Source organism: Pseudomonas bubulae, from assembly GCF_037023725.1.
Taxonomy (GTDB): Bacteria; Pseudomonadota; Gammaproteobacteria; order Pseudomonadales; family Pseudomonadaceae; genus Aquipseudomonas; species Aquipseudomonas bubulae.
In genome coordinates, this window is the sequence record NZ_CP146077.1 from 413,544 (window position 1) to 469,886 (window position 56,343).

Annotated in this window: 55 protein-coding genes and 2 tRNA genes (2 of these 57 running past the window's edge); 34 read left to right on the forward strand and 23 right to left on the reverse strand. The window is 59.4% G+C overall.

Annotation, left to right across the window (positions count from 1 at the left end; translation table 11 throughout):
* Positions 1 to 999: the 5' portion of a tRNA uracil 4-sulfurtransferase ThiI gene (gene thiI / locus V6L81_RS01845; protein WP_095000796.1), read on the reverse strand. The gene continues 456 nt to the left of window position 1, outside the view; the window shows 999 of its 1,455 coding nt (coding positions 1–999); it begins with the start codon at positions 997 to 999; its stop codon lies off the left edge, out of view.
* Positions 1,000 to 1,331: 332 nt separating this feature from the next.
* Between thiI and glnA the strand changes: the two genes are divergently transcribed.
* The 4 genes from glnA (at position 1,332) to ntrC (ending at position 6,254) form a co-directional block, all read left to right on the forward strand.
* Positions 1,332 to 2,738: a glutamate--ammonia ligase gene (gene glnA, locus V6L81_RS01850; RefSeq protein ID WP_095000795.1), complete on the forward strand. Its 1,407-nt coding sequence runs from the start codon at positions 1,332 to 1,334 to the stop codon at positions 2,736 to 2,738.
* A gap of 174 nt (positions 2,739 to 2,912) precedes the next feature.
* Positions 2,913 to 3,329, forward strand: a complete 417-nt coding sequence (locus V6L81_RS01855) for a cupin domain-containing protein (RefSeq protein WP_095020141.1) — start codon at positions 2,913 to 2,915, stop codon at positions 3,327 to 3,329.
* Positions 3,330 to 3,738: 409 nt separating this feature from the next.
* Positions 3,739 to 4,824, forward strand: coding sequence for a nitrogen regulation protein NR(II) (gene glnL, locus V6L81_RS01860; protein WP_095000793.1), 1,086 nt, complete (start codon positions 3,739 to 3,741; stop codon positions 4,822 to 4,824).
* The gene (gene ntrC / locus V6L81_RS01865; protein WP_088378458.1) at positions 4,821 to 6,254 is read left to right on the forward strand and encodes a nitrogen regulation protein NR(I); all 1,434 of its coding nucleotides are present in this window, start codon (positions 4,821 to 4,823) and stop codon (positions 6,252 to 6,254) included. Before glnL ends, ntrC begins: the two co-directional genes overlap by 4 nt.
* Positions 6,255 to 6,706: 452 nt before the next feature.
* Here the strand turns inward: ntrC and V6L81_RS01870 are convergent, their stop codons facing one another.
* Entirely contained in the window at positions 6,707 to 7,144 is a 438-nt protein-coding gene (locus V6L81_RS01870) for a hypothetical protein (protein ID WP_095017754.1), read from the reverse strand.
* Here V6L81_RS01870 and trmL point away from each other — a divergent pair.
* Entirely contained in the window at positions 7,143 to 7,598 is a 456-nt protein-coding gene (gene trmL, locus V6L81_RS01875) for a tRNA (uridine(34)/cytosine(34)/5-carboxymethylaminomethyluridine(34)-2'-O)-methyltransferase TrmL (RefSeq protein WP_095000791.1), read from the forward strand. The genes V6L81_RS01870 and trmL overlap by 2 nt on opposite strands.
* Before the next feature lie 142 nt (positions 7,599 to 7,740).
* Here trmL and secB read toward each other — a convergent pair whose 3' ends face one another.
* The 3 genes from secB to V6L81_RS01890 are packed head-to-tail and all read right to left on the reverse strand — an operon-like array spanning position 7,741 to position 8,938.
* A complete protein-coding gene (secB, locus tag V6L81_RS01880) occupies positions 7,741 to 8,226 on the reverse strand; it encodes a protein-export chaperone SecB (RefSeq protein WP_003438592.1) in 486 nt (161 codons plus the stop codon).
* A gap of 41 nt (positions 8,227 to 8,267) precedes the next feature.
* Positions 8,268 to 8,522, reverse strand: a complete 255-nt coding sequence (gene grxC, locus V6L81_RS01885; protein ID WP_095000790.1) for a glutaredoxin 3 — start codon at positions 8,520 to 8,522, stop codon at positions 8,268 to 8,270.
* Positions 8,523 to 8,524: 2 nt separating this feature from the next.
* Positions 8,525 to 8,938 (reverse strand): rhodanese-like domain-containing protein, encoded by a 414-nt coding sequence (locus V6L81_RS01890; RefSeq protein ID WP_086799305.1) that lies wholly within the window; start codon positions 8,936 to 8,938, stop codon positions 8,525 to 8,527.
* Between the two features lie 148 nt (positions 8,939 to 9,086).
* On the opposite strand from V6L81_RS01890, the gene gpmI reads away from it, so the two are divergent.
* From gpmI to V6L81_RS01910, 4 genes are all read left to right on the forward strand, one after another.
* On the forward strand, positions 9,087 to 10,622 hold the full coding sequence (gene gpmI, locus V6L81_RS01895; protein ID WP_095000789.1) for a 2,3-bisphosphoglycerate-independent phosphoglycerate mutase: 1,536 nt from the start codon (positions 9,087 to 9,089) through the stop codon (positions 10,620 to 10,622).
* A 195-nt stretch (positions 10,623 to 10,817) separates the two neighbouring features.
* Positions 10,818 to 12,104 carry a murein hydrolase activator EnvC gene (locus V6L81_RS01900; RefSeq protein WP_095000788.1) on the forward strand — a complete coding sequence of 429 codons (1,287 nt, stop codon included), beginning with the start codon at positions 10,818 to 10,820 and terminating at the stop codon, positions 12,102 to 12,104.
* 35 nt (positions 12,105 to 12,139) lie between these two features.
* Positions 12,140 to 13,456 (forward strand): S41 family peptidase, encoded by a 1,317-nt coding sequence (locus tag V6L81_RS01905; RefSeq protein ID WP_095000787.1) that lies wholly within the window; start codon positions 12,140 to 12,142, stop codon positions 13,454 to 13,456.
* 1 nt (position 13,457) lies between these two features.
* Positions 13,458 to 14,240 carry a divergent polysaccharide deacetylase family protein gene (locus V6L81_RS01910; RefSeq protein WP_095023764.1) on the forward strand — a complete coding sequence of 261 codons (783 nt, stop codon included), beginning with the start codon at positions 13,458 to 13,460 and terminating at the stop codon, positions 14,238 to 14,240.
* Positions 14,241 to 14,310: 70 nt separating this feature from the next.
* Here V6L81_RS01910 and V6L81_RS01915 read toward each other — a convergent pair whose 3' ends face one another.
* The 7 genes from V6L81_RS01915 to V6L81_RS01945 form a co-directional block, all read right to left on the reverse strand.
* A complete protein-coding gene (locus V6L81_RS01915; protein WP_338660440.1) occupies positions 14,311 to 15,066 on the reverse strand; it encodes an ABC transporter substrate-binding protein in 756 nt (251 codons plus the stop codon).
* Positions 15,067 to 15,138: 72 nt separating this feature from the next.
* Positions 15,139 to 15,909, reverse strand: coding sequence for an imidazole glycerol phosphate synthase subunit HisF (hisF, locus tag V6L81_RS01920; RefSeq protein ID WP_048383956.1), 771 nt, complete (start codon positions 15,907 to 15,909; stop codon positions 15,139 to 15,141).
* A 10-nt stretch (positions 15,910 to 15,919) separates the two neighbouring features.
* Complete coding sequence (hisA, locus tag V6L81_RS01925) at positions 15,920 to 16,657, reverse strand: 1-(5-phosphoribosyl)-5-[(5-phosphoribosylamino)methylideneamino]imidazole-4-carboxamide isomerase (RefSeq protein ID WP_338660441.1); 738 nt, start codon at positions 16,655 to 16,657, stop codon at positions 15,920 to 15,922.
* Positions 16,658 to 16,696: 39 nt separating this feature from the next.
* Positions 16,697 to 16,954: a DUF2164 domain-containing protein gene (locus V6L81_RS01930; protein WP_016783110.1), complete on the reverse strand. Its 258-nt coding sequence runs from the start codon at positions 16,952 to 16,954 to the stop codon at positions 16,697 to 16,699.
* Positions 16,954 to 17,592, reverse strand: a complete 639-nt coding sequence (gene hisH, locus V6L81_RS01935; protein WP_016783109.1) for an imidazole glycerol phosphate synthase subunit HisH — start codon at positions 17,590 to 17,592, stop codon at positions 16,954 to 16,956. The genes V6L81_RS01930 and hisH overlap by 1 nt, the downstream gene beginning before the upstream one ends.
* Positions 17,592 to 18,185, reverse strand: coding sequence for an imidazoleglycerol-phosphate dehydratase HisB (gene hisB, locus V6L81_RS01940; RefSeq protein WP_016783108.1), 594 nt, complete (start codon positions 18,183 to 18,185; stop codon positions 17,592 to 17,594). Before hisB ends, hisH begins: the two co-directional genes overlap by 1 nt.
* Positions 18,186 to 18,399: 214 nt before the next feature.
* Positions 18,400 to 20,061, reverse strand: a complete 1,662-nt coding sequence (locus V6L81_RS01945) for an OFA family MFS transporter (RefSeq protein WP_150629290.1) — start codon at positions 20,059 to 20,061, stop codon at positions 18,400 to 18,402.
* Positions 20,062 to 20,352: 291 nt separating this feature from the next.
* Between V6L81_RS01945 and V6L81_RS01950 the strand changes: the two genes are divergently transcribed.
* The 6 genes from V6L81_RS01950 (at position 20,353) to V6L81_RS01975 (ending at position 25,663) form a co-directional block, all read left to right on the forward strand.
* Entirely contained in the window at positions 20,353 to 22,560 is a 2,208-nt protein-coding gene (locus V6L81_RS01950; protein ID WP_095031401.1) for an AsmA family protein, read from the forward strand.
* Positions 22,557 to 23,624 (forward strand): A/G-specific adenine glycosylase, encoded by a 1,068-nt coding sequence (mutY, locus tag V6L81_RS01955; protein WP_095020137.1) that lies wholly within the window; start codon positions 22,557 to 22,559, stop codon positions 23,622 to 23,624. Before V6L81_RS01950 ends, mutY begins: the two co-directional genes overlap by 4 nt.
* Positions 23,621 to 23,893, forward strand: a complete 273-nt coding sequence (locus V6L81_RS01960; protein WP_003438557.1) for an oxidative damage protection protein — start codon at positions 23,621 to 23,623, stop codon at positions 23,891 to 23,893. The genes mutY and V6L81_RS01960 overlap by 4 nt, the downstream gene beginning before the upstream one ends.
* A 104-nt stretch (positions 23,894 to 23,997) precedes the next feature.
* Positions 23,998 to 24,073 (forward strand) — tRNA-Phe (locus V6L81_RS01965).
* 163 nt (positions 24,074 to 24,236) lie between these two features.
* Positions 24,237 to 24,707 (forward strand): hypothetical protein, encoded by a 471-nt coding sequence (locus V6L81_RS01970; RefSeq protein ID WP_095000780.1) that lies wholly within the window; start codon positions 24,237 to 24,239, stop codon positions 24,705 to 24,707.
* A 59-nt stretch (positions 24,708 to 24,766) separates the two neighbouring features.
* Entirely contained in the window at positions 24,767 to 25,663 is an 897-nt protein-coding gene (locus V6L81_RS01975; RefSeq protein ID WP_133143902.1) for an alpha/beta fold hydrolase, read from the forward strand.
* Between the two features lie 2 nt (positions 25,664 to 25,665).
* On the opposite strand, the gene V6L81_RS01980 is transcribed toward V6L81_RS01975, so the two are convergent.
* Complete coding sequence (locus V6L81_RS01980) at positions 25,666 to 25,911, reverse strand: DUF1272 domain-containing protein (RefSeq protein ID WP_095000778.1); 246 nt, start codon at positions 25,909 to 25,911, stop codon at positions 25,666 to 25,668.
* Positions 25,912 to 26,262: 351 nt separating this feature from the next.
* On the opposite strand from V6L81_RS01980, the gene V6L81_RS01985 reads away from it, so the two are divergent.
* Complete coding sequence (locus V6L81_RS01985) at positions 26,263 to 26,868, forward strand: biliverdin-producing heme oxygenase (protein ID WP_095017762.1); 606 nt, start codon at positions 26,263 to 26,265, stop codon at positions 26,866 to 26,868.
* Positions 26,865 to 29,102, forward strand: coding sequence for an ATP-binding protein (locus V6L81_RS01990; protein WP_095000776.1), 2,238 nt, complete (start codon positions 26,865 to 26,867; stop codon positions 29,100 to 29,102). The genes V6L81_RS01985 and V6L81_RS01990 overlap by 4 nt, the downstream gene beginning before the upstream one ends.
* Before the next feature lie 97 nt (positions 29,103 to 29,199).
* On the opposite strand, the gene gltS is transcribed toward V6L81_RS01990, so the two are convergent.
* From gltS to gabP, 4 genes are all read right to left on the reverse strand, one after another.
* On the reverse strand, positions 29,200 to 30,408 hold the full coding sequence (gene gltS, locus V6L81_RS01995; protein ID WP_095020136.1) for a sodium/glutamate symporter: 1,209 nt from the start codon (positions 30,406 to 30,408) through the stop codon (positions 29,200 to 29,202).
* 58 nt (positions 30,409 to 30,466) lie between these two features.
* Complete coding sequence (gene hutG, locus V6L81_RS02000; protein ID WP_095000774.1) at positions 30,467 to 31,405, reverse strand: formimidoylglutamase; 939 nt, start codon at positions 31,403 to 31,405, stop codon at positions 30,467 to 30,469.
* A 20-nt stretch (positions 31,406 to 31,425) separates the two neighbouring features.
* Positions 31,426 to 32,151, reverse strand: a complete 726-nt coding sequence (locus V6L81_RS02005; RefSeq protein ID WP_095000773.1) for an IclR family transcriptional regulator — start codon at positions 32,149 to 32,151, stop codon at positions 31,426 to 31,428.
* 193 nt (positions 32,152 to 32,344) lie between these two features.
* Positions 32,345 to 33,736 carry a GABA permease gene (gene gabP / locus V6L81_RS02010; RefSeq protein WP_095017765.1) on the reverse strand — a complete coding sequence of 464 codons (1,392 nt, stop codon included), beginning with the start codon at positions 33,734 to 33,736 and terminating at the stop codon, positions 32,345 to 32,347.
* Between the two features lie 543 nt (positions 33,737 to 34,279).
* On the opposite strand from gabP, the gene V6L81_RS02015 reads away from it, so the two are divergent.
* The 5 genes from V6L81_RS02015 to V6L81_RS02035 are packed head-to-tail and all read left to right on the forward strand — an operon-like array spanning position 34,280 to position 38,450.
* Positions 34,280 to 35,053, forward strand: a complete 774-nt coding sequence (locus tag V6L81_RS02015) for an ABC transporter ATP-binding protein (protein ID WP_088378475.1) — start codon at positions 34,280 to 34,282, stop codon at positions 35,051 to 35,053.
* A gap of 13 nt (positions 35,054 to 35,066) precedes the next feature.
* A complete protein-coding gene (locus V6L81_RS02020) occupies positions 35,067 to 35,822 on the forward strand; it encodes an ABC transporter substrate-binding protein (protein ID WP_095000771.1) in 756 nt (251 codons plus the stop codon).
* Positions 35,823 to 35,879: 57 nt separating this feature from the next.
* Positions 35,880 to 36,572: an ABC transporter permease gene (locus tag V6L81_RS02025; RefSeq protein WP_095000770.1), complete on the forward strand. Its 693-nt coding sequence runs from the start codon at positions 35,880 to 35,882 to the stop codon at positions 36,570 to 36,572.
* Entirely contained in the window at positions 36,572 to 37,261 is a 690-nt protein-coding gene (locus tag V6L81_RS02030) for an ABC transporter permease (protein ID WP_095000769.1), read from the forward strand. Before V6L81_RS02025 ends, V6L81_RS02030 begins: the two co-directional genes overlap by 1 nt.
* Complete coding sequence (locus V6L81_RS02035) at positions 37,242 to 38,450, forward strand: methyltransferase (RefSeq protein WP_338660442.1); 1,209 nt, start codon at positions 37,242 to 37,244, stop codon at positions 38,448 to 38,450. Before V6L81_RS02030 ends, V6L81_RS02035 begins: the two co-directional genes overlap by 20 nt.
* Before the next feature lie 105 nt (positions 38,451 to 38,555).
* Here the strand turns inward: V6L81_RS02035 and uraH are convergent, their stop codons facing one another.
* Positions 38,556 to 38,966 carry a hydroxyisourate hydrolase gene (gene uraH / locus V6L81_RS02040; protein WP_095017768.1) on the reverse strand — a complete coding sequence of 137 codons (411 nt, stop codon included), beginning with the start codon at positions 38,964 to 38,966 and terminating at the stop codon, positions 38,556 to 38,558.
* Positions 38,967 to 38,993: 27 nt separating this feature from the next.
* Positions 38,994 to 39,473, reverse strand: a complete 480-nt coding sequence (locus tag V6L81_RS02045) for a heme-binding protein (protein ID WP_095000766.1) — start codon at positions 39,471 to 39,473, stop codon at positions 38,994 to 38,996.
* A gap of 135 nt (positions 39,474 to 39,608) precedes the next feature.
* Here V6L81_RS02045 and V6L81_RS02050 point away from each other — a divergent pair, with 135 nt between their 5' ends.
* From V6L81_RS02050 to V6L81_RS02060, 3 genes are all read left to right on the forward strand, one after another.
* Entirely contained in the window at positions 39,609 to 40,283 is a 675-nt protein-coding gene (locus tag V6L81_RS02050) for a heavy metal response regulator transcription factor (protein WP_095000765.1), read from the forward strand.
* Complete coding sequence (locus tag V6L81_RS02055) at positions 40,276 to 41,640, forward strand: heavy metal sensor histidine kinase (protein WP_338660443.1); 1,365 nt, start codon at positions 40,276 to 40,278, stop codon at positions 41,638 to 41,640. Before V6L81_RS02050 ends, V6L81_RS02055 begins: the two co-directional genes overlap by 8 nt.
* A 186-nt stretch (positions 41,641 to 41,826) precedes the next feature.
* Positions 41,827 to 41,902 (forward strand) — tRNA-Thr (locus tag V6L81_RS02060).
* Between the two features lie 99 nt (positions 41,903 to 42,001).
* On the opposite strand, the gene V6L81_RS02065 is transcribed toward V6L81_RS02060, so the two are convergent.
* Both V6L81_RS02065 and V6L81_RS02070 read right to left on the reverse strand, forming a co-directional pair.
* Positions 42,002 to 42,412: a type II toxin-antitoxin system HicB family antitoxin gene (locus V6L81_RS02065; protein ID WP_095025194.1), complete on the reverse strand. Its 411-nt coding sequence runs from the start codon at positions 42,410 to 42,412 to the stop codon at positions 42,002 to 42,004.
* Positions 42,409 to 42,606 (reverse strand): type II toxin-antitoxin system HicA family toxin, encoded by a 198-nt coding sequence (locus tag V6L81_RS02070; protein ID WP_095017820.1) that lies wholly within the window; start codon positions 42,604 to 42,606, stop codon positions 42,409 to 42,411. Before V6L81_RS02070 ends, V6L81_RS02065 begins: the two co-directional genes overlap by 4 nt.
* Positions 42,607 to 42,854: 248 nt before the next feature.
* Between V6L81_RS02070 and V6L81_RS02075 the strand changes: the two genes are divergently transcribed.
* The 6 genes from V6L81_RS02075 (at position 42,855) to dsdC (ending at position 50,850) form a co-directional block, all read left to right on the forward strand.
* Complete coding sequence (locus tag V6L81_RS02075) at positions 42,855 to 43,355, forward strand: sigma-70 family RNA polymerase sigma factor (protein ID WP_338660444.1); 501 nt, start codon at positions 42,855 to 42,857, stop codon at positions 43,353 to 43,355.
* Positions 43,355 to 44,302 (forward strand): FecR domain-containing protein, encoded by a 948-nt coding sequence (locus V6L81_RS02080; protein WP_095025193.1) that lies wholly within the window; start codon positions 43,355 to 43,357, stop codon positions 44,300 to 44,302. Before V6L81_RS02075 ends, V6L81_RS02080 begins: the two co-directional genes overlap by 1 nt.
* Before the next feature lie 112 nt (positions 44,303 to 44,414).
* Positions 44,415 to 46,853 (forward strand): TonB-dependent siderophore receptor, encoded by a 2,439-nt coding sequence (locus V6L81_RS02085; protein ID WP_338660445.1) that lies wholly within the window; start codon positions 44,415 to 44,417, stop codon positions 46,851 to 46,853.
* Positions 46,854 to 47,077: 224 nt separating this feature from the next.
* Positions 47,078 to 48,418: a gluconate:H+ symporter gene (locus V6L81_RS02090; RefSeq protein WP_169916172.1), complete on the forward strand. Its 1,341-nt coding sequence runs from the start codon at positions 47,078 to 47,080 to the stop codon at positions 48,416 to 48,418.
* A 42-nt stretch (positions 48,419 to 48,460) separates the two neighbouring features.
* Entirely contained in the window at positions 48,461 to 49,807 is a 1,347-nt protein-coding gene (dsdA, locus tag V6L81_RS02095; RefSeq protein WP_338660446.1) for a D-serine ammonia-lyase, read from the forward strand.
* Between the two features lie 83 nt (positions 49,808 to 49,890).
* Positions 49,891 to 50,850 carry a DNA-binding transcriptional regulator DsdC gene (dsdC, locus tag V6L81_RS02100; protein WP_338660447.1) on the forward strand — a complete coding sequence of 320 codons (960 nt, stop codon included), beginning with the start codon at positions 49,891 to 49,893 and terminating at the stop codon, positions 50,848 to 50,850.
* Here dsdC and V6L81_RS02105 read toward each other — a convergent pair.
* Both V6L81_RS02105 and V6L81_RS02110 read right to left on the reverse strand, forming a co-directional pair.
* Positions 50,792 to 52,135, reverse strand: coding sequence for a HAMP domain-containing sensor histidine kinase (locus V6L81_RS02105; protein WP_338660448.1), 1,344 nt, complete (start codon positions 52,133 to 52,135; stop codon positions 50,792 to 50,794). The genes dsdC and V6L81_RS02105 overlap by 59 nt on opposite strands.
* Positions 52,132 to 52,824, reverse strand: a complete 693-nt coding sequence (locus V6L81_RS02110; RefSeq protein ID WP_338660449.1) for a response regulator transcription factor — start codon at positions 52,822 to 52,824, stop codon at positions 52,132 to 52,134. Before V6L81_RS02110 ends, V6L81_RS02105 begins: the two co-directional genes overlap by 4 nt.
* A gap of 177 nt (positions 52,825 to 53,001) precedes the next feature.
* On the opposite strand from V6L81_RS02110, the gene V6L81_RS02115 reads away from it, so the two are divergent.
* The 3 genes in view from V6L81_RS02115 to V6L81_RS02125 are tightly spaced (at most 33 nt apart) and all read left to right on the forward strand, a layout consistent with a single transcriptional unit that may run on beyond the window.
* Positions 53,002 to 55,104 carry a TonB-dependent receptor domain-containing protein gene (locus tag V6L81_RS02115; protein ID WP_095000753.1) on the forward strand — a complete coding sequence of 701 codons (2,103 nt, stop codon included), beginning with the start codon at positions 53,002 to 53,004 and terminating at the stop codon, positions 55,102 to 55,104.
* Between the two features lie 33 nt (positions 55,105 to 55,137).
* On the forward strand, positions 55,138 to 55,440 hold the full coding sequence (locus tag V6L81_RS02120; protein WP_095000752.1) for a hypothetical protein: 303 nt from the start codon (positions 55,138 to 55,140) through the stop codon (positions 55,438 to 55,440).
* Positions 55,437 to 56,343, forward strand: partial view of a PepSY-associated TM helix domain-containing protein gene (locus V6L81_RS02125; RefSeq protein WP_338660450.1) — the 5' portion only. Its footprint extends 704 nt past the window's final position; only the first 907 of its 1,611 coding nucleotides appear in the window; its start codon is at positions 55,437 to 55,439; its stop codon lies off the right edge, out of view. The genes V6L81_RS02120 and V6L81_RS02125 overlap by 4 nt, the downstream gene beginning before the upstream one ends.

Below are 56,343 nucleotides of genomic sequence, written 5' to 3' on the forward strand. Positions count from 1 at the left end.
GATTTCTTCTGCCAGATCGATGATGTCCTGCTTGTGGCTGGCGATCAGCGGGCGCAACACCAGCTTGTCTGTAGCCGAATCAATCAGCGACAAGTTGGGCAGCGTCTGGCTCGACACCTGGGAAATCGCTTCACCGGTCACCAGCACTTCGATATCGAGGCGTTCGGCAATACGCGTTGCAGCGCGCAACATCATACGCTTCAAAATGACGCCCATATGACTGTTATCGACTTTGCCGAGAATTTCGCCCAAAACTTCTTCGAACGGAACGCTCACAAACAGCACGCGCTGGGAGCTGCCGTACTTCTTCCATATATAGTGCGCGACTTCCATCACGCCCAGTTCATGGGCACGCCCGCCCAGGTTGAAGAAGCAGAAGTGGCTCATCAGGCCGCGACGCATGATCTGGTAGGCCGCCACGGTAGAATCGAAACCACCGGACATCAGCACCAGGGTCTGCTCGAGCGAACCCAACGGGTAGCCACCAATACTGTCGTGCTGGTTGTGAATCACAAACAACCGTTGGTCGCGAATTTCAATTCGAACTTCGATTTCTGGCTTTTTCAGCTCGATTCCGGCCGCACCGCACTCACGACGCAGCTTGCTGCCGACGTATTTCTCGACTTCCATCGAGGTAAACGGGTGCTTGCCGGCGCGCTTGCAACGCACCGAAAAGATCTTGCCCGCCAGCGCATCGCCGAAGTGCAATTTGCACTTTTCAACGATGTCGTCGAAGTCGCCCAACGGGTACTCGTCAACCTGCAGAAAATGCGCGATGCCCGGCATGCAGCTCAGGCGTTCGGTCATTTCTTTCAAGGCTTTAGGGTCACTTACGCGCGTTTGCAGCTCGATGTTGTCCCACACGCCCGTCACCACCACAGCCGGGTCCAGATCGCGGAGCACAGTACGGATGTTTTTGGCCAATTGACGGACGAAACGCATCCGAACCGGACGGCTCTTGATAGTGATTTCGGGGAAGACTTTAACGATTAGTTTCATGAAAACAGCGCGCGAGCAGCCTGCCAAAAAAGGGGGGCGCGGATTATAGCGGAAATTGCTCAAGGTTTAACCAGTTATCGTACAAACGGTTTTCATCGCACCAAAATAGAACATAAACGCCAGATTTCGCTTCATTTGGGTGCGATAAACGCGGCTAATCGGTAGTCTGCCCCGCTTACCTGCTTGAGATTGGCGCATTACGCCCAAGTCGGGGCACTGGCATGCAATTTGCTCCCTTGTGAGGCAGGTTGCCTTGGCAGAGTATTCGCGCCGGCATCAACCACTTATTAAGGGCATTCCACTACCAGCCCTAAGCCACCCCGGAGGACACTATGTCGAAGTCGGTTCAACTCATCAAAGATCATGACGTCAAGTGGATTGATCTGCGCTTCACTGATACCAAAGGTACTCAGCACCACGTGACCATGCCGGCCCGTGATGCGCTGGATGAAAACTTCTTCACCGACGGCAAAATGTTCGACGGCTCCTCCATTGCTGGCTGGAAAGGCATCGAAGCGTCCGACATGATCCTGCTGCCAGACGACAGCACGGCTGTTCTGGACCCGTTCACCGAACAGCCTACGCTGATCCTGGTGTGCGACATCATCGAACCGTCGACCATGCAAGGCTATGACCGCGACCCACGCGCCATCGCTACCCGTGCCGAGGAATACCTGAAGTCCACCGGTATCGGCGACACCGTTTTCGTTGGCCCGGAGCCAGAGTTCTTCATCTTTGACCAGGTGAAGTTCAAGTCCGACATTTCCGGCTCCATGTTCAAGATCTACTCCGAACAGGGTTCGTGGATGTCCGACCAGGACGTGGAAGGCGGCAACAAAGGCCACCGTCCTGGCGTCAAAGGCGGTTATTTCCCGGTTCCGCCGTTCGACCATGACCACGAAATCCGTACCTCCATGTGCAACGCCATGGAAGAGATGGGCCTGGTTATCGAAGTTCACCACCACGAAGTGGCAACTGCTGGCCAGAACGAAATCGGCGTGCAGTTCAACACCCTGGTGAAAAAGGCTGACGAAGTTCAGACCCTGAAATACTGCGTACACAACGTGGCAGATGCCTACGGCCGTACCGCTACCTTCATGCCAAAGCCTCTGTACGGCGACAACGGCTCGGGTATGCACGTTCACATGTCCATCTCCAAAGATGGCAAGAACACCTTCGCAGGCGAAGGCTATGCCGGCCTGTCCGACACTGCCCTGTTCTTCATCGGCGGTATCATCAAGCACGGTAAGGCCCTGAACGGCTTCACCAACCCGGCTACCAACTCCTACAAGCGTCTGGTACCAGGCTTCGAAGCACCGGTAATGCTGGCCTACTCGGCTCGTAACCGTTCGGCTTCGATCCGTATTCCTTACGTGTCCAGCCCTAAAGCTCGCCGTATCGAAGCACGCTTCCCGGATCCGGCAGCCAACCCGTACCTGTGCTTCGCGGCACTGATGATGGCTGGTCTGGACGGTATCCAGAACAAGATCCACCCTGGCGACGCAGCGGACAAAAACCTGTATGACCTGCCGCCTGAAGAAGCCAAAGAGATCCCGCAAGTGTGCGGCAGCCTGAAAGAGGCCCTGGAGGAACTGGACAAAGGTCGCGCGTTCCTGACCAAAGGCGGCGTTTTCAGCGACGACTTCATCGACGCGTACATCGCCCTGAAAAGCGAAGAAGAAATCCAGGTTCGTACCTTCGTACACCCACTGGAATACGAGCTGTACTACAGCTGCTAATCCGGTGACGCCTGCGCAAGCGGCGTGATTTGAAAAAGCCTCCTTCGGGAGGCTTTTTTGTGGGCGCCGTCTTACACAAGCATCGGATCAGAGCTTCTGGATTCGTGCCTGCACCTGACAGCCACCCTGCTGAGTGACCGGTAGTTTGTCGCCACTCAACCAATGGAGACTGACATGCACCCCTTACTCGCCCTCAAAACCCTGCTGCTGGCATGCGCCTGCCTGCTCATGCTGGGCTGCAACAGTTCACCCACTGCGGTAACGGTCGAACAACTGCTCAAGACAGGCCAATCCTGGACAGGCACCCCTTACACCTGGCCGGACGGCAAGCCGGAATTCACCGTGGTCAAAATCACGCTCCCGGCCAACACCGCACTGAAATGGCACACGCACCCCATGCCCAATATCGCCTACATGGTCGCTGGCGAACTGCTGGTCGAAACCGAAGACGGCATGCATAAAACCACGCTCAAACCTGGCCAGGTACTGCCCGAGATGGTCAATACTTCCCATCGAGGCACCAGCGGCAAGGCCCCGGTAGAACTGATCGTGTTCTATGCAGGCACGCCCGGCATGCCACTGTCCCATTAACCACGCAAGGCCCGTAGCAGGTACCGGAAGCTGCGTTCGAAACGCAAAACGGTGGTCACCTCAGAGTGGGCGCTGCCTGTGCCGCATCGCGCACTCGGGGCTTATGACCGGTGTGCGCTCGAACGCTGCACACAACCTCTGGCTGCACCCATAGCAAATATCCCGCGCACATTTTCAGGCAACTGAATCCATTCATCTAAATTGCACTATATTGGTGCGACTATAGTTTGATAGTGCACTTACCAGCCCAATTTGGTTCATAAACACTCGCATGCCGGGCTGCGGCGATATGCGCCCAGCTTGTAAACGCCTATTTCAGGGGAGCGACGCTTCTTTTCGGAGCCTTGGTTTGGTTTTTGCATTTTCCTTGCACCAGCGCTTCACCGCGCACGCAATCCGGGATCGGCCCATGACCATCAGTGACGCCCTGCACCGACTGTTACTCGACAACCTGACCACTGCCACGCTTTTACTCAATGCTGATTTGCGCCTTGAGTACATGAACCCGGCGGCAGAGATGCTGTTGGCGATCAGCGGTCAACGCAGTCACGGCCAGTTCATCAGCGAGCTCTTTACGGAGTCCACCGAGGCTCTGCACTCGCTGCGCCAGGCAGTTGAGCAAGCGCACCCGTTTACCAAACGCGAAGCCATGCTGACCTCGCTGACGGGCCAGAACCTGACGGTGGACTATGCCGTAACGCCCATCTTGAGCAATGGCGGCACCATGCTGTTGCTTGAGGTACACCCCCGCGACCGTCTGCTGCGCATCACCAAAGAAGAAGCCCAGCTGTCCAAGCAAGAAACCAGCAAGATGCTGGTGCGCGGCCTGGCCCACGAGATAAAGAACCCTCTGGGAGGCATTCGCGGTGCGGCCCAGTTGCTGGCCCGGCAATTGCCCGACGAAAACCTGCGCGACTACACCAACGTCATCATCGAAGAAGCAGATCGCCTGCGTAATCTGGTCGACCGGATGCTGGGTTCCAACAAACTGCCGTCGCTGGCCATGACCAACGTCCACGAAGTACTGGAACGCGTGTGCAACCTGGTCGAGGCCGAGACCCAGGGCAGCATCACTTTGGTGCGTGACTATGACCCAAGCCTGCCTGACCTGCTGATCGACCGTGAACAGATGATCCAGGCAGTACTCAATATCGTGCGCAACGCCATGCAGGCCATCGGCAGCCAGAATGAGCTGCGCCTGGGCCGCATCAGCCTGCGCACCCGCGCCATGCGCCAGTTCACCATTGGCCACATACGCCACCGGCTGGTGACAAAAATCGAAATTATCGACAACGGCCCGGGCATACCGTTCGAGCTGCAAGACACCCTGTTTTTCCCGATGGTCAGCGGCCGCCCGGACGGTACCGGGCTTGGCCTGGCCATCACGCAAAACATCATCAGTCAGCACCAGGGGTTGATCGAGTGTGAAAGCCACCCCGGCCACACACTCTTCTCGATCTTTCTACCACTGGAACAAGGAGCCGCATCGACATGAGCCGAAGTGAAACCGTGTGGATCGTCGACGACGACCGTTCAATCCGCTGGGTACTGGAAAAAGCCTTGCAACAGGAAGGCATGACCACACAAAGTTTCGACAGTGCCGATGGGGTCATGAGCCGACTGGCTCGCCAACAGCCTGACGTGATCATTTCCGATATCCGCATGCCCGGCTCCAGCGGTCTGGACCTGCTCGCCAAAATCCGCGAACAGCACCCGCGCCTGCCGGTCATCATCATGACCGCTCATTCCGATCTGGACAGCGCGGTAGCGTCCTATCAGGGCGGCGCATTCGAATACCTGCCCAAGCCGTTTGATGTCGATGACGCCGTGTCTCTGGTCAAGCGCGCCAACCAGCACGCCCAGGAGCAGCAAGGCCTGGCCGTGGCGCCGACGCTGGCCCCGACGCCGGAAATCATCGGCGAAGCCCCGGCGATGCAAGAGGTGTTTCGTGCCATTGGCCGCCTGAGCCACTCCAACATCACGGTGCTGATCAACGGTGAATCAGGTACCGGCAAAGAGCTGGTGGCCCACGCCCTGCACCGCCACAGCCCGCGGGCCGCGTCGCCATTTATCGCATTGAACATGGCTGCGATCCCCAAGGACCTCATGGAATCCGAGCTATTCGGCCATGAAAAAGGCGCTTTCACTGGCGCTGCAAACCTGCGCCGGGGCCGTTTTGAGCAGGCCGATGGCGGCACCCTGTTCCTCGATGAGATCGGCGACATGCCGGCGGACACCCAAACCCGGTTGCTGCGGGTACTGGCCGATGGCGAGTTCTACCGGGTTGGCGGGCACACGCCGGTCAAGGTCGATGTTCGCATCATCGCAGCCACACACCAGAACCTTGAAACCCTGGTGCAGGCCGGCAAGTTTCGTGAAGACCTGTTCCACCGTCTGAACGTAATCCGCATCCACATTCCGCGCCTGTCAGACCGCCGCGAAGACATCCCGACCCTGGCCCGGCACTTTCTCAGCAGCGCCGCGCAAGAACTGTCCGTAGAGCCAAAACTGCTCAAGGCCGAGACCGAGCAGTACCTGAAAAACCTGCCCTGGCCAGGCAACGTGCGCCAGCTGGAGAACACCTGCCGCTGGATCACGGTGATGGCTTCGGGTCGCGAAGTGCATATCGGCGACCTGCCTCCCGAGTTGCTCAACCTGCAACAGGACGCCTCCCCTGTCACCAACTGGGAGCAGGCACTGCGCCAGTGGGCTGACCAGGCGCTGGGGCGTGGCCAGTCCAACCTGCTCGACAGTGCAGTGCCGACCTTTGAGCGGATCATGATCGAGACGGCGCTCAAGCACACCGCAGGCCGCCGTCGCGACGCTGCCGTGCTGTTGGGCTGGGGCCGCAATACCTTGACCCGCAAGATCAAGGAACTGGGCATGAAGATCGATGGCGACGAGGATGAGGGCGACGAGGCTTGAAGCCGTTCAAAAGCGCCCTCACCCAACCCTCTCCCGGAGGGAGAGGGAGCTGATGGGTGGTGTTTCATAAATCTGCTTTTGCCTTTAGTCCCCTTTCCCTGCGGAAGAGGGTTAGGGGCTCTTGATCTGACCGCACCACCCTCAAGCAACCCGCCCCAATATCGTGCACAGCTCTAGCTCAAGGGTTTTCGCCAAACCCGGGAACAAAATCAGCCCCCAAACAAAAGCCCCGGATTCCGGGGCTTTTGCGTACTCAAGGGGCAATTTTTACAAAAAATCAAAAACTGGCACGCGCCCTGCAATACCTATTACACGCAACACCGCTTTAGGGGACCTTGATACAGGCAGGTCAAGACTCCCCACTTTTACACCGCAGCCTTGATGCCTTTTGCATCAACGCGCACAGCGCTTTTGGGGAACCCGGTACAGGCAGGCTGGAATTCCCTCTTTTATTACTCTCGCAGGTTTACCTGCAACCGCCAGCGTCCATCTTGCGACGCCCCGGCCCAGTCGCCCTTCAAGGCACGGGCCGCCACCAGGGTCAGCAGCAACCCGCCATCCGTATCACGCACCCGCCAGTTCACGCTCTTGCCGTTAAACGTCAACTGGCCGCTCTGCACCTTGCCCCTGGCATCAAACAGCAACCCCAGCGTGCCGTCGACCAGCTCACCATGCAGCTTGGGCTCGGCGCTGAACCACACCACCAGGCCCCCGGGCAGCACGTCCACCTGCTGCAGCTCCACAGGGGTTGGCGCGGTCAATCGACCGATCATCATCCCCACCATCACACCGACTATCGCCAAAGAACCTAAAACCCGTGGCCATAGTTTCGGTCGCGGGTCCTCTTCAAGCGTAGAATGCTGTCCATCTTTAAGTTCGGAGCCGTGCATGTTTCACGTCATCCTTTTTCAACCAGAAATTCCGCCGAATACCGGCAACATTATCAGGCTGTGCGCCAACAGCGGCTGCCACCTGCATTTGATCGAGCCTATCGGTTTTGAGCTGGACGACAAGCGCTTGCGCCGTGCCGGGCTCGATTACCACGAGTATGCGCCGCTCAAGCGTCATGCCGACCTGGCCAGTTGCCTGGAAAGCCTGGGCCATCCGCGCCTGTTCGCCTTTACCACCAAAGGCTCCAGGCCGTTTCACGACGTGCAGTTTGCCGAGGGCGATGCTTTTCTCTTCGGCCCTGAAAGCCGTGGCCTGCCGCCCGAAGTGCTCGACAGCCTGGACGGCGAGCACCGCCTGCGCCTGCCTATGCGCGAAGGCTGCCGCAGCCTGAATCTGTCTAACACCGTAGCGGTCGCCGTGTATGAGGCCTGGCGCCAGCTAGGCTTCAAGTAAACACACACCCTGTGGGAGCGGGCTTGCCCGCGATGAAAGCTACGCGATGTACCTGTTGCACCGCAGCGATTCAATCGCGAGCAAGCCCGCTCCCACACACAAAAAAAGCGCCCTCAGGCGCTTTTTTTTGGCAATCGGCTGTTTATTGAACAGTCGGACTGCCTTCTTCCTGCATGCGCTGCAGTTCTTGCGCGTACAGGGCATCGAAGTTCACCGGAGCCAGCATCAACGCAGGGAACGAGCCACGTGTCACCAGGCTGTCCAGGGTTTCGCGGGCATACGGGAACAGGATGTTCGGGCAGAACGCGCCCAAGGTATGGTTCATCGACGCTGGATCAAGGTTTTTGATCAGGAAGATGCCGGCCTGTTGCACTTCAGCAATAAACGCCACTTCGTCACCGTTTTTAACGGTAACCGACAGGGTCAGAACCACTTCGTGGAAGTCGCCTTCCAGCGGCTTTTGACGGGTGTTCAGATCCAGGCCAACGCTCGGCTCCCACTGCTGACGGAAGATCGCCGGGCTTTTCGGCGCTTCGAACGACAGGTCACGCACGTAGATGCGCTGCAGGGAGAATTGTGGAGCGGTGTCTTCATCGCTAACAGCAGCGGTGTTCTGTTGGTCAGTCATCACAGATCCTTGTTGATCTTGGGGCTTATAGAGAATGAGAGTCAGACGTTCAGCAGCGCATCCAATTTACCTGCGCGCTCCAGAGCAAACAGGTCATCGCATCCGCCAACATGCTTGTCGCCAATCCAGATTTGCGGAACCGACGTGCGGCCTGCCTTCTGAGCCATCTCGGCACGTACCTGTGGCTTGCCGTCGACTTTGATCTCTTCGAAGGCAATACCCTTGTTCTCAAGCAGAGCCTTGGCACGCATGCAATAAGGGCAATAGTCGCTGGAGTAAACGATGACCTTGGACATAGTTACTTCACCACTGGCAGGTTGTCAGCGCGCCAGCTGGAAATGCCGCCAGACAGCTTCGCAGCATTGTAACCAGCCTTGAGCAGCTCACGGGCATGGCCGCCCGAGTGCTGGCCGGCAGCGTCGACCAGAATGATGGTCTTGCCCTTGTGCTTGTCCAGCTCGGCAATGCGCGCCATCAGTTTGTCTTGCGGGATATTAATAGCACCCACGATGTGGCCGGCGGCAAAATCCTTGGCCGGGCGAATATCAATCACCACACCTTCGTCGCGATTGACCAGGCCGGTCAGTTCGCCCGTGCTGATGCTGCGCCCGCCACGGCTCATCTCGTGGGCGATCAACAGCGCCAGCAGGATGACAAACGCGCCTACAAGCAGGTAGTGGGAAGTCGCAAATGCAATCAGGTGCTCAACCATCAGAAGGTTCCAGGGTCGTAAAATGTGGGCCAGTATACACAGCCACCTTGGTCGGCCAAACCCCGCCCGGCGGTGACGCCACATGAACTTCGCTTTAAACTGCGCGTCCTCTGTATACCTTCTTATAAACCAGCCACGAGTGGGATCTATGACTACCACGCCTAAACCTTTGGTCCTGATCATCCTGGATGGCTTCGGTCACAGTGAAAGTCACGAATACAACGCCGTTTATTCGGCCAAGAAACCGGTGCTGGATCGTCTTTGCGCGAGCATGCCGAACGGCCTGATCTCGGGTTCGGGCATGGATGTCGGGCTGCCTGACGGCCAGATGGGCAACTCCGAGGTCGGCCACATGAACCTGGGCGCCGGCCGCGTGGTGTATCAGGATTTCACCCGTGTCACCAAATCCATCCGTGATGGCGAGTTCTTTGAAAACCCGACCATTTGCGCCGCGGTCGACAAGGCCGTGGCTGCAGGCAAGGCCGTGCACATCCTGGGCCTGCTGTCCGATGGTGGTGTTCACAGCCATCAGGACCACCTGATCGCAATGGCCGAGCTGGCATTCAAGCGCGGCGCAGAAAAAATCTACCTGCACGCCTTCCTTGATGGCCGCGACACCCCGCCAAAAAGTGCCTCATCTTCCATTGAACTGCTGGACGAAGCGTTCAAGGACCTGGGCAAAGGCCGTATCGCCAGCCTGATCGGCCGTTACTTCGCCATGGACCGTGACAATCGCTGGGACCGCGTAGAGCAGGCCTACAACCTGATCGTCGACGGCAAGGGCGAGTTCAACGCCGCTACCGCCCAGGAAGGCCTGGAAGCTGCCTACGCACGTGGCGAAAGCGACGAATTCGTCAAAGCCACGACCATCGGCGAGCCGGTGACAGTGGAAGACGGCGACGCCGTGGTCTTTATGAACTTCCGCGCCGACCGCGCCCGCGAGCTGACCCGCGTATTCGTTGAAGATGATTTCAACGCCTTCGCCCGCGCCCGCCAGCCAAAACTGGCCGGTTTCGTGATGCTGACCCAATACGCTGCCAGTATCCCGGCACCCAGCGCATTCGCGCCCGGCAGCCTGGAAAACGTACTGGGCGATTACCTGGCCAAAAACGGCAAAACCCAGTTGCGCATTGCAGAAACCGAGAAGTATGCCCATGTGACCTTCTTCTTCTCGGGCGGCCGTGAAGAGCCGTTCCCGGGTGAAGAGCGCATTCTGGTGCCGTCGCCGAAAGTCGCCACCTACGACCTGCAACCGGAAATGAGCGCCCCCGAAGTCACCGACCATATCGTCGATGCCATCGAAAACCAGCGTTATGACGTGATCGTGGTCAACTACGCCAATGGCGACATGGTTGGCCACAGCGGCGTATTCGACGCAGCCGTCAAGGCAGTTGAATGCCTGGATGCCTGCGTGGGCCGTATCGTGGAAGCACTGGACAAGGTCGGCGGCGAAGCCCTGATCACCGCTGACCACGGCAACGTGGAGCAGATGGAAGACGAGTCCACAGGCCAGGCGCATACCGCCCACACCTGTGAGCCCGTGCCGTTTATCTATGTAGGAAAGCGCTCGCTCAAAGTTCGCGAAGGCGGCGTGCTGGCCGACGTGGCACCCACCATGCTCAAACTGCTGGGGCTGCCACAGCCGCAAGAGATGACCGGCAAATCGATTCTGGTCGACGCTTAAAACAACGCAATGCCTGTGGGAGCGGGCTTGCTCGCGATACCGGCGACGCGGTGCATCAGGCATTGCGTGGTGATGCTATCGCGAGCAAGCCCGCTCCCACAGGATCAACGGCTACAATTTCACCTTCATCCATTTCTTATAGGTGACGAGGGCGGGCATACTAGGCCGTCCCGTTCCCCAGGTGTCGCCCGCCCCATGCTTCGCGCCCTTATAGCCTTGACCCTCGCATGCATGCTCCAACCGGCGTTTGCCGACGAGCGCGCGCAAACCCAACAGCAGCTGGATGCCACGCGCCAGGATATCAGCGAGCTGAAAAAGCTCCTGGGCAAGCTGCAGGAAGAAAAGTCCGGCGTGCAGAAAGACCTGCGCGGTACCGAAACCGAAATCGGCAAGCTGGAGAAGCAGGTTGAAACCCTGCAACAAGAACTAAAAAAGAGTGAAGGCGAGCTGCTGCGCCTAGATAGCGAGAAAAAAAAACTCCACAGCGCAAAACTTGAACAGCAACGCCTGATCGCCATTCAGGCCCGCGCCGCCTATCAGGGTGGGCGTCAGGAATACCTGAAGATGTTGCTCAACCAGCAAAACCCCGAGAAGTTCGCCCGAACCCTCACTTATTACGACTACTTGAGCGAAGCCCGTCTGGCCCAGCTCAAAGGCTTCAACGAGACACTGCGCCAACTGGCCAATGTCGAGGCCGATATCAACTTGCAGCAAGCGCAACTGCTGACCCAGAAAAGCAGCCTGGACACCCAGCGCGCCGAGCTCGACAAGGTGCGTGCAGAGCGCCAGCAAGTGCTGGCCAAGCTCAATACCGACGTAAAGGACCGCGACCAGAAGTTGCAGGCCCGCGAGCAGGATCAGGCCGATCTGGCTAAAGTCCTCAAGACCATCGAAGAAACCCTCGCCCGCCAGGCCCGCGAAGCCGAGCAGGCGCGGCAAAAAGCCCTGATTGCGCAGCAGGAAGCCGAGAAAAAACGTCAGCGCGAGGCTGCATCGGTCGTTACCGATGCCCCGCGAAAACCGGTGCAATCCACACCGGGGCCATTGGTCTCCAGCGCAGGTGCGTCTTACGGCGGTGCTTTTTCTCAAGCCCGGGGCAAACTTCCATGGCCAGTTGATGGTCGACTGCTTGCACGTTTCGGTGAAACCCGTGGCGACGACTCGCGCACCAAGTGGGACGGCGTGATGATCAGCGCCGGTGCCGGCACCCAGGTACACGCCGTACACGGCGGGCGCGTGGTGTTTGCCGACTGGCTGCGCGGCGCTGGCCAACTGGTGATTCTGGACCACGGTAATGGTTTCTTAAGCTTGTATGGCCACAATCAGACGTTGCTCAAGTCTGCCGGCGACGTTGTAAAAGCCGGTGAGGTGATTTCCACCGTGGGCAACAGCGGTGGGCAGGCCACGCCAGCACTGTATTTTGCTATTCGTCAGCAGGGACGCCCAAGCGACCCTGCACAATGGTGTCGCACTCAGGGATGAGTCCATCACCTTTAATACGTAGGAGTTCGCTCAACATGCCGCATTTGTCCCGCCTCAACTCGCTGGCCCTGACGATCGCTCTGCTGATCGGCTCGCCATTGGCATTTGCTGCCGAGCCGAGCATCCCGCCAGCCGGGGCTGCTACCAGCGCCAAGGCACCGCTGCCTCTGGAAGAGCTGCGCACATTTGCCGAGGTCATGGATCGGATCAAGGCCGCCTATGTTGAGCCGGTAGACGACAAAACCCTGCTGGAGAATGCCATCAAGGGCATGCTCAGCAACCTCGACCCGCATTCTGCCTACCTGGGGCCGGAAGATTTCGCCGAGCTGCAGGAAAGCACCAGCGGCGAATTTGGCGGGTTGGGCATTGAAGTCGGCACTGAAGACGGCAACATCAAGATCGTCTCGCCGATCGACGACACCCCTGCCAGCAAAGCCGGCATCCAGGCCGGTGACTTAATCGTCAAGATCAATGGTCAGCCCACCCGTGGCCTGAGCATGACCGAGGCCGTAGACAAAATGCGCGGCAAGATCGGTCAGAAAATCACCCTGACCCTGGTACGCAACGGTGGCGCACCCTTTGACGTAACCCTGACCCGGGCCAATATCCAGGTCAAGAGCGTCAAGGCCCAGCTGCTTGAAGACGGCTACGGCTACATCCGCATTACCCAGTTCCAGGTCAAGACTGGCGAAGAAGTGGCCGCTGCGCTGTCCAAACTGCGCAGGGAAAACGGCAACAAGCGCCTCAAGGGCATCATCCTTGACCTGCGCAACAACCCGGGCGGCGTGCTGCAGTCGGCAGTTGAAGTGGTAGACCATTTCATCACCAAAGGTCTGATCGTCTACACCAAGGGCCGTATCGCCAACTCTGAGCTGCGTTTCTCGGCTACCGGCAAGGATCTGAGCGAAGGCGTGCCATTGGTGGTACTGATCAACGGCGGCAGCGCCTCGGCGTCAGAGATCGTCGCCGGTGCCTTGCAGGATCAGAAGCGTGGTGTGGTGATGGGCACCACCAGCTTCGGCAAAGGCTCGGTGCAAACCGTACTGCCGTTGAACAATGACCGCGCGCTGAAGATCACTACAGCGCTGTACTTCACTCCGAACGGGCGCTCGATCCAGGCCCAGGGCATTGTTCCGGATATCGAAGTCAGCCGCGCCAGGATCACCCGCGAGCAAGACACCGAGTACTACAAAGAGGCCGACCTGCAAGGTCACCTCGGCAATGGTAACGGCGGTGCCGACAAGCCGACCGGCTCCGGCCCCAAAGCCAAGCCGATGCCCCAGGACGATGACTTCCAGCTGAGCCAGGCCCTGAGCCTGCTTAAAGGCTTGAGCATCACACGCGGCAACTGAGGTGCGTCTTTCCCTGGCCCTCACCCTGCTCTGCTGCCTGACCGGTACCGCCCACGCGGCACCGGTCAGCGCGCCCGCCACACCGCACAAGGCTTACCTGAGCCTGATTATCGATGACCTTGGGCAAAACCTGCCCCGGGACCGCCGCGTGCTGGCGCTGCCCGGCCCGGTCACCACCGCCGTGATGCCCGACACCCCCCATGCTGCCGAATTTGCTCGCGAAGCCCACAAGGCCGGCAAGATCGTCATTTTGCACATGCCAATGGACCCGGCCACCGGGCCCTTTGCCTGGCACCCGGACCTGCCTGTCGACGAACTTGAAAAGCGCCTCAACGCCGCGTTCAAGGCAGTGCCCTACACCAGCGGTATCAACAACCACATGGGCAGCCGCATGACCTCCCAGCCACAAGCGATGGCCTGGCTGATGGGCAACTTGCAGCAACGTCACAAATTCTTTGTCGACAGCCGCACCAGCGCGCAGACGGTCGCAGCGGCCGAGGCGCAAAAAATCGGCCTGGCCAGTGTTTCGCGGGATGTGTTTCTCGATGACGTACGCACCGAGCAGGCGATCACCACACAACTGCACACCGCGATCAATCTGGCGCACAAGCAAGGTTCGGCGGTGATGATCGGCCATCCCTACCCGCAAACCCTCGCCGTGCTTGAACGGGAGCTGCCCAAGCTCAAGGCCCAGGGCATTGACTGGATCGATATCAGGCAAATGATCGGCGTGCGCAGCAACAAGGCGATGGCCGGGCATGGGAAGGATGGGGTTTATCGCTGAGACCCGTGCCATTTGTAGCCGCTGAGGAGCGCAGCCTTCGTTCCTCGTCAGCGGCTACACGCTCTGTGTGTTACAGGTACTTTGCGCGGATTTTCTCATCCACGCCTTCTGCCTTTAACTCATCCAGCGCCTTCTGCAACTTGCTCACCACCTCGTCCGGCACGTCTTTGTTCAACGCCAAAAACAGCTCGGCCTGATTGAAACGCAACACCGTCTTGAACCCTGAAATCCCTACCTGACGTGCCAAAAATGGGCCAGCTGGAGCACCTGTGGCCCACAAGTCGATTTGCCCGGCCTGCAACTTGCGGGCGTTGTCCTGATCGCGCAGCACAATCACCGGCGCCAGCCCCTGCTTCTCTAGGGACAAGGCAATGGCGTCGCCCTTGTAAGCTCCCACCCGATACTGGCGGGCCTGTTCGAGGGACGTCAGGGTAATCGGGCTATCCCCTCGGGCCAGCAACACCCAGTCATCAGGACCAATAGGGCCGACCCACTTGAACAGCTTTTCACGCTCGGGCACGCGGGCGGTGACAAACACACCGTATCCGGGTTTTTCGAGGGCAAGGTGGTAGATACGCTCCCAAGGGAAACGCAGGGTCATGCTGTAGGGGATGCCGGCACGTTTGAAGGTTTCACGCAGGATATCGACGGCGATACCTTCAATATTATCGTTCTGCGCAAAATTCTTGCCGTTTTTGGCCATGTTGTACGGCGGGAAGTTTTCAGTCAGTAACACGATCGATGAGTTCGACGTATCAGCCGCAAAAGCGGTACTCGCCAGCCACATCGTGGAACTGACGAGAATAGGCACAAAGCGTTTAAACATGACAGGCGACCTGAATCCATGGCGTGCTCAAGAGTGCCGTGGGCACGCCATGCTGTCCAGTAGCCTTTGGCCTTAGCGAACCACGATTCCGCGCTCTGCCATGTACGCCTTGGCCTCTGGCACCGTGTATTCACCAAAGTGGAAAATACTCGCCGCCAGCACTGCACTGGCGTGACCTTCCAGAATGCCGTCAGCCAGATGCTGGAGGTTACCGACACCGCCCGAGGCAATCACCGGAATGCCCAGTGCATCACTGATTGCGCGGGTAACACCCAGATCGAAGCCGTTTTTCATGCCGTCCTGATCCATGCTGGTCAGCAGGATTTCGCCGGCGCCCAGGCCTTCCATCTTCATGGCCCACTCGACCGCGTCGAGCCCGGTTGGCTTGCGCCCGCCGTGGGTGAAAATTTCCCAGCGCGGGGTTTCGCCCGGCAAGGAGACTTTCTTGGCATCAATGGCGACCACAATGCACTGCGAGCCAAAATGTTGCGCCGCTTCGCCCACAAACTCCGGGTTAAACACCGCTGCGGTATTGATCGAGACTTTGTCGGCACCGGCATTGAGCAGGTTGCGTATGTCCTGGATGCAGCGCACCCCGCCACCTACGGTCAACGGGATAAACACCTGACTGGCCATGCGTTCGACTGTATGCAGCGTGGTGTCGCGCCCATCGACGCTGGCAGTGATATCGAGAAAGGTAATCTCGTCAGCACCCTGCTCATCGTAACGACGGGCGATCTCTACCGGGTCGCCGGCATCGCGAATGTTCTCGAACTTGACGCCCTTTACGACCCGGCCGTTATCCACGTCCAGGCAAGGGATGATGCGTTTGGCCAGCGCCATGGGTCTCTCCTCAGGCCTTGTAGCTGTCGCAGAAGGCTTGCGCCTCGGCCACATCCAGCGTGCCTTCATAGATGGCGCGACCGGTAATGGCGCCCACGATGCCCGGCGCCTTGGCGTCCATCAGGGCCTTGATGTCACCCAGGTTGTGGATGCCGCCCGAAGCGATCACCGGAATGCTGGTGGCAGCGGCCAATGCGGCGGTGTAGCTCACGTTGCAGCCCTGCATCATGCCGTCCTTGGCAATGTCGGTATAAACGATGGCCGACACGCCGTCTGCTTCAAATCGTTTGGCCAGGTCGATGACCTGCACGGTGCTCACTTCAGCCCAGCCGTCAGTGGCCACAAAGCCGTCTTTTGCATCAATGCCGACAATGATCTTGCCCGGGAACGCGCGGCAGGCCTCGGCCACGAACTCAGGGTTTTTCACTGCCTTGGTGCCCAGGATCACATAGCTCACGCCCGCCTTGACGTAATGCTCGATGGTTTCCAGGGAGCGAATCCCGCCGCCGATCTGGATCGGCAGGTGCGGGTACAGCTTGGCAATGGCAGTGACCACTTCGCCGTTGACCGGCTGGCCTTCAAAGGCGCCGTTGAGGTCGACCAGGTGCAGACGGCGGCAACCGCCCTCTACCCATTTGGCAGCCATGCTCACCGGGTCATCGGAAAATACCGTGGAGTCTTCCATGCGGCCCTGGCGCAGACGAACACAGGCACCGTCTTTAAGATCGATAGCGGGAATAATCAGCATGTGGCAAACCTTCAAATTCGGGAGTCTGAGACTCGGAAATCAGTTCTTCTCGAGCGCCCACAGGTCGCTTTCGATGCTCTCGAACCTCTCTTTGAGGTGCGCCTGCACATCGAAAATCGCCCGATTGTAGTAATGCGGGGCGATTTCGCGGGTGAACAGCTCAAGGATTTCAGCCGCCTCGAACGAACCCAGGTCCAGTTCGAAGCGGTCTTCCATAAAGCGTTTGATCTTGCTGTTGGCTTCGCTCTCTTGCTCAGGGGTGAGCGTGAGAATCGGCGGCTTTTTGCGCGGCGCCATTACCAGCGGCCATCCCAGGCCGCAAAGTTTTCCAGCAGCTGCAAGCCGTGGGTATGGCTTTTTTCCGGGTGGAACTGCACCGCGAAGCGCGAGCCCTCGGCCAGCGCTGCGGCGAAATCAACACCGTAATGCCCGCCACCGACTACCTGGCGAGGATTGCCCGCCGCAATGTAGTAGCTGTGTACAAAGTAGAAACGCGCCAGGTCGGGGATGCCGTGCCACAGCGGGTGATCCACTTTTTGCTGCACTTCGTTCCAGCCCATGTGCGGCACCTTGAGATGCTCGCCGTCTTCGTGCAGGTCCTTGCCGAAGAACTTCACGGCGCCCGGGAACAGGCCGATGCAATCAACACCGCCGTTCTCTTCGCTGCTGTCGAGCAAGGCTTGCATGCCGACACAAATACCGAGAAACGGACGATCCTGACTGACTTCACGCACCAGCGAGTCAAAACCCAGGCGACGGATTTCGGCCATGCAATCGCGGATCGCACCCACACCAGGGAACACTACGCGGTCGGCTTCGCGAATCACGCTGGCATCGCTGGTAATCAGCACCCGACCGGCGCCAACGTGCTCCAGCGCCTTGGCCACCGAGTGCAGGTTACCCATGCCGTAATCGATTACCGCCACTGTCTGCATCAGAGCACGCCCTTGGTAGAAGGCATTTGCCCGGCCATGCGCTCATCCAGCGCCACGGCCATGCGCAAGGCGCGGCCGAAAGCCTTGAACACGGTTTCGATCTGGTGGTGGGTGTTGGTGCCGCGCAGGTTGTCGATGTGCAGGCTGACATTGGCGTGGTTCACGAAGCCCTGGAAGAACTCCTGAAACAGGTCAACATCGAAGCCGCCGACGGTGGCGCGGGTGTAGGGAACATGCATTTGCAGACCAGGACGACCGGAAAAGTCGATGACTACACGGGACAGCGCTTCGTCCAGCGGGACGTAAGCGTGACCGTAGCGGGTCATGCCTTTTTTATCGCCGACTGCTTCGCTGAAGGCTTTACCCAGGGTAATGCCGACATCTTCGACGGTATGGTGATCGTCGATATGCAGGTCGCCTTTGCACTCGATGTCCAGGTCGATCAACCCATGTCGGGCGATCTGGTCGAGCATGTGCTCAAGAAAAGGAACACCGATATCGAATCGGGCCTTACCGGTACCATCCAAGTTGATCGAGGCTTTAATCTGGGTTTCCAGAGTATCGCGCTCGACTGACGCCTTACGTTCGGCCATCACCAGCTCCGCAAAATCATTGGGCGAAAAAGGTGGCCATTATAGGCACGGGTCAGGCAAACAGAAACATTAAGGGTGCGGTGGCTGACGTAATGCGCGTTGACGCACAGGCCGCGCCGCCTGAATCGCGAGCAAGCCCGCTCCCACAGAGACGCAATCCGTCTGTGGGAGCGGGTTTGCTCGCGATGGCGTCAGCGCTGAATCAACACGTCAATCAGTGAAACAACACCGCCGTCTTCTGCACCGTTACCCACACGCCCCACAACAAGGGAATGCCCACGGCCAGCCAGGCTGCAATCACCAATGGCTGACTGCCCGGTGCGGCTTTCCACTCCAGCGACGTACTGGCGTCCGCGCCCTTGTCGTGCCCCAGTGCCTGTTCGGCGGCCAGCTCGGCGTCGGTCATGAAGTATTTGTCGGCCACCGGGCGTACCAGCAGGTTGCAGATAAAGCCCAACACCAGCAGACCGGCGAGGATGTACAAGGTGATGTCATACGCCGCCGCACGCTCCACCCCGATGCTCAACTGATACTCGCGCAGGTAGTTGACCAGCACCGGCCCCAGCACGCCCGCAGCCGCCCAGGCGGTCAGCAGGCGACCGTGGATCGCGCCGACCATCTGCGTACCGAACAGATCGGCCAGATACGCTGGCACTGTGGCAAACCCGCCGCCGTACATCGACAGAATGATGCAGAACGCCGCCACGAACAGCGATACGTTGCCCAGATGGCCCAGGTTCGGAATCATCGCGTACAGCGCAAAACCCAGGGCGAAGAACACAAAGTAGGTGTTTTTGCGGCCCAGGTAATCCGAGAACGATGCCCAGAAAAACCGCCCGCCAATATTGAACAGACTCAGCAAACCGGTGAACCCTGCTGCAATCGCGGCGATCTGCGCCAGCTGCGCTGCATCCAGCTGGCTGAAGGTCAGATCATTGCCCAGCAACTTGCCCGCGAAGACTTCCTGCAGCAATGGCGAGGCCATGCCCAAAATGCCGATACCGGCCGATACGTTAAGGCATAGAACCAGCCATACCAGCGCAAATTGCGGAGTTTTCCACGCCACACTTACGTGTACATGGCGCTGGGTGATCATCGCGTTGGCCGCTTTTTTTGCCGGCGCCTTCCAGCCCTCGGGCTTCCAGCCGGTGGGTGGAACGCGGTACGACAACGCGCCGCCAATCATGAACACAAAGTAAATCGCCGCCATGGCCACAAAGCTCTGCCACACCCCCACGCCTTCCGGCCCGGCAAAATGGTTCATCAGCGCCGCAGCCAACGGTGCGCCCACCATTGCCCCGCCCCCAAAGCCCATGATCGCCATGCCCGTAGCCATGCCGCGCTTGTCCGGGAACCACTTGATCAGTGTCGACACCGGCGAGATATAACCCAGCCCCAGGCCGATACCGCCGATCACCCCAGAACCCAGCCACATCAGCCAGATCTGATGGGTATAAATACCCAATGCAGAAATCAGCAAACCGCCGCACCAGCACAAGGCCGACACCACACCGGCCTTGCGTGGCCCGGCATGCTCAAGCCAGCCGCCCCATACCGCGGCCGAGCAACCGAGGAAGATAAAGAACAGGGTGTAGATCCAGCCGAGCATCGAAATCGGCCAGTCGCATTGCGACGAGAACACTTGCGCGATAAAGCTCATGTCTGGCGCACAAGCCACAGGTGCAGTCACGCCCAGGGCTTTGGACAACGGCAGCCAGAACACCGAAAAACCATAGGCCATGCCGATGCACAGATGGATGGCCAGAGCAGCTGGCGGCACCAGCCAGCGGTTGAAGCCGGGTTTGGCGATGATGCGCTCCTTGGACAGGAACGCAGGCGGCGAAGCAGAACTGCCCGCAGCAATGCTGATACTCATAGGTGTTTCCCCCAGGTAATGAAGTTATTTCCCCGGCACGCTCGCTCCCTGACTTTGGCGCTCTGTGGCACACAGTCGTTTTTATTGGATCGAGACGCGGCAATGTGCCGCAGAAGGCCCGAAAAACAAGCGAAGATTACCATTTGATCGCCAGCCTGGCCCTAACCTGATGTGGTCTTTGGCCAAGCAACTGATCCGCTACTATCCACCCCCCAGTCGGCGTGCGCGTGGCGCTATACTCTGCGGCTGAATTTAAAACTTACTCTCACACAGACTTACAAGGACTCGCCCATGAAAGCGTTCGGCAAAATCCTGGGTCTGGTGCTTCTCGGATTGTTGCTGATCATCGTGGCCCTGGGCTTTGCCCTCAGCCATCTGTTCGATCCCAACGACTATAAAGACGAGATCCGCCAGATAGCCCGTGACAAAGCCCACATTGAGCTGACCCTCAATGGCGACATCGGCTGGAGCCTCTTCCCCTGGCTTGGCCTGGAACTGCACGACGCCAGCGTTGCCACTCTCGCAGCGCCGACCCAGCCTTTCGCCGATCTTCAGATGCTCGGTCTGTCCGTGCGCGTACTGCCGCTGCTGCGCAAAGAAGTGCAGATGAGCGACGTGCGTGTCGAAGGCCTGAACCTGCGCCTGACCCGCGACAAGGACGGCCACGGCAACTGGCAGGACATCGGCAAGCCGGCCACCGCCGCCGCGCCAACCACCGGCACCGAGCCCGCTGCGAGCAACAAGCCTGAAAGCGCCGGCCAGCCCCTCAAGCTCGATATCGACAGCCTGACCGTGAACAACGCCCGGGTTGAATATAACGACGAGCAAAGCGGCAAGCAGTTCAGCGCCGAGAGCATCCAGCTGAGCACCGGCCCGGTTCACGAAGCTACCAGTATCCCGGTCAAGCTGACCGCCTTCCTGGGCACCAACCAGCCGGTGATGCGGGTCAAGACCGAAGTTGACGGCAAGTTGCGCTTTGACCGTGTACTCAAGCGCTATCAGTTTGAAGACATGAAGGTCACCGGCGAAGCCTCCGGTGAGCCGCTGCAGGGCAAGACCATGACGTTCGCCGCACAGGGGCAAATTCTGGTTGATCTGGCTGCGAACGTCGCCGAATGGAGCAGCCTGAAGATTTCAGCCAACCAGTTGCGCGCCCTGGGTGAGTTCAAGGCCAACAGCCTCGACACCACTCCGCAAATCAGTGGCGGCCTGTCGATTGCCCAGCTTGATCTGGCCCGGTTCCTCGACAGCATCGGCCACCCGCTACCTGCCATGGCGCCGAACAGCCTGAGCAAGGTCGAACTGGTCAGTCGCCTTTCGGGCACGCCTAGCAGCGTGACCTTTGACGAGCTGAACCTGAAAGTCGACGACAGCACCTTCACCGGCCTCGTGGCCATTGACGATTTCGCCAAACAAGCCGTACGTATTCAGCTCAAAGGCGACACATTCGACGCTGATCGCTACATGCCGCCCAAGTCGGCCGAAGCCAGCAGCGCCAGCGTTGCGCGCAAGGCTGAAGTACAGAGCAGCGAAGCCGGCGCCCTGGCCGCATCGGGCGATACGCCGCTGCCGGAGGCTCCGACCAAAAGCGGCTGGAGCACCGCCAGGATCATTCCGGTCACCCGCCTCAAGGCGCTCGACCTGAATGCTGATATCAGTTTTGGCCAACTGACCCTGAGCAAACTGCCGATACAAAACGCGGTGCTCAAGGCCAACAGCAAAGCCGGTGTCCTGACCCTGGAAAACCTCAGCGGTAACCTTTACAAAGGCAGCTTTGCCGCCAATGGCAGCCTGGACGTACAACCCATGCTACCGGTGGTCAAACTGCAGACCCGTATTACCAATGTGCCGGTGGAAAAAATCCTGCAAAGCCAGGGGCAAAAACCACCGGTGACCGGTCTGCTGACCCTCAACAGCAACGTCACTGGCAGCGGCAACAGCCAGAGCGCACTGATTTCCAGCCTCAACGGCACCGCCAGCTTTATGCTTAACGATGGTGTGCTGCTCAACGCCAACCTTGAGCAACAGCTGTGCAAGGGTATTTCGGTACTCAACCGCAAAACCCTGAGCGGCGCGCCCCTGGGCAAAGACACGCCATTCAAGGAGCTCAAGGGCACCCTGGTGTTCCGCAACGGTGTGGCCAGCAACCCGGACATGATCGTGCGCATCCCCGGCCTGAGCGTCAAAGGCGATGGCGACATCGACCTGCGCGTACTGGGCATGGATTACCGCATCGGCATCATCATCGAAGGCGACACCCGCGCCATGCCGGACCCGGCCTGCCAGGTCGGCAAGAACTTTGTCGGCATCGAGCTGCCATTACGCTGCCGTGGCCCGCTGGAGCTGGGGGCCAAGGCCTGCCGTCTGGACAAGGAAGGGCTGGGCAAGGTTGCCGCCAAAGTGGCGGGCAACAAGCTCACTGACAAACTCGAAGAAAAGCTCGGTGACAAGGTCAGCCCCGAGCTCAAGAACGCGCTCAAAGGGCTTTTCAACCGATGAGAGATGAGCAGTTTTCAACCGCGGTGCTGGACTGGTATGACCAGCACGGTCGCCACGACCTGCCCTGGCAACAGGGCATCACCCCGTATCGGGTATGGGTCTCGGAAATCATGCTGCAGCAAACCCAGGTCAGTACCGTGCTGAACTACTTCGACCGTTTTATGGCTTCACTGCCGACGGTCGAGGCCCTGGCCGCTGCACCGGAAGACGAAGTACTGCACCTGTGGACCGGCCTGGGCTACTACACCCGTGCGCGCAACCTGCAAAAGACCGCCAAAATCGTTGTCGCCGAATATGACGGCCAATTTCCGCGGGATGTGGAAAAACTGGTCGAGTTACCCGGTATCGGTTTATCCACAGCCGGTGCGATTGCCAGCCTGAGCATGGGTCTGCGGGCGCCGATTCTGGACGGCAACGTCAAGCGGGTACTGGCGCGCTACACGGCGCAAGAGGGCTACCCCGGCGAGCCCAAGGTGGCCAAACAACTGTGGGCCACTGCCGAGCGCTTCACCCCCCACGACCGCGTCAACGCCTACACCCAGGCGATGATGGACATGGGCGCCACGCTCTGCACCCGCAGCAAGCCCAGCTGCCTGTTGTGCCCGCTTGAAAGCGGCTGTAAAGCGCACTTGCTGGGCCTGGAAACCCGCTATCCGATCCCCAAACCGCGCAAGGTCATCCCGCAAAAGCGCACGCTGATGCCAATGCTGGCCAATGCCGGGGGCGAAATCCTGCTTTACCGCCGTCCGTCGACCGGCTTGTGGGGCGGCCTGTGGAGCCTGCCCGAGCTCGATGACCTGCAGGACATCGAGCATCTGGCGCTGCAACACTCGCTGGCCCTGGGCGCGCAACACGAACTGACCGGCCTGACCCATACCTTTAGCCATTTCCAACTGGCCATCGAACCCTGGCTGATCCACGTCAAGGAGTCCGGTCATCACGTGGCCGAGGCCGACTGGCTCTGGTATAACCTCGCCACCCCGCCGCGCCTGGGCCTTGCCGCCCCGGTCAAGAAGCTGCTCAAACGCGCAGCCGACCTATTGAACGCTGGAGAGACGTCATGACCCGCACCATCATTTGCCGCAAGTACAAAGAAGAACTGCCTGCCCTTGAGCGCGCTCCGTTTCCGGGCGCCAAAGGCCAGGACATTTTTGACCACGTTTCGGCCAAAGCCTGGGCTGACTGGCAAAAACACCAGACCCTGCTCATCAACGAAAAGCGCTTGAACATGATGAACGCCGAAGACCGTAAATATTTGCAGGGCGAAATGGACAAGTTCTTCAGCGGCGAGGAATACGCACAAGCCGAAGGCTACGTTCCGCCAACCGAATAAACCCCGGTTTTAAAGGCTTTGATCCGTAAGCGACGGTAATAATTAAATATTTTTCAAAAAAGTGTTTGACGGGTTATCGAAAAAGGCTTCTAATGCGCCCCGTTGCCCAGATAGCTCAGTCGGTAGAGCAGGGGATTGAAAATCCCCGTGTCGGCGGTTCGATTCCGTCTCTGGGCACCACATTCAGTTTTGATGTGGTGTTCACACCACGCCAAAACAAAGAAAACCCGCCTAGTGCGGGTTTTTTTTTGGCCGTTATTTATACCCGGCGGCGCCACCTCTCTTGGCGATTGCAAAGAGATGGGGTTCAATCCTCTCATCAGCCTGCAAAGGACACACCTTCATGTCATCGCCAAAAAAGCAGCAAAAAAACGCGCAGCGGGCCAAAACCAAGGCCAAGCAGAATCGCGTGGGCAAACCGGCCAAAGCCTCGGCTGGCGCCCTGATCGACAACCCGTTCGATGACGTGAAAATCGACCTCAGCACCTTCAACTTCCAGGACATCCTCGACAACGGTTTTGACCCCGCTGACTACGATGACCTGTTCCAGGCCATGAAAGCCGCCGAAGCCATCAACCTGCAAACCCTGTGTGCAGTATTCCTGCAGTACCCGGTACTGGAACTGGTGATCTCGGAAGAAGAGGAAGAGCCGGCCACCGATTTTCTGATGGGCTTGCTGATCGAATACCGCATTGCCGTACATGGCGATGATGAAGACAGCGCCGTGGCCTGGATCGAAACCCCGGCATTCCAGAAAGCCTACGTCGAAGCTTCACGGCTACTGACAGAACGCAACGCCCGGAGCGCGCACTGACAGCAGCCCTGCCCGAACCTGTCAGCCGGGCGTTCACCGAGCCTGCTGCTGACGGTTACCTGCTGGGCGGTTTCGAATGGCGCCAGCGCATACCGGACAGCACGCGAGCAGTGATCATCATCAACGCCGCCACCTCGGTGCGTTGCCAGTATTACTCGCGGTTTGCCGAATACCTGTTCCGCCAGGGCATGGACGTGATGCTGTTCGACTACCGCGGTATCGGCGCCTCACGCAGCGGATCGTTGCGCGGTTTTACGGCCTCTTGGTCGGACTGGGGCACGCTGGACGCAGAAGCAGTGCTCAAGCGCGCACAGCGCGAGTACCCCGGCCAGCCGATCGACGTGGTGGGCCATAGCTTTGGCGGTTGTGCGGCGGGCCTGGCGGCTTCCGGGCCGGCGATTCGCCATTTGGTCACAGTCGGCGCGCAATATGCCCACTGGCGTGACTACGCACCCGCACAGCGCTGGCAGATGCTCGTCAAATGGCACGGGGTCATGCCGTTGCTGACCCGCATGTGCGGCTACTTCCCCGGCAAGCGCCTGGGCTGGCTCGAAGATACCCCGGCGGGGGTGGTCAAGGACTGGGGCGCCTTCAGTACCCGCTACGAAAAACTCCCCAGCGCCCGAAGCTTCACTGCCCTGCCCTTTTGCTCGGTTACGGCCAAAACCCTCGCCATCAGCTTCACTGACGATCCTTTCGGTACTGTCGCGGCCATCGAACGCCTGCTGAACTACTTCAGTGCCAGCTCGCGTACGCATCTGCGTATCCAGCCGCAAGACATTGGCGAAACAGCCATAGGTCATTTCGCGTTTTTCCATAGCCGCTTTCAGGACAGCCTATGGCCGATTGCCTTGCAGTGGTTGCAACGCGGGGAATTGAACGGGGATGTCCCGGGGCAGACAGTCTCTGTAAAAGCACCCTCTCCCTCGGGAGAGAGCCAGGGTGAGGGGCTTTAAAATCAACGCGCAGCACAGCCTTCAGGTTTGTACACCCGCTCACTGGACGGCGGATTGCTCGCCAACTTGCTCACCGGTCTACGCGGCCGGACCAACAGCTCGCCCCCGCAATTGGGGCAAAGACCACCTAGATGCTGCTCCGTACATGTCGCACAAAAGGTGCACTCGAATGAGCAAATCCGCGCTTGTGCTGAATCTGGCGGCAAATCGCAATCACAGCATTCGCAATTGGGGCGTAATTCGAGCATAAGCACCTCACATTGAACCGGTAATTTTCATCTTTACATTTAAGACGCTTCCTACGAAAAACCAACCCCGATCTAAGCCAAGAGAGCTGAATTCGGGAATGGCCTAAATGTATCCAACCTGCGATACACATCCTCGCCATTGCAAACCTTCGAAGCTGTGACGCAGCGCGTCACGAATTGAGCCTACCCAATAAGCATCCTGCTACGGGGAGAAGTCGAATCTGGGCGCACTCAAACAACCACTGTTCTGCCGGGTTTTGTAGCAAAATAATTGCACTTTTTTATTACCATGACCTCCTACAGTTATGAGCGCCTAATTCACGCGCCACACAGAGAGCCGTCTTACAAGGCATGTCAGAAGACCAACCTTTATCAGCGGTATCGCCCGTTCTGCACGAGCTACGCGCTGGCACTCATACACGCCATGTAGCCCTTGAAAAACGCCTGCCGTTCTTCAGCAATACACTCGACCTTGAACGCTACACGCGCCTGTTGAGCGCTTACTACGGCTTCTATCACGAGCTGGAGGAGCGACTGCAACACAGCCCCTGGATGACCCACGATTTCGACCTGCAGGCACGACTCAAAACACCCGCGCTACGTCGGGATCTGCAGGCCCTGGGGGTCAGCATCCAGTCGCTTGCACTGTGCGAAACCCTTCCGGCATTGCACAGCCCCGCCTGCGTACTGGGTGTGTTGTATGTGCTGGAAGGCGCCACTCTGGGCGGCAACGTGCTGCGCAAGCAGATGTCGCAACGACTGGGCCTGGAGGGACACAACGGCTGCGCTTTCCTTTACGTGTACGGCGAGGCCACCGGGCGGCAATGGAAGGCATTCCTGGAGTTTCTGGGCAGCGTGCCCCTGGACGCCCAAGCGCGAGACCAGGCCGTACAGGCTGCCAGCTCAACATTTAGCTGTTTCGAGCACTGGCTCGAACGTCAGGAGGTTTTATTATGACCCCACAGGACCCTCAAGCCTTTGAACGCTTGCTGGCCAATTGTGCTGATGAACCCATTCGCTTTCCCGGGGCGATCCAGCCCCACGGCCTGCTCGTGACACTGACGGAGCCGGGGCTGCAGATCCAGCAGGTCAGTGCCAATGTGCTGACCCTGTTCGGCGTCAGTGCCGAATCACTGCTGGGCCTGCCACTGGCCGCCCTCAGCGGCTCCGAAGCCGCCAACGCAGTGCAGCAGGCCGCCGTCTACACCACGCTGGCCGATGCTCCGCCTTTGGCCCTGAACCTGCTGGGGCGTGAATACGAAGGCCTGCTGCACCGTGACCAGGGCATTCTGGTTCTGGAGCTGGAACTCAAACCCGATGACTCAGAAATTCACAGCACCATGGGCAAGGTGCGCAACCTGAGCCGTATGCTGCAACGCCTGCAAGGGGCCAAGACCCTCACCGCACTGTATGAAATCTGCGTGCGCGAGATCCAGGCACTGACGGGCTACGACCGGGTTCTGATCTACCGTTTTCAGGATGAAGGCCACGGCCAGGTCATCGCGGAAGCCTCCTCGCCAGCGATGGAATTGTTCAACGGCATGTTTTTCCCTGCCTCCGACATCCCTGAACAAGCCCGCGAGCTGTACCGCACCCACTGGCTGCGCATTATTCCGAACGCCGATTACCAACCTGTGCCGCTGATTCCCACATTGCGCCCGGACACCGGCGAGGCACTGGATCTGAGCGGGGCCGTATTGCGCAGCGTGTCTCCGATTCACTGCCAGTACATGAAGAACATGGGCGTGCTGTCGTCCATGAGCATCTCGCTGATGGATGGCGAGCGCCTGTGGGGACTCATCAGTTGCGGGCATCGCCAGACGCTGCATGTCCCCCATGAACTGCGCATGGCCTGCCAGACCATCGGTCAGGTGCTGTCCCTGCAGATCAGCGCCCTGCAAACCCTGGAAATCAGCCGTCAGCGCGAAGCCAAGATGGATGCCCTGGTGCGCCTCAACGCCGCCATGGTGCAAAGCACCGCAGCCGTGTTTGAAGGCCTGGCACAAATGCCCGAAGCCTTGATGGATCTGACTGGCGCCAGCGGCGTGGCGATTCTGGAAGACAAGGTGCTGCACCGTTATGGTCAGTGCCCCTCCCCGGAAGACACTCGCGCGCTGTACCAATGGTTCAAGGACAGCGGCCAGCCAGTCTTCTCCAGCCACAACCTCAGCACCCTGCACGCCCCGGCAGCACAGTACAAGGACATCGCCAGCGGCCTGCTGGCCATGACCCTGCCCAAGCCCGTGGACAACGCCGTGCTGTGGTTTCGCCGCGAAGTCAAAGAAAGCATCCAGTGGAGCGGCGACCCCAATAAACCGCTGAACCTGGAAGCCGGCAGCAACGGCCTGCGCCTGAGCCCGCGCACCTCGTTCGAAATCTGGAAAGTCGAGATGGACGGCATCTCCAGCAAATGGAGCCACGGCGATCTGTTTGCTGCCAATGACCTGCGCCGCTCGGCCCTGGAAAACGACCTGTCGCGCCAGGTGCTGCGCGAGCAACAGGCCGTGCGCGCACGCGACGAGCTGGTGGCGGTGGTCTCCCACGACCTGCGCAACCCCATGACCATCATCTCGATGCTCTGCGGCATGATGCAAAAGGCCTTCAGTAGCGACGGCCCGCACACATCGCGACGCATCACCTCGGCCATCGACACCATGCAGCAGGCCAGCAGCCGCATGAACGTGCTGCTCGACGATTTGCTCGACACCTCGAAAATCGAAGCCGGTCGCTACACCATCAGCCCGCAGCCACTGGAAGTCAGCCAGATTTTTGAAGAGGCACTGTCGTTGCTCGCGCCGCTGGCGCTGGACAAAGCCGTGGAACTGACTTTCCACGCCGAGCCCGACCTGAAAATCAGCGCCGACCCCGAACGCCTGTTCCAGGTGCTTTCCAACCTGATCGGCAATGCGATCAAGTTCACCCCCGCACAGGGCAAGATCGGCGTAGCAGCCATGTCCAACGGGGACGATATCGTGTTCAGCGTGCGAGATTCGGGCAAGGGCATAGCCCCCGAACAGCTGCCCCATATCTTCGACCGCTACTGGACGGCTAAAGAAGGCAACGCGCTGGGCACGGGCCTGGGGCTGTACATTTCCCAGGGCATCATCAAGGCCCATGGCGGCCAGCTACTGGCCGAAAGTACACCGGGAGAAGGCAGCGAGTTTCGCTTCACGGTCCCAAGAATGGTCTGATGGTTAACAGCACAATGCCCTGCAGCTATCACACCTGAATGCTGCATAAAAACGGCCGCCTCCTTGACGGGAGAGCGGCCGTTTTACATTCAACCCGTCAGCTGAAGGCGTTGATAAACCAGGTGATCATCGGGATCGCCACGATATCGATCAGCACCGCCCCACACAGCGGCACGATGATAAAGGCCTTGTACGAGAAGACTTTGTAGTGATCGCAGATGGCCCCCATATTGGCCACGGCATTGGGCGTCGCGCCCAGCCCGTGCCCCATGAAACCAGCGCACAAGACCGCGGCGTCGTAGTTGCGGCCAAACAGGCGGAACAGGACGAACACGCACAGCAGGATCATGATCACCACCTGCACCACCAGAATCACCAGCAACGGCAAGCCGAGCTTCTCCAGCTCCCAGAACTTCAAGCTCATCATGGCCATGGTCAGGAACATGCCCAGGCACACATCACCGATAGTGCTGACGGCATGGTCGGGCACCTCGATCAGCTGGGCCCGGTCATTGAGGTTGCGCAGGATGATCGCGACGAACATGGCCCCCACATAGCTCGGCAAGACGATACCCAGTTGCTGCTGCAAGCTGGAGCCCAGCCAGAACCCCAGCACCATAATCACCACAATGCAGGTCAGCAAACGCAGCAGGGTTGCGGCATCCAGCGCGGCCACAGGGGTGTGGACCACGTCTTCGAACGCCTTGAGACTGCCCGCGGCTTCGGCCTTGACCACCAGTTTGTTGCGCTCGATCAACCAGCGCGCCAGCGGGCTGCCGAGCAAACCGCCGGCCACCATGCCAAAGGTTGCAGCGGCGAGCGCGGCAGTCGTAGCCCCGACCGCCCCCAGGTTTTCAGCAATCGGCCCAAAGGCTGCCGCCGCACCAAAGCCGCCCTCCAGTGACACTGCCCCGGCCATGATCCCCAGCAGCGGGTCGATGCCCAGCAGCTTGGCCACACTCACTCCCACCACGTTTTGCACCAGCGCCAGGCCCCAGCACGCGCCCAGGTAGATAAACAGCAGCTTGCCGCCCTTGCGCAACAACCCCAGGCTGCCACCCAAACCCACGGTGGTGAAGAACGCCACCATCAGCGGGGTTTGCAGGCTGGTGTCGAGGCTCAGGTTGAGCAGTTGCTGATCCCGTAATAACCAGATCACCAAGGCAAACCCAAAACCACCGATGACCGGTGCAGGAACACACAATTGACGCAGCCAGTAGCTGCGCTTTTTCAGTTGGGCACCCAGGCCCAGCAGGAGCAACGCGAGAGCAAGGGTGCTCAGCGCATCCAGTTCGAATGTCAGCATGGCGAATTTCTCTTTTTCTTATGATTCAACAAGCGGTTTCAGGGATTTGCGCAAAAACTTAATCAATCAGGCTGGCGAGCAGACGCGCGCCAATGCGGGCGGTTCGGTTGTCGATGTCCAGGCTCGGGTTGAGCTCGGCGATGTCGGCCATGCGCAATTTGCCGCTGGCTTTGGCGTGGCGTACCAGGTGCTCGACGATCTGCATGTCCACCCCATGGGCAGACGGCGCACTGACGCCGGGGGCCTGGCTGGCGGGCAGGACATCAAGGCAAAGGGTCATGTAGAGGTGATCGACATCTTGCAAAAAATCATCGATCAACGCTTCGCAGGCGGGGATGTCCCAGCTGTTCATTTGCCGGTCGAGGCGGTAACGCACATTCAGGCGCCCGGCCTGTTCAAACAGGGCCTGGGTATTGTTCAACTGGCTGACACCCAGGCAGCAATAGGTGAACGGCATATCGAAACGCTGGCAAGCCTCGGCAATCTGCCGGAAGGGTGTGCCTGAGCTGCTTTGTTCGGCGTGGCGCAAATCGAAATGCGCATCGAAATTGAGAATGCCAATGCGTGGCTGCGGGTGCTTGCGGCGCAAGTGATCAACCAGACCACTGAAACTGGCAAAGGCGATTTCGTGCCCGCCACCCAGGCCCAGCGGTAAATGCCCCTGGTCGAGCAAATGGCTGACCTGTTGGCCATAGCCTTGCTGCGCGCCCTCCAGATCATCGCCCGCGCAGCTCACATCACCGGCGTCGTACAGCGGCGCGTGACCGTGCCATGCCAGATTGGCCAAGGCCTTGCGCAAGGCCACCGGCCCCTTGCGGGCACCGGTACGGCCCTGATTGCGCCTGACCCCTTCATCGCTGGCCAAACCAATCAATGCAGCCCCCGCTGGCAGGCCATCGGCCACAGGCTTGACCCATTGATGCCAGCGCAACGCGCCCTGCCCTTCAGCGGCATCAATACGGCCTGTCCACAAGGACATGTCGGGTACAACCGTCATGTTTGAAACTCCAGTCAAATTCAGTCGAGCCGGGCGCTCAGGCGCAGGGCAACGTCCTGGGTCCAGCGGATCAGGCGTTCACTGCGGGTATGTGCCCTGGTAGCCGGGGCCATGAGGCTGATGGCGCCTTGCAGGCGATTGCGGCTGTCGAGCAACGGCGCGCTGATGCCCCAGATACCGTCGTCGATCTCACTCACACTCACGGCATAACCGGCAGCACGGATCTGGGCAAAGCTGCGCTGATAGGTGGCCACTTCTTCAGGCTCGACGCCTTGCGCCAGAAGCGCCGACACACTGTGCGCTTCATCCATATACGCCAGCAGCACCCGCGCAGAAGCGCCGACCAGCAGCGGCTGGGCCAGCCCCTTCTGGTAACAGCAGCGCAGCGGCTGCGGGCTGTCGACCAGCTCAATGCAAATCGCCTGACCGTTGCTCGGCACCATCAAGGCCACGCTCTCCTGGCTTTGCTCGGCCAGACGCTTGAGTTCAGGTTTGGCCAGCGTTACCAGCACCGCTTCGCGGTCAAATTTTTTCGCCAGCTGCAAACAGGCTGGCCCTGGCAGATAGCGGCCCTGGCCGTTCTCTTCGGCCAGGCCCCAACGCAACAGGGTGTTGAGGTGGCGATAGGTGCTGCTCAGCGGTTGCCCCAGTTGCTCGGAAAGCGCCTTGGCGGAGATCGCCTCGGCGGATTGCCCCAGGCTGACGAGGATTTGCAGCAAGCGATCAGTTGGCGTGTTGTAGTTCATTATCGGCCCCATGCTCTTGCCTGCATGGTGCACGGTGTTTCCCATTAGCTGAAATTCGATTCCCACTGAATGGGAAAAAACCGCCAGATAGTGATCAGCGGTCGCAAATTGCCCCCCTTACAGGCACAAAAAAACCGCCATCCCGAAGGATGACGGCTTTTCTGGGTATTCAACCGCGAGAACCGTCCTGGCCTCAGTTGAGTACCGGTGCCCCCAACTTCTCAATGCGACGACGGCGTGCCACCAGCAGGCCTGCCACCACCACCAGAATGCTCAGCATACCGGTCGCCATGATTTCAACGCGATGCGCTTCCTGGAACAGCATGACCGTCAGAATAGCCACGATAAAGACGATTACTGCATAGGTCAGGCCCGGGAACAGCCACATCTTGAACGAGATGTTCTCGCCCAGGGCCGTACGCTTCTGGCGCATGCGCAGTTGCGACACGGCAATCACCAGATACACCAGCAGCGCGATCGCGCCAGAGCTGGCCAGCAGGAACTCGAACACGGCAGCCGGCGCCACATAGTTGGCAAATACCGCTACAAAAGCTGCACCCGTGGACATCATCACCGCCCAGTAAGGCGTGCCCGCAGCATTGGTGCGCTTGGCCGCAGCCGGTGCATCACCACGCTTGCTCAGGGAGTAGAGCATGCGCGAAGAGGTGTAGAGCGCCGAGTTCAGGCAGCTGGTTACGGCGATCAGTACCACGATATCAACGATCAGCTTGGCATTCGGGATGCCCATGCGATCAAGTACGGTCTGGTAGGAACCCAACTGCGCCAGGCTCGGGTCGTTCCACGGCACCAGGGCCACAACGATGAAAATCGATACCAGATAGAACAGGCCAATACGCCAGATCACCGAATTGGTGGCCTTGGTGATCTGCTTGCTTGGATCTTTGGATTCCGCCGCCGCGATGGTGACAATTTCAGTGCCCATGAACGAGAACATGGTGGTCAGCATGGCAGCCAGAACAGCGCCCATGCCATTGGGCATAAAGCCGATGGTATCGGACAGATGCGCGACACCGCTGACCTGACTGGTAGGCAGATAGCCGAAAATGGCCAGCAGACCCAAAATGATAAAGCCAATAATCGCCAGCACCTTGACCAGCGCAAACCAGAACTCGAACTCACCGTAGTTCTTGACGCTGAACAGGTTGGTGGCGGTCAGCAACAGGGTGATGACCAGGGTAAACACCCAGATCGCCGTACCCGGGAACCAGGCATGCAGGATGGTACCTGCGGCGACAGCTTCCAGCGGGATCACCAGGACCCAGAACCACCAGTACAGCCAGCCAATGGTAAAACCAGCCCAATGCCCGATGGCACGGTCGGCGTAAGTGGAGAACGAACCGGTATCAGGCGAGGCAACGGCCATTTCGGCCAGCATGCGCATCACCAGCACGACCAAGGTGCCTGCTGCGGCATAAGCCAGCAACACGGCAGGGCCCGCTTGGGCAATCGCGTGTCCGGAACCGACAAACAAACCGGCGCCGATAACACCGGCAATCGACAGCATGGTCACATGCCGTGGTTTGAGCCCTTGTTCCAGGCCGCTAGAGGATTGCGTATTGCTCATTGGGACTACCTTTCATTGAAGCCATTCCGAGCACCCGCGTTGACTTTCGTAAAAAGTAACCAACGGGGCGTTTAGAATCCTTGACGCAATAACTGAGCCAGAATGTGACACATGCACGGTTTCCGCGGGCTGCAACGATTTGCAACAGACATTGCAAGCCATTGAGCGCAATGGCATTTCGCCAAGTCGTTACCGAAACACTCAGCTACAAGGGTCTCGACGCACCAAAAATACCCAAAACACCCCATATGGCCCAAAAGCAGTGCACATCTTTAACCTTTAGTAGGTTCGCGCTTCCAACACCGGGCCAAAGCTGGCAACATCGCGACCTTTTTTAAGCGACACCTGTCTGGCCGAACGGCGAATTACAGGGTCGGTTGTTGTCGGCGCGACACTCTGCTGTAGCGATGCGACAAACTGCCACCCTCGCGCCTTTTGTGTCTTCAGGGCGGCTGGTTGCCTCTGCAACCCTATGCTAGCTTGGCCTGCGCCAGGAAGGCCGCCCAACAGCAGGATCGCACCCGAACACAAAGAGGAACGCACATGGCTTTGGCCACGCCCGCGCTTGAAATCCGCAACTTGCACAAACGCTACGGCGAGCTTGAGGTACTCAAGGGTATCTCGCTGACCGCACGCGACGGCGACGTGATCTCGATCCTGGGTTCTTCCGGTTCCGGCAAGTCCACTCTGCTGCGCTGCATCAACCTTCTGGAAAACCCCCACGAAGGCCAGATCGTGGTCGCCGGGGAAGAGCTCAAACTCAAGAAAGCCAAAAATGGCGAACTGATCGCGGCCGACGGCAAGCAGATCAACCGCATGCGCAGCGAACTGGGTTTTGTGTTTCAAAACTTTAACCTGTGGCCGCACATGACCATCCTCGACAACATTATCGAGGCGCCACGTCGCGTACTGGGGCAAAGCAAGGCCGAGGCCATCGAAGTGGCCGAAGCATTGCTGGCCAAAGTCGGCATTGCCGAAAAACGCCATGCCTATCCGTCCGAATTGTCCGGTGGCCAGCAGCAACGCGCAGCGATTGCCCGCACCCTGGCCATGCAGCCCAAAGTGATTCTGTTCGATGAACCGACATCGGCACTTGACCCGGAAATGGTTCAAGAAGTACTTAGTGTGATCCGCGCACTCGCCGAAGAAGGTCGCACTATGCTGTTGGTCACCCACGAAATGGGCTTTGCCCGTCAGGTGTCCACCGAAGTAGTGTTTTTGCACCAGGGCCTGATCGAAGAGCAAGGGTCGCCAGAACAGGTGTTCGACAACCCGGTTTCGGCGCGCTGTAAACAATTCATGTCCAGCAACCGCTAACGGAGCAACACGAATGCAGAACTATAAAAAGCTTCTCATGGCCGCTGCCGCCACACTGGTTTTCAGCGCCAACGCCTTGGCTGCAGACAAGTACAAAGTCGGCATTGAGGGCGCTTACCCACCGTTCAACAACAAGAACGCCAGTGGTGAAGTCGTGGGCTTCGACCCGGATATCGCCATGGCCCTGTGCGCCAAGATGAAAGCCGAGTGTGAAATCGTCACCTCCGACTGGGACGGCATCATCCCGGCACTGAACGCCAAAAAGTACGATTTCATCGTGTCGTCGCTGTCGATCACTGACGAACGCAAGCAGGCGGTGGACTTCACCGACCCGTACTACTCCAACAAGCAGCAGTTCATCGCGCCGAAAAAAGTCGACTTCAAAACCGATCTCGCGTCCCTCAAGGGCAAGGCCCTGGGCACCCAGCGTTCAACCCAGGCTGCGACCTGGCTGGATGACAACCTGGGTACCGACGCCACCATCTCCCTGTACGACACTCAGGAAAACGCCTACCTCGACCTGACTTCGGGCCGTGTAGACGCGCTTCTGGCTGACAAGTACGCCAACTACGACTGGCTGAAAAGCCCGGCTGGCCAGGCATACGAGTTCAAGGGTGAACCGGTCAACGAAGACGACAAGGTCGGCATCGCCCTGCGCAAAGGCGACAACGAACTGCGTGCCAAGCTGAACCTGGCCCTCAAGCAAATCGTTGAAGACGGCACGTACAAGAAGATCAACGACAAGTACTTCCCGTTCAGCATCTACTGACCTGCCTGACCGGTGCGCCTGTAGGCGCGCCGGTCCCTAGCAAAGCCTGCCTACCCCATGACTATCGATTTATACGGATTCGGCCCGGCGCTTGCCGCTGGCGCGCTGATGACCGTCAAACTGGCACTTACCGCGCTGTGTCTGGGCCTGGTGCTCGGATTGCTCGGTGCCTTGGCCAAGACCTCCCCCTTCAAACCGCTTAGATGGTTGGGCGGCGCCTATTCGACCCTGGTTCGCGGCGTGCCCGAACTGCTCTGGGTGTTGCTGATCTACTTTGGCAGCGTGAACCTGGTGCGCACCATCGGCGAATACATCGGCATGCCCGATCTCACCCTCAGCGCCTTTGCGGCGGGTGTACTCGCGCTGGGCCTGTGCTTTGGTGCCTATGCCACCGAAGTGTTCCGCGGTGCCATCCTGGCCATTCCCAAGGGCCACCGCGAAGCGGGCATGGCACTGGGCCTGTCCAAACCGCGGATTTTCACCAAGCTGGTGCTGCCGCAAATGTGGCGTATTGCCCTGCCCGGCCTGGGTAACCTGTTCATGATCCTGATGAAGGACACCGCGCTGGTGTCGGTCATCGGCCTTGAAGAAATCATGCGTCAGGCGCAAAACGCCGTGACCTTCGCCAAACACCCGTTCACCTTCTACATGGTGGCAGCCGTGATGTACCTGGGCCTTACCGTACTGGCCATGGGCACCATGCACGTGCTTGAAAAACGCGCAGCGCGCGGCTTCGTGAGGAGGACGTAATGGAGTGGGAAGTAATCCTCAAGTGGCTGCCCAAGCTGATGCAGGGTGCGACCCTGACCCTGGAGCTGACCGCCATCTCGGTGATCGCCGGTCTGATCGTGGCCATCCCGTTGGGCATCGCCCGCTCATCCAAGCTCTGGTATGTGCGCTCACTGCCCTACGCCTACATCTTTTTCTTCCGTGGCACGCCGTTGCTGATCCAGCTGTTTCTGGTCTATTACGGCCTGGCGCAGTTCGATGTGGTGCGTGACAGCGCGTTGTGGCCGTACCTGCGCAGCCCGTTCTGGTGCGCGATCATCACCATGACCCTGCACACCGCTGCCTACATAGCCGAGATCCTGCGCGGCGCGATCCAGGCCATCCCGCCAGGTGAAATCGAGGCAGCACGGGCCCTGGGCATGTCGCGTTTCAAGACCCTGGTGCATATCGTCCTGCCACGCGCTGCACGCATCGGTCTGCCGGCCTACAGCAACGAAGTGATCCTGATGCTCAAAGCCAGCTCGCTGGCGAGTACCGTGACCCTGCTGGAACTGACCGGCATGACCCGCACCATCATTGCCCGCAACTACCAGACCGTGGACATGTTCCTGGCTGCCGGGGCAATTTACCTGGTCATGTCGTTTGTGCTGATCCAGGGCTTCAAACTGCTGGAGCGCTGGTTGCGCGTCGATGCCTGTCAAGGGCGCTGACCTGCTTGCCCGCTTCGAGGCGCTGGACGGGTTTCTGCAAAACCACCAGCACCTCTGGCGCCCACGGCCCTTCACTCAGTTGAACGTGCCGTGGGAAGCGCAACACCCGGAACTGGCGCAGTGGTTGCGCCAGCGTTCGCTGCAAGACGCCGAAGCCAGCCACAACCACCCCCAACACCTGCCCGCCCCTGCGCCGTTCCCTGAACTGGCGGCGACTTCCCTTGCCCTGAGCGCAGTGCCACGACTAGCGGCCCAAACCCTTGCGCCTGCAAACCCGCGCTTACAAGTGGATGTACCCGGGCGCAAATGGCAACAGATCGAGGCCTTCGCCCAGAGCCTTACTTTTGCACAAGCGCCAACCCACTGGCTGGACTGGTGTGCGGGCAAGGGGCATTTGGGGCGCCGGCTGTTAAGTGCCGGGCAACAACTGACGTGCCTGGAATATGATCCGGCATTGATCGAATCCGGCCAACACCTGAGCCAGCGTCATCAACTGGCGGCCCGTCATGTTCAGCAAGATGTGTTCGCTGAAGCAGCAGCCCGGCAGCTCACACCCCAAATGACACCCGTGGCGCTGCACGCCTGCGGCGATTTGCATGTGCGCCTGCTGCAACTGGCCAGCGCGGCGGGTTGTGCACAACTTGCCGTGTCCCCCTGCTGCTACAACCGCATCGGCGGGTCGCACTATCAAGCGTTATCCACAGCCGCCAAGGCATCTTCCCTGCAACTGTCACTGGAGGACCTGAGCCTGCCCATGAGCGAAACCGTGACCGCCGGCACCCGCGTGCGCCTTCAGCGTGACCAGTCGATGGCACGGCGCTTGGGTTTTGATCTGTGGCAGCGCCAGCGCCGTCAGTGTGATGAGTACTTATCCACACCCTCGCTGCCCAGCAGTTGGCTGAACAAGCCGTTTGCCGAGTACTGCTCGGACTTGGCGGCGCTGAAGAACTTATCCACAAGTGGCGAAGAAGACTGGCCGGCGCTGGAAGCCGCAGGCTGGGAGAGGTTGGGGCAGGTGCGCAACCTGGAATTGGTGCGCGGGCTGTTTCGCCGCCCGCTGGAGCTGTGGTTGGTGCTCGATCGGGCGCTCTACCTGGAGGAGAACGGCTATGCAGTGCAGGTTGGCGAGTTCTGCGACAGCCAGCTGACGCCGCGCAATTTGATGGTGCTTGCGCAGCGCTGTGGATAACCCTGTGGGAGCGGGCTTGCTCGCGATTCAGGCGCTGCGGTCTGACAGTTAAACCACAGCGATCTCATCGCGAGCAAGCCCGCTCCCACAAAGGGTTTCGCAGGACTACGACCCGCGATATGTCGAAAAACCATAAGGGCTGAGCAACAACGGGATGTGGTAATGCTGATCCACATTCTTCACTTCAAAAATCACCGGGATTTCCGGGAAGAACGTGTCACGCCCTGCCTTCTTGAAATAATCGCCGGTCTTGAATACCACCCGGTACTCCCCCGCCTCGAACGCCTGCTTGCCCGGGAACAACTCGCCAATACGTCCCTGCTCATTGGTCACGCCTTGCGCCAGCGGCTGCCAATCCTTGCCCACATGCTTTTCCAGGGTCACATTGACCCCCGGGGACGGCAGACCGTTTTCAAGATTCAGCACATGCACGCTCAACGGATTGCCGGCAGCCAGCGCCAGGCTCGACACAGCGCTCAGGCTTAAAGCCGCCAGGGTGATTCGCAACGATTTCATGGTAAGTCCTCAGTGGTTAAAATCTGATCAACGTTGAATGGTCAGGCCAACTTGCCCGGCAGCCTTGATCGCGCAGGCTTCGTCCTGCTCAGCACCGCCCGCCCCGGCCACGCCCAGCGCGCCCACCAGTTCACCTTCGGCGAACAACGGCACACCGCCGCCCAGCAGCAACAGCTCGGCAATGGAGTTGAGATTGGCGGCCTCGGGGTTGTTACGCGCACGCTCGGCAAACAGCCGGGTCGGGGTTTTGGTCGACAGCGCGGTATACGCCTTGCGCTGGCTCGCCAGCAGGTTGTGCGGGCCAACGCCTTCCGGACGCTGCGCCATCAGCACGTTGCCACCCCGGTCGAGCACGCTCAGCGCCCCGGTGCAGTGCTTGAGGGTCGCGTCGGCCAACTGGCGGGCGGTGGCCAGGTCCAGATCGGCATGGCGCGCCAGATTCGGCGCCGCCTGGGCCACGCCGGCAACGCCAACGGCAGTCCACAACAACAAGGTTTTCAACATCATGGGCAAGCTCCTGTACGAATGGGCCCACCTTAACCAGCGCTCCTCGTCAGAACCCCGTCAGTTGCATTACAAGTTTGTAATAGGCAACACCGACGAAGGCGCCTAGCCTGTGCAGACGATTGATCGAGGTGTGCGATGCGTTTGCTAGTGGTTGAAGATGAAGCCAAGACCGCCGATTTCCTGGCCAAGGGCCTCAAGGAGTCCGGCTTTGCCGTGGATGTGGCACTCAACGGCCTGGACGGGCGCTATTTTGTCGAACAGCAGGAATACGACCTGATCATCCTTGATGTGATGCTGCCGGGGCTCAATGGCTGGCAACTGCTGCAACTGATTCGCCAGCGCGGCGCCACACCGGTGCTGTTCTTGACCGCCAGGGATGCTATCGAAGACCGCGTGCGCGGTCTGGAGCTAGGCGCCGACGATTACCTGCTCAAACCTTTCGCCTTTGCCGAGTTGCTCGCCCGGGTACGCACGCTGCTGCGTCGCGGCCCGCTACGCGAGGCCGAGTCGTATGCCATCGCCGATCTTGAAATCGACGTGCTGCGCCGCCGGGTCAGCCGGGGTGGCCAGCGCATCAGCCTGACCAACAAGGAATTCGCCCTGCTGCAACTGCTGGCCAGCCGCCAGGGCGAGGTGCTGTCCCGCACCCTGATCGCCTCCCAAGTGTGGAACCTCAATTTCGACAGCGACACCAATATGGTCGAAGTCGCCGTGCGTCGCCTGCGGGCCAAGGTCGACGATCCCTACATGCCCAAGTTGATCCACACCGTGCGCGGCGTTGGTTATCAACTGGAAGCACCCGATGAGTAAATCCATCGCCTGGCGTCTGGCGCTGGCGATCGCCATGACCTGCGCGTTGGTACTGAGTGTGATCGGGGTGTTTCTGTATCGATCGCTGGCCGCCGAACTGGCGTTTCGTGATGACCAGGCGCTGCTCGGGCGCCTTGAACAAGTGCGCGCCCTGCTGCATGACAGCGATAGCCTCGAAGCCCTGCAAGAACGCCCGCGCCTCTACCAGAACATGCTGGGCAACCTGGACAGTGTGCTACTGGTCAAGCGGGCAGATGGCAGCCCGCTTATCGCCATTAACCCGCACCGGCAGGACTTGCCTGATATACCGCCCATTGCTCAGGACCGGGCGCCACAGCGTGCCGATATCCAGACACTGGACCAGACAGTGCTGCTCGCCGGCATGGCCCGAGGCCCGGCCGATGAAATCCTCAGGGTGACCGTAGGCAAACGCCTGGATGAGCGTGAGCAAATGCTCGCTAGCTACCGGATGCGTTTATATGGCGCCGTGGGCCTGGGCGCGCTGCTGGCTTTCGGCCTTGGCCTGCTGCTGTTGCGCCGCGGCCTTGAGCCTTTGCGTGAGCTGGCCCACGCCATGGCTGGCATCGATCCGCGCAGCCTTGACCAGCGCATGGCCACACATGACGTGCCTGCCGAACTCAAGGAGCCGGTGCAGGCTCTCAACGCCATGCTGACACGCCTGGAAGACAGCTTTGCGCGGCTGTCACAGTTCTCCGCCGACCTGGCCCATGAAATCCGCACGCCGTTGCACAACCTGCTGGGCAGCAACAGCCTGGCACTGAACCAGTCACGCAGCCCGACTGAGTACCAGGAAGTACTTGCGTCGAATATCGAAGAGTACGAGCGGCTCAACCGTATGGCCGAAAACCTGATGTTTCTCGCCCGCGCAGAACACGGCCAGCGCCCGTTGCAGTTGCAAGTGCTGGACCTTGGTGAGGTGGGCGACGAGCTGTGCGATTACTTCGAAGCACTGGCTGAGGACCGGCAGCTGCAGTTGGACAATCAGCTCAGCGGCTCGCTGATGGCCGATCAACAGCTGCTGCAGCGGGCACTGGGCAATTTACTGGCCAATGCCGTGCGCCATGCTCAACCGGGCTCTACCGTACGCTTGCAGCGCCATGACGATGCCGGGTTTTGCTGGATCGGTGTGCACAACCCTGGCCCGCCGATTGAGGCGCAGCATCTGGGCAAGTTGTTTGACCGTTTTTACCGGGTCGATCCTTCACGGGCCCAACCGGGGGACTCGGGCGGGCTCGGGTTGGCGATTGTGCATTCGATCATGCAATTGCATGGCGGCCAGGTGCGGGTGGTCAGTGATACCAGCGGCACGCTGTTTGAACTGGGGTTTGCTCAATAACCTTTTTAGTTTTCCTGTGGGCGCGGCGGTGCGACGAAGTGTCGGCGCTGACCAATTCGGCGAAAAATCGGGTCACGACGGAGCACTTGCCCCCCTCCTTCACCGAGCGCCGGTCAGAAACGTGAAAATAGTCTGTTATCAGGGGTTTACAAGCCCAAACATCCGGGTATACTCGTCGCCCATAACGCCGGTATAGCTCAGTTGGTAGAGCAACTGACTTGTAATCAGTAGGTCCCGAGTTCGACTCTTGGTGCCGGCACCATACGCAACACCAGAAGAGGCTCACCGAAAGGTGGGCCTTTTTTGTTTTCAGGGTTTGGAGAAGACTCAAGAGCACCACATGGTGATGGTCTTGAGCCGATTAAAAATTCTGAACGCTCAGCTCGCGCAGTGCAGCTGTTGCTAGAAACCCCGAACGGGATGCATAGCGGTGGTCCCTGCTCACTCGTTCATCAATGCGCTGCAACAGGTTTTCTGGCAAAGAAGCGTTGAACCGAACCGACTTGCCAAGGTAAGGCGTCAAATCGAAGTCAACGATTGCCCATATTCCACCGACAAAATCCGGGTTCTCCAGGTGGGCATCCACGTCCTTGCCCTGCGGCAGCTCGCCGCCGTCCGCAACAATGCCTTCCAGATGCAAAGCCAATGCTTCCTGCACGTTATCCAGCGCTTGCGAAAAAGTGCTCCCGGCAGAAAAACAGCCTGGCACATCAGGCACCGTTACGCTGAATTCGGAATCTGCGTCTTTATGTATGACCACTGGAAATTTCATGACCGTAACTCTCCCTTGAGACCTGCGGATTTGAGAATGTTGTGCAGCGTCCCTATGGCAATTTCTGACTTGGGATGTGGAACCGTTACCCGACCCGCTTTGGCTGGATGCTTGAACTGATGGTGACTTCCCTTGATTGCGATCTCAAACCATCCATCTGCCACCAATAATTCAATAAGCTCACGACTTCGCACTTGATCACCACGCATTGTGTGTACGCTACACACCATTGAAAAATGGTGCAATCGTAAAATACACACACTACACACCAAAAAACGCGATCGGCTTAGAGTTGTGTTACACCCTGTGCACCCGAACGACTCTATCTCCAGCAGTATTATCGCTGTCCGCCCCCCCCCCTCCAATGAACCTCCCCCTTGCATAAATACTGTCCCATCACAATAATGCGATCGATTACCAATTACATTTTGGTTGCATCATTATGTCGGCGCTCGACCCTTCAGCTCTTCATCGGTTGTACAGCGATCACAACAGTTGGCTAAAGGGCTGGTTGCGCGTGCGCCTGGGCAATACGGCGGATGCCTGCGACCTGGCCCAGGACACGTTCCTGCGGGTCATGACTGCACGCCATGACACACCCATTCGGGAGCCCCGTGGTTATCTGAGCGCCATTGCCCGCTCGCTGTTGATCGACAAAGTGCGCCGCCGCGCCATCGAGCAAGCCTATCTGCAGGCGCTGGCACTCAAGCCCGAGCCTGTGGATATTTCGCCAGAAATACGCCTGTCGATTATCGAAACGCTGATTTCGATCGACAGCCTGCTCGATGAGCTGGGCCCCAGAACGCGGGAAATTTTCCTCGCCGTGCAGCTCGAAGGCTTGAGTTATGTTGCCGTCGCCGAGCGTTTCGAGGTGTCGGTTACCACGGTGAAAAATCATTTGATTCGCGCCATGACCCGCTGCCTGTTGCTGGTCGACAATTGATGTCCCCTGCCCCGGATCTCAAGGCGCTGGAGGCTGCTGCCACCTGGTATGTACAACTTAATGACGGCACCACCGACGAGGCTCGCACCCGGGACTGGCAGGCCTGGTTGAGAGCCTGCCCACAACATGAAGCGGCCTGGGCACGGCTTGAGAGGTTCCAGCGCCAATGGGCATTGATGCCCCAGGAGGCCGCTCTCTCCAGCCTCGACGCCGCGAAAACCCAACGCCGTGATGTGCTGAAAATCCTTGGCATGCTGCTGGCCGTTGGCAGCGGTACCTGGCTGGCGGCCGAGCAGGTGCCCTATCGCTCGATGCTTGCGGGGCAGCGTACCGGCGTCGGTGAGCGGCGTTCGCTGCGCCTTGAGGATGGCTCACAACTGGAGCTCAACGCCAACACGGCGCTGGATATCCACTTCGACGCCAAACAGCGTGTGATTCGTCTGCACCAGGGTGAAATCTTGATTCAGACCGCCAAGGATCCTGAGCAGCGTCCCTTTATCGTGCAGACCGAGGACGGCAGCGTGCGCGCCCTTGGCACCCGTTTCAGCGTGCGCCAATTGCCCGAGCACACACGAGTCGGGGTGCTGCAATCCGCCGTGGAAATTCGCCCGCTTGAGCTGATCCATCAGCCCCTGCGTCTGGAGACCGGACAACAAGTCACTTTCGATAGCAATGCAATCGGCAGGGTTCAGCCTTTGCCTGCGGCCTCAACCGCCTGGGTACAGGGCATGTTGAGCGTGGACGACTGGCGCCTGGGCGATTTTATCGAGGAGTTGGGCCGTTATCGTCCGGGCGTGCTGCGTTGTGCAACAGCCGTTCAGCATTTACGCATCTCGGGGGCCTTTCGTATCGATGACACCGATACGGTGCTGGAGAATCTGGGTAAAACCCTGCCAGTCAACGTTCGCTTCTTCACCCGCTACTGGGCCAGCATCGAACCGGCATAAGCTCAGGTGCAAATGGTTTGAACTTTAACCTTGCTGATTTAGATTCTCATCCGTCAATGACATAAGCCGCGACTACAGCGCGTTTGTGCCATGACCACGCAAGGATCATCGAATGCCCCCGCTCCCCCTCAATACCACCACCAAAATAGCCCGCGCTGTGCGCCTGGCGGTATTTGGCGCGTCCCTCGCCAGCCTGTCCGGTCTGGCGCTGCTACCGGCCCAGGCCGCAGCGCAAAGCCAGGCGCAGTACCAGATTGCCCCTGGCCCTCTGGGCAGCGCCCTGACCCGGTTTGGTGTGCAGGCTGGGGTTACGATTTCGTTTGATACCGAACAGGCCCGTCACCTCAAGACCGGCGGGCTTGAAGGTTCATACAGCGTCGAGGAAGGCCTGGAGCGCTTGCTTGCCAATAGCGGGTTGCAAGCCGAGCGCCAGAGCAACGGGGGTTATGTACTGGTCGCTAGCAACAGTGAAGCCGCGCTGGAGCTGGGGGCCACTCAAGTTGTCACCAACCAGTTGGGTACCGTTACCGAAGGCACCGGTTCCTACACGCCGGGCGCTATCGCCACGGCCACTCGCCTGGTGCTCACACCGCGGGAAACGCCGCAATCGATCAGCGTAATCACCCGCCAGCATATGGATGATTTCGCCCTCGACAATGTTGACGATGTGATGCGCCATACCCCGGGCATTACCGTCTCGGCCTACGACACGGACCGCACCAACTACTACTCGCGTGGTTTTTCGATCAACAACTTCCAGTACGACGGCATCCCCTCCGCCGTACGCAACGTTGCCTATTCAGCGGGTAATACCCTGAGCGACATGGCTATTTATGACCGTATCGAGGTACTCAAGGGCGCTTCAGGTTTGCTCAGCGGGGCAGGGTCCCTGGGCGGCACCATCAATCTGGTGCGTAAAAAACCCACCCATGATTTTCACGGCCATATCACCGCAGGCGCAGGCTCGTGGGACAACTACCGGACTGAAGTAGACCTCAGCGGCCCATTGACCGAAACCGGTAATGTGCGCGGTCGTGCGGTAGCGGCCTATCAGGACCGGCAATCGTATATCGACCGCTACTCCAACCAGAGTTCGGTGTTCTACGGCATCCTCGAAGTCGACCTGACGCCAGACACCTTGCTGACCGTGGGCGCCGATTATCAGGACAACAAACCCCAGGGCTCCACCTGGTCGGGGAGCTTCCCGCTGTACAACTACGCGGGCGAGATCAACAGCGCCAAACGCTCATTCAGCAACGCCACCGACTGGAGCAGCTGGCAGCAATACACCCGCACGGTGTTCGCGACCCTGGAACAGGACCTGGGCAGTGGTTGGGTGGGCAAGCTGCAACTGGACCACAAGATCAATGGCTACGATGCCCAGCTGGGGGCGATTCAGTTCAACCAGCCTGCGGCTGATGGCACCGCCAATATCAATGCTCAACGTTACAAGGGCGAAACCACCAGCGACGCGGCCGACCTCTATGTCAGCGGCCCCTACGAGTTTCTCGGCCGTGAACACGATTTGGTGTTGGGCGGCTCCATCAGTACCGCCAACTGGAAAGGCAAAGGCTATTGGGACGTGACCTTCTCCACCCCCAATCTGGTGGATTACTTCAACTGGGACGGCCATCTGGCCAAACCTGACTGGGGCAACGCATCTCAAATCAGCGATGACACCGTGCGCCAGACCGGCATGTATGCAACCACGCGCCTGAATGTCACAGATGAGCTGAAAGTGTTTCTGGGCGGGCGGGTGGTCGACTACACCCTTACGGGTACCACCAATACCTATCGCGAAACAGGACGCTTGATTCCCTATGCGGGCATTACTTATGACCTGACCGATTACCTGACGGCCTATGCCAGCTACACCGATGTATTCATGCCCCAGGAGTTCTACAACCTGGATCGCAACAGCAAAATGCTTGACCCAGACGAGGGTGAAAACTACGAGATCGGCCTCAAGAGCGAGTTCTTCGATGGCCGTCTGAACGCCAGCCTGGCGTACTTTGAGGTCAAGGAAAGCAACCGTCCCATCCCCGACGATGCCTGGAACAACCTGCAACCCACCCCGCCCAACTATGCCTTCAAGGGCACTGCGGCTAAAACCAAGGGCTACGAGCTGGAGATATCCGGCGAGCTGAGCCCGGGCTGGAGCCTGCAGGCCGGTTACACGCACAAGGTGGTACGCGATGACAACGGTAAAAAGATCTCGACCTTCGAACCCGAAGACCAACTGAGCTTCTACACCATCTACAAACTGAAGGGCGACCTCAACAAAGTCTCCGTGGGCGGTGGCGCACGCTGGCAGAGCACGGCCTGGCAAGAGATGTTCAACGGTCCCAAGGACAGGTACGAAGGCTTCTCGCAAAAGCCCTACTGGGTGGTGGACCTGATGACCCGTTATCAATTCACGGAAAACCTGTCGACCACGCTTAACGTCAACAACGTGTTCGACAAGTATTACTACACCAATATCGGGTTCTATAACTCGGCGATTTATGGCGAGCCGCGCAACTTTATGCTGACCACTCGCTGGGATTTCTGAAACGCATCTCCAATTGTGGGAGCGAGCCCGCTCGCGAAACTCTTAAAGCCTTCGCGAGCAGGCTCGCTCCCACCTGTTTTACCCTCCAACAGATGACCCCACATCATCTGTACCGTGAAAAACCATCCTTTGTCAGCCTACGGAGATGTAACCTCTAATTGCCGGAAGCAAAGTGACGACGATCACTTATTTCAACAATAAAAGCGCTTCCCGGAGCACCTCCCATGCACAGCGGTCCCACTCTTTTGCTGGTGTTGTTTTGCGCCATCGCGCTGATCATTTTCCTTATCGTCAAAGTCCGCGTTCATGCCTTTCTGGCCTTGACCGCTGCGAGCTTTGTGGTGGGAATCGGGTCAGGCATGCCGTTGGTAAAAATTGCTTCGTCGTATGAAGCCGGTGTCGGCGGAACCCTCGGGTTTCTGGCAACGATCATTGGCCTGGGCGGGATTCTGGGCAAGATGCTGGAGGAGTCCGGCGGTGCGGAGCGCATCGCTCAGACGCTGTTGAACACCCTGGGCAAGGACCGCGCTTCGTGGGCGATGATGCTCGTCGGATTTATCGCAGGCATCCCGGTGTTTTTCGAGGTGGGGTTCGTGCTTCTGATTCCGCTGATTTATGTAGTGGCCAAAGAGACTCGCATCAACCTGCTGTACTTGGGCGTACCTCTGGCGGTGTCGCTGATGGCAGTGCATTGCATGTTGCCGCCACACCCTGCTGCGATGGCGATCACCGGGATGCTGGGCGCCGATGTCGGCAAAGTAATCATGTACGGTCTGATTGTCGCGCTGCCGACCGCCATGATTGCCGGGCCGCTGTGGGTCAAACTGGTGTGCAAGACCGAAGCACCAGCCACTCAGGAAGCTTTTTTGAACGAGCATTGCGATGACAGCAAAACCCGCGACCTGCCAGGCCTTGGCGTCACCCTGCTGACCATCGCCCTGCCGTTGCTGCTGATGGTCGGTAAAAGTTTCGCTGCCGGTCTGCCCCATGAATCCACCGCATTCAGTGTGATTTCGTTTATGGGCACCCCGCTGATCGCACTGTCGATTGCCGTGGTATTCGCTTATTGGGCACTGGGCTTGCGCCGCGGTTTGACCATGGCCGACCTGCTGGCTTACACGCAAAAGAGTTTTCCGCCGCTGGCCAGTATCCTGCTGATCATCGGTGCCGGCGGGGCATTCAATGGCATTCTGATCGACAGTGGCGTGGGTAGCGCGCTGTCCGCCTCGTTGACCCAATTGAATATGAACCCCATCGTGCTGGCCTGGCTGGTGGCCGGTTTGATGCACTTCGCGGTCGGCTCGGCAACAGTGGCCATGATCAGCGCCGCAGGCATGGTATTGCCTATGCTGGGAGCTCACCCGACCGTGAGCAAGGAGATCATCTGCATCGCCATCGGTGCCGGAGCCATGGGCTGGACCCACGTCACGGATTCGGCCTTCTGGGTGGTCAAGGAGTACCTGGGTGTATCCCTGACCGACGCCCTGAAAACCTTTACCACCGCCACCGTACTGGCTTCATCGATCGCGCTGGGGCTGACCCTGCTGCTGTCGCGCTTTGTTTGATTCAAACCGTATATTCAGACTTATCGTTTAAAGGACCCCGCCATGATTTTGGGCAGAACACTTGAAAACTGGTGCGCCAGCTTCCCGCTGATCCGCGAACTGGTCGCGTTGCAAGAAACCACCTGGTTCAACCCCGGGGTGGCACCGGTGGCGCAGGCGCTTGGCGATACAGGCCTGAGCAGTGCCGACGTGGCCGATGCCAGCGCACGCCTTGAGCGGTTTGCTGCCTACCTGCGGGTTGCCTTCCCTGAGACAGAGGACAGTGCTGGCATTATCGAGTCGGACATTCTGCCCCTGACGCATTTGCAGCCGTTGCTCGGCGAACGTTACGGGCAAAGCCTCAATGGCGCGCTGTGGCTCAAGCGCGACAGCCATCTGCCCATCTCCGGCTCGATCAAGGCCCGCGGCGGGATCTATGAAGTGCTCAAGCATGCCGAAGACCTGGCCCTGGCCGGTGGCCTGATTAAGCTCGACGACGACTACGCGCTGCTGCACAGCGACAAGGCCCGGGCCTTTTTTGGCCAGTACAAAATCGCCGTCGGCTCCACCGGCAATCTCGGCATGTCGATCGGCATCATGGGTGCTGCGCTGGGCTTTCAAGTGACCGTGCATATGTCAGCCGATGCCCGGCAATGGAAGAAAGACAAGCTGCGCTCCCATGGCGTGACGGTGGTGGAGTACGAAAGCGATTACAGCGTGGCCGTGGCCCAGGGTCGCCAGCAGGCTGAGTCCGACTCGAGTTGCCATTTTGTCGACGATGAAAACTCGGTCAATCTGTTCCTCGGCTACGCAGTGGCCGGCGAGCGTTTGAAACAGCAGTTTGCGGCGGCGCAAATCACCGTGGATGCCCAGCATCCCCTGTTTGTGTACCTGCCCTGCGGTGTGGGGGGCGCTCCCGGCGGCGTGGCTTTCGGCCTCAAGCTGGCCTTTGGTGATGCAGTGCATTGCATCTTCGCCGAACCGACCCACTCGCCCTGCATGCTGCTGGGTGTGTACACCGGGATGCACGACGAAGTCAGCGTGCAGGATTTCGGCATCGATAACGTCACCGCCGCAGACGGCCTCGCCGTGGGCCGCGCTTCCGGCTTTGTCGGCAAGGCCATGCAGCGCATGCTCGACGGCTTCTACACCGTCAGCGACGAGGAAATGTACAGCCTGCTGGCCCTGATGGAACGCAGTGAAGGCTTGCGCCTTGAGCCTTCCGCACTGGCAGGTGTGCCAGGTATTGCCCGGGTACTGGGCGAGCAGCAAGGCTATCTGGCCCGCGCTGGCCTGAGCCCGCAGGCCATGGCCAACGCCACCCATCTGGTGTGGGCAACGGGAGGAAATATGGTGCCTGCGGCCGAGATGGACGCCTATCTGGCCAAGGGTCGTGAGTTACTGGGCTGACTCAGGCGTAAAGCGGATGTGGCAAGATGGACTCATTGCCACATTCTGCAAGAAGTCGGCCTTTGGCTTGAGGGCAAACTACCGTGCTTAATCTTCCTCCCCGCATCAGCTCACGGCTCAACAGCAGCCAGTTCGCCAACCTTCATACCTTTCTGGTGGCCGCCCGACACCTGAGTTTTGCCCGCGCTGCGCAGGAACTTTGCCTGACCGCCAGCGCCGTAAGCCACCGCATCAGCCGGCTGGAAACGGCGTTGAATATGAAGCTGTTCCAGCGCCTTACCCGCCAGGTCAGCCTGACTGACGAAGGCGAGCGAATTTTCGAAATACTGCAAAGTGCGATGGGGGAATTGTCCGAAGCACTTGAACGCTCGTCACAGCCAGAAATTGCCGGAGCCATTGCGCTCTATGCCAGGCCATCGGTGGCCCAATGCTGGCTGGTGCCCCGGCTGGCCGACTTTATCGAGCGCTATCCGCTGGTCTCACTGGACCTGCGGGTGGGCAATGACAATGTCGACTTTCGCACACGCAAAATAGATCTGGCCTTGTACTACGCCAACGGCGAATTCCCCGGCCTCACCAGCCAGCGGCTGATGCGCGAATGCATGGCGCCGGTGTGCAGCCCGGAATATGCGCAGCGTCACCGTCTGCACGAAAACCCGCAAAACCTGAGCAACTGCACCACCCTGCACGACTCCCTGGCCTGGGACCATGCCGCCTATGATGCCGAGTGGAGCCTGTGGGCCGAACAACACAACCTGCTCGCGGCACTGCCCAAACGTACCCTGACCTTCGACCGTTCGGACCTGTGCGTCACGGCCGCTATGAGCCACGCGGGGATCGCCATCGGGCGCCAGCAACTGGTGCAAAAACGTGTTGATCGCGGCGAACTGGTGCTGCCTTTTGGCGGTTTCAGGCAGTACGGTCACTATGATTATTATCTGGTGCACCCACCGCTCAATGTGGTGCCCAAGCGCTTGCAGGTGTTTATGAACTGGCTGCACATGTGCGCTCAGGAACAGACGATTGAGCAACGGCCAAACTGACCCTGATGGTGGTGTTTGGCGCCTGTACGAACGCTACATGACCACCTGCGTTTTGCACGATCTGACGCACAATCGCCAGCCCCAACCCGGTACCTTCGCTGCTTTGCCGGCCCTTGCGAAAGCGCAGGAACATGGCTTCGCGCTCCTCTGGCGCAATACCCTGCCCCTGGTCGCTGACCTCCAACTGCAAGTGCCCGGCCACCTTGCGCAGGGTCACCTGAACAGTGCCCATGCCGTGGACCAGCGCGTTTTCCAGCAGGTTGCCCAAAGCTTCACGCAACTGATCGGGATTGCCCCGGCATTCGCAACCTGCGGTGATATCCACCTCGATTACCCGACCACTGGCCTCAAAGAGCGGTAACAGCGCGGCACAGACTTCGCGAGTGAGACGCGAGAGATGGGTGCGCTGCTGCCCGTTATGGCCTTGGGCGGCCTCGCCTTCCTGACGCGCCAGTTCCAGTAGCTGAGTCACCAAACGGCGCATCTGGCGCATTTCCATGTCCAGCGCAGGCCACTCGACCTGCCCTGTGCGCCGGGCTGCTTGCAAGCGCAAATCCAGCACGGTCAACGGCGTGCGCAGTTCATGGGCTGCGTCGGCCACGAAACGCCGTTCGGCAGTGTAGGCCGCAGCCAAACGATCAAGCGCCGTATTGGCCGCAGCCGCCAGGGGCTGGATTTCACTCGGCAGGTTGTCCAGCGGGATACGTTGTTCTGGGTTTGCCGGCCCGATACTGCGCGCCAACTTGGCCGCCACCCGCACCGGACGCAAGGTCCAGTGCAGCAATAAAAGGATCAGGCCCAATGACAGCAAACCGATGGGTACCATCATCACCAGACTCTGGCGCAAGCGGGCCGCCAGCAGGTTGCCAATCACTTCGCGCTCAAGATTATCCTGCTTGGCCACCATCAATATGGCACCGTCGGGCAACTCCACGGGCACGCTGACCACCCGCCCGCTGAAAGCGCTCCAGCGCATCCAGCCCGGGTCCGCACCTGGCTGCTTGAGCCGACGGGGATGTTTGAGGTTTTCGGACTTCCACAACAATCGACCATCGGCCGAGTACAACGAATAAGACAGTTCGCCACCGGCATACTGGCGCGGCAGGCTGGCAGGGTCGCTGTCCACCCGAAAACCATCGGCAATCACCTGCGCTTCAATGGTCATCACCCCGCGGCGCAGTTCGTCGCGGGTGCCGTACAGGTAAATCGCCAGGTTGCCGAAACCCAGGGCAAAGACCAACAGCAACGCGGTCAACAGGCGCCAGCGCAGGCTGCGTTTAATCATGCCCGGTTATCGACGCTGAGCAGGCGATAACCCAAGCCGCGAACCGTTTCGATGCGGCTATGGGCGCCCGCCTCACTGAGCTTGCGGCGCAACCGCGAGACCAGCGCTTCGATGGCGTTGAGGGTCACCGGCTCATTGAAAGCATAAAGCCTCTCTTCGAGTTGCTCCTTGATCACGATACGCGGTGCAATGCGCAGCATTTCTTCCAGCAACATGGCTTCGCGCCGGGCCAGCACCGTTATCCGGGTGTTGCCATCAACGCTCAAGTGCCGGGTTTCAGGTTCGAATGCCAGGTTGTTGCAACGCAACAGGGTACTCACACGACTGCCGGGGCGACGCAAGACTGCGCGCAATCGCGCCTCCAGTTCCTGCATGTCGAAGGGTTTGAGAATGTAGTCGTCCGCGCCTGCATTCAACCCGTTGACCCGGCTTTGCAGGGCATCCCGCGCAGTCAGGATGATGCACGGCAAATCGGCATTGGCGCTGTGCTGACGCATGGCCAGCAGTGACATGCCGTCCATGTCCGGCAAGCCAAGATCCAGGATCATCGCGTCATAGCTGCCGACTTCCAGCAAAGCCTGGGCCGTGCGCCCATCTTCGGCGCCATCCACGGCAAATCCGGCCTGCACCAGATGCTCGATCAGCAAACCGCGCAGTGTCCGGTGATCCTCAACAACCAGCACTTTCATTTACTTCAATCCACAAAAAGGTCAGCCACGACGATAAAAAACGGCGCAGGAGGAAATCAACAGGGGTTCGTCAGGTTCCGGTCAGGTTGAGCTGGCAACATTCGCAAACAAGAAACGCAACTGAGACAGCTTATTATTTTCATTTGCGCAATAGCAAGAATCCCAGGAACGCTGTTTATGAACTGCCACCGCCGCAGCACCGTTGCCCCCTCTCCTTTTGCCCGCAAGCCTCTGGCTATTTTTACCGCACTGGTCAGCCTTGGCCTGCCCCTGACGGCAGTTTGCGCCGATGAAGAAGAACAACCTTCCGGGGCAACGGCCAATGCCGCGCCACTGGAGGTCGGCTCAACGGTGGTTACGGCTTCGGGCTTCAGCCAGGACGTGCGCGATGCCCCCGCCAGTATCTCGGTCATCACCCGCGAAGAGCTGGAAAACAAGCAGTTCCGCTCGCTCGCCGATGCGGTACGCAATGTTGAAGGCGTGAGCATCATCGGCGGTGACAAGGGCGAGATTTCCATTCGCGGCATGGAGTCCAGCCACGTCCTGATCCTGATTGACGGTCGTCGCCAGAACACCAGCCAGGTCACGCTCAAGGGCGGCACCTCCGAAGGCCTGGGCATGAACTGGATACCGCCCGTCGAAGCGATTGATCGTATTGAGGTGGTGCGCGGCCCGATGTCCACGCTCTACGGCTCCGAAGCACTGGGCGGGGTGATCAACGTCATCACTCGCAAAGTGGCGCGGCAATGGTCAGGGTCGGTATCCGCGGACCACACCTTCCAGGACAGCTCCAAAGCAGGTGACAGCACGCAACTGGACGGGTACGTGTCCGGTCCGCTGGTCGAAGACCGTCTCGGCATTCAGCTCTGGGGCTACGACAAGCAACGCGACGAGGACAAAATCCTCAACGGCTTCTCCAAATCGACCCGCCACAGCGGCACCGCACGCCTGTGGCTGACCCCTGATGAGCAACAGGAGTTCATGCTCGAAGCCGGCCGCACCGAGCAGGAGTTCTGGAACAACCCGGGCAAAAGCCTGGCGCCTACAGCCGCGAAAAACAACAACCAGTACACCCGCGATACTTATGTTTTGGCCCACACCGGCAACTGGGATTTCGGTACTACCGATATCAGCCTGTATCGCGAAGAAGCGACCCGCGCCAGCGATGTCCAGACCGGCAATCAGAGCGTCACGCCTGAAGTCACCAACTCGGTATTCGAAAGCAAAATCAGCCTGCCGTTTGACCGCAACGTCTTTGTTGCCGGCGCCCAGTGGAAAAAAGACGAGCTGGAGGCAGACGGTTATTACGCCAGCCCGCAGGGTGCTGGGATTGGCACTTCGATGACAGAAAAATCGCTGTTCGCCGAGAACGAATGGAGCATGACTGACAGCTTCAGCCTGACCACCGGTATTCGCATGGACGACAACGAGTTCTTCGGTCGCCATTGGACACCACGCTTTTACGGCGTATGGCGCCTCAATCCGGACTGGACGCTAAAAGGCGGCGTGGCCAAGGGCTTCAAGTCGCCGACCATCACCCAGACCAACCCCAATATCGGCCTGCCGCAACGCGGTGGTGCTTACACCTGGGGCAACCCGGATTTGAAACCGGAAGAAAGCGAAAACCGCGAAATCGGCCTTTACTACGACGCCGGTGGAAAATTCAGCGGTAATGTCACGCTGTTCGACACCGACTACGAAAACAAGATCGCCAACACCGGCACCCGCCAGCTGTACTACCCGGACGGCAGCCCGGTACCCGCAGACCCGATCACCGGGCGCATCTACAGCACCTATTTCAATATCACCGGTGCCACGGTGCGCGGCATCGAGACCGCTGCCCGTTATCGCTTCAACGACCGGGTGCAGCTCAAGGGCGAGTACACCTACCTGCACTCCAAAGTGTCGAGCGGCGAGGCAACCATTCTAGGCTTTGGCTACCCACTGGCCGAGGGCCAGCCTCTGGTAGCCACGCCCAAGCACTCTGGCAGCGCGACGCTGGACTGGCAAATCATCGACTCGGTTTCCAGCTTCGCCACCGTCAGCTATCGCGGTGAAGAAACCAGCATTGCCTGGGGTCAGGGCGGCGCCGTGTCACAAAGCGAGCAAGCCATCACTACCGTGGATGTGGGCGCCACCTGGCAAGCTACCCAGGATCTTTCCTTGAGCCTGGTCGGCTATAACCTGACCAATCAGGTCAGGGAGCAGGATGTGGACTCCGATTATTCCTATGCCGAAGACGGCCGACGCTTTTGGGTCAAAGCCAACTATACGTTCTGACCCTGAACCGGGCTGCGCGCCCAAGGTATTCATATGAGCGATGCCCTTAATCCTGCGCCGCAGACGGCCTACCGTCTGGCCATTGCCGCACGCACCGTACTGGCCATTTTTGGCAGTTACCTGTTTGCCGCCTTGGCGGCGGCGAGCCTCAGTCTGTTGCTGCCCGGGCCTCGGGCGCAGGCAGTGCTGAGCGCCACCATGCTGGCCTTTGCGCTGTATTGCGCGATGGCAATCTGGGCATTTAGCGCCGCATCTGCAATCCGGGCCTGGCTTGTTGCCCTGGCTTGCTGCGTGCCGCCGGCCCTCCACCTGCTGCTGCGGGAAGTCATGCCATGAAGGCCCTCGGTTTTCGTCAGGCCAACGCCTGGCTGCACACATGGGTCGGGCTGTTACTCGGCTGGTTGCTGTATGCCGTGTTCCTGACCGGTACCCTGAGTTTTTTTCAGGAAGAAATCACGTTCTGGATGAAACCTGAACTGCACGCCTCTGTGCCCGACAACCAGACCGCGCAGCGACTTGCGCAAGCCATGCAAAGCCTGGCGCCCAACGCTGCACAATGGACCCTCACCCTGCCCGGCGAACGCAATGCCGGGGCGCAGGCACAGTGGTTCGACATCGGCCAGCCGGTCGTCAAAAGGGGCGGCCAAAGCGTGGCCCTGGATGCGGGCACGGCCGAACCGGTGACCCCGCGGGAAACCCGTGGCGGCGGTTTTCTTTATCGCTTTCACTTTGAGCTGTACGGCATGCCGCGAATGCTGGCGCGCTGGATCGTCGGTATTGCGACCATGGTGATGCTGGTGGCGATTGTCAGCGGGGTGATCACCCACAAAAAAATCTTTAAGGAGTTCTTCACTTTTCGCCCACGCAAGGGACAACGCTCATGGCTGGACGCGCACAATGCCACTGCAGTGCTGGCCCTGCCGTTTCACTTGATGATCACCTACAGCGGTTTGTTGCTGCTGATGTTTATGTTGATGCCCTGGGGCGTTGAAAGCGCCTATCGCGGTGATACCCAAAAGTTCTTCAACGAAAGCGGCGGACGCGGTGCCCGTACTGCGCCAGCAATGGGTGCAGGCGATCAGCCATTGGGCGAGCAGGTGCCACTGACGGACGTTGCCCCCCTGCTGGCCCAGGCCGAGCAGCGCTGGCCCCGAGGAGTCAGCAGCATCAGCGTGACCCGGCCCGGCACATCGGATGCCGTCATCGAGCTGCGTGAACGCGGTGGCGACAGCCTGATCG

Coding starts and splice junctions, on each gene's coding strand:
- V6L81_RS01985 (WP_095017762.1), top strand. CDS start 26,263: ATGTCAGAAGACCAACCTTTATCAGCGGTATCGCCCGTTCTGCACGAG.
- hisH (WP_016783109.1), bottom strand. CDS start 17,592: ATGCAGACAGTGGCGGTAATCGATTACGGCATGGGTAACCTGCACTCG.
- hisF (WP_048383956.1), bottom strand. CDS start 15,909: ATGGCGCTGGCCAAACGCATCATCCCTTGCCTGGACGTGGATAACGGC.
- V6L81_RS02015 (WP_088378475.1), top strand. CDS start 34,280: ATGGCTTTGGCCACGCCCGCGCTTGAAATCCGCAACTTGCACAAACGC.
- trmL (WP_095000791.1), top strand. CDS start 7,143: ATGTTTCACGTCATCCTTTTTCAACCAGAAATTCCGCCGAATACCGGC.
- V6L81_RS01905 (WP_095000787.1), top strand. CDS start 12,140: ATGCCGCATTTGTCCCGCCTCAACTCGCTGGCCCTGACGATCGCTCTG.
- V6L81_RS02030 (WP_095000769.1), top strand. CDS start 36,572: ATGGAGTGGGAAGTAATCCTCAAGTGGCTGCCCAAGCTGATGCAGGGT.
- V6L81_RS01900 (WP_095000788.1), top strand. CDS start 10,818: ATGCTTCGCGCCCTTATAGCCTTGACCCTCGCATGCATGCTCCAACCG.
- secB (WP_003438592.1), bottom strand. CDS start 8,226: ATGACTGACCAACAGAACACCGCTGCTGTTAGCGATGAAGACACCGCT.
- V6L81_RS02025 (WP_095000770.1), top strand. CDS start 35,880: ATGACTATCGATTTATACGGATTCGGCCCGGCGCTTGCCGCTGGCGCG.
- V6L81_RS02020 (WP_095000771.1), top strand. CDS start 35,067: ATGCAGAACTATAAAAAGCTTCTCATGGCCGCTGCCGCCACACTGGTT.
- glnA (WP_095000795.1), top strand. CDS start 1,332: ATGTCGAAGTCGGTTCAACTCATCAAAGATCATGACGTCAAGTGGATT.
- V6L81_RS02045 (WP_095000766.1), bottom strand. CDS start 39,473: ATGATGTTGAAAACCTTGTTGTTGTGGACTGCCGTTGGCGTTGCCGGC.
- hutG (WP_095000774.1), bottom strand. CDS start 31,405: ATGACGGTTGTACCCGACATGTCCTTGTGGACAGGCCGTATTGATGCC.
- mutY (WP_095020137.1), top strand. CDS start 22,557: ATGAGAGATGAGCAGTTTTCAACCGCGGTGCTGGACTGGTATGACCAG.
- V6L81_RS02115 (WP_095000753.1), top strand. CDS start 53,002: ATGAACTGCCACCGCCGCAGCACCGTTGCCCCCTCTCCTTTTGCCCGC.
- V6L81_RS01950 (WP_095031401.1), top strand. CDS start 20,353: ATGAAAGCGTTCGGCAAAATCCTGGGTCTGGTGCTTCTCGGATTGTTG.
- V6L81_RS01890 (WP_086799305.1), bottom strand. CDS start 8,938: ATGGTTGAGCACCTGATTGCATTTGCGACTTCCCACTACCTGCTTGTA.
- V6L81_RS01970 (WP_095000780.1), top strand. CDS start 24,237: ATGTCATCGCCAAAAAAGCAGCAAAAAAACGCGCAGCGGGCCAAAACC.
- glnL (WP_095000793.1), top strand. CDS start 3,739: ATGACCATCAGTGACGCCCTGCACCGACTGTTACTCGACAACCTGACC.
- uraH (WP_095017768.1), bottom strand. CDS start 38,966: ATGAAATCGTTGCGAATCACCCTGGCGGCTTTAAGCCTGAGCGCTGTG.
- hisA (WP_338660441.1), bottom strand. CDS start 16,657: ATGCTGATTATTCCCGCTATCGATCTTAAAGACGGTGCCTGTGTTCGT.
- V6L81_RS02075 (WP_338660444.1), top strand. CDS start 42,855: ATGTCGGCGCTCGACCCTTCAGCTCTTCATCGGTTGTACAGCGATCAC.
- V6L81_RS02120 (WP_095000752.1), top strand. CDS start 55,138: ATGAGCGATGCCCTTAATCCTGCGCCGCAGACGGCCTACCGTCTGGCC.
- V6L81_RS02110 (WP_338660449.1), bottom strand. CDS start 52,824: ATGAAAGTGCTGGTTGTTGAGGATCACCGGACACTGCGCGGTTTGCTG.
- hisB (WP_016783108.1), bottom strand. CDS start 18,185: ATGGCCGAACGTAAGGCGTCAGTCGAGCGCGATACTCTGGAAACCCAG.
- V6L81_RS02080 (WP_095025193.1), top strand. CDS start 43,355: ATGTCCCCTGCCCCGGATCTCAAGGCGCTGGAGGCTGCTGCCACCTGG.
- V6L81_RS01855 (WP_095020141.1), top strand. CDS start 2,913: ATGCACCCCTTACTCGCCCTCAAAACCCTGCTGCTGGCATGCGCCTGC.
- V6L81_RS02090 (WP_169916172.1), top strand. CDS start 47,078: ATGCACAGCGGTCCCACTCTTTTGCTGGTGTTGTTTTGCGCCATCGCG.
- gpmI (WP_095000789.1), top strand. CDS start 9,087: ATGACTACCACGCCTAAACCTTTGGTCCTGATCATCCTGGATGGCTTC.
- gltS (WP_095020136.1), bottom strand. CDS start 30,408: ATGCTGACATTCGAACTGGATGCGCTGAGCACCCTTGCTCTCGCGTTG.
- V6L81_RS02085 (WP_338660445.1), top strand. CDS start 44,415: ATGCCCCCGCTCCCCCTCAATACCACCACCAAAATAGCCCGCGCTGTG.
- ntrC (WP_088378458.1), top strand. CDS start 4,821: ATGAGCCGAAGTGAAACCGTGTGGATCGTCGACGACGACCGTTCAATC.
- V6L81_RS02035 (WP_338660442.1), top strand. CDS start 37,242: ATGCCTGTCAAGGGCGCTGACCTGCTTGCCCGCTTCGAGGCGCTGGAC.
- V6L81_RS01980 (WP_095000778.1), bottom strand. CDS start 25,911: ATGCTCGAATTACGCCCCAATTGCGAATGCTGTGATTGCGATTTGCCG.
- V6L81_RS02050 (WP_095000765.1), top strand. CDS start 39,609: ATGCGTTTGCTAGTGGTTGAAGATGAAGCCAAGACCGCCGATTTCCTG.
- V6L81_RS02005 (WP_095000773.1), bottom strand. CDS start 32,151: ATGAACTACAACACGCCAACTGATCGCTTGCTGCAAATCCTCGTCAGC.
- grxC (WP_095000790.1), bottom strand. CDS start 8,522: ATGTCCAAGGTCATCGTTTACTCCAGCGACTATTGCCCTTATTGCATG.
- V6L81_RS02065 (WP_095025194.1), bottom strand. CDS start 42,412: ATGAAATTTCCAGTGGTCATACATAAAGACGCAGATTCCGAATTCAGC.
- V6L81_RS01930 (WP_016783110.1), bottom strand. CDS start 16,954: ATGGCGCCGCGCAAAAAGCCGCCGATTCTCACGCTCACCCCTGAGCAA.
- V6L81_RS02055 (WP_338660443.1), top strand. CDS start 40,276: ATGAGTAAATCCATCGCCTGGCGTCTGGCGCTGGCGATCGCCATGACC.
- V6L81_RS02105 (WP_338660448.1), bottom strand. CDS start 52,135: ATGATTAAACGCAGCCTGCGCTGGCGCCTGTTGACCGCGTTGCTGTTG.
- V6L81_RS01960 (WP_003438557.1), top strand. CDS start 23,621: ATGACCCGCACCATCATTTGCCGCAAGTACAAAGAAGAACTGCCTGCC.
- V6L81_RS01870 (WP_095017754.1), bottom strand. CDS start 7,144: ATGCACGGCTCCGAACTTAAAGATGGACAGCATTCTACGCTTGAAGAG.
- V6L81_RS01990 (WP_095000776.1), top strand. CDS start 26,865: ATGACCCCACAGGACCCTCAAGCCTTTGAACGCTTGCTGGCCAATTGT.
- V6L81_RS01945 (WP_150629290.1), bottom strand. CDS start 20,061: ATGAGTATCAGCATTGCTGCGGGCAGTTCTGCTTCGCCGCCTGCGTTC.
- V6L81_RS01915 (WP_338660440.1), bottom strand. CDS start 15,066: ATGTTTAAACGCTTTGTGCCTATTCTCGTCAGTTCCACGATGTGGCTG.
- gabP (WP_095017765.1), bottom strand. CDS start 33,736: ATGAGCAATACGCAATCCTCTAGCGGCCTGGAACAAGGGCTCAAACCA.
- dsdA (WP_338660446.1), top strand. CDS start 48,461: ATGATTTTGGGCAGAACACTTGAAAACTGGTGCGCCAGCTTCCCGCTG.